This window comes from Brevibacterium pityocampae, assembly GCF_039541555.1.
Classification (GTDB): domain Bacteria; phylum Actinomycetota; class Actinomycetes; order Actinomycetales; family Brevibacteriaceae; genus Brevibacterium; species Brevibacterium pityocampae.
In genome coordinates this window covers 1-57,047 of sequence record NZ_BAABGL010000035.1, presented here as the reverse complement: position 1 = coordinate 57,047, position 57,047 = coordinate 1, and the positions used below count along the sequence as shown (strand labels likewise).

General features: G+C 72.7%; 49 protein-coding genes and 1 pseudogene (1 of these 50 running past the window's edge). 21 read left to right on the top strand and 29 right to left on the bottom strand.

Annotated features, from left to right (window positions below; genetic code table 11):
- A protein-coding gene (locus tag ABD883_RS12805; RefSeq protein ID WP_295690283.1) for an AI-2E family transporter crosses the window boundary here: on the bottom strand, positions 1–820 show its 5' portion. Its footprint begins 647 nt before the window's first position; only the first 820 of its 1,467 coding nucleotides appear in the window; the start codon lies at positions 818–820; its stop codon lies off the left edge, out of view.
- Between the two features lie 48 nt (positions 821–868).
- Between ABD883_RS12805 and ABD883_RS12800 the strand changes: the two genes are divergently transcribed.
- The 3 genes from ABD883_RS12800 (at position 869) to ABD883_RS12790 (ending at position 4,447) form a co-directional block, all read left to right on the top strand.
- Complete coding sequence (locus ABD883_RS12800; RefSeq protein ID WP_345032596.1) at positions 869–1,819, top strand: SGNH/GDSL hydrolase family protein; 951 nt, start codon at positions 869–871, stop codon at positions 1,817–1,819.
- On the top strand, positions 1,816–2,532 hold the full coding sequence (locus tag ABD883_RS12795; protein ID WP_295689929.1) for a Maf family protein: 717 nt from the start codon (positions 1,816–1,818) through the stop codon (positions 2,530–2,532). Before ABD883_RS12800 ends, ABD883_RS12795 begins: the two co-directional genes overlap by 4 nt.
- A gap of 124 nt (positions 2,533–2,656) precedes the next feature.
- On the top strand, positions 2,657–4,447 hold the full coding sequence (locus ABD883_RS12790; protein ID WP_295689931.1) for an acetyl/propionyl/methylcrotonyl-CoA carboxylase subunit alpha: 1,791 nt from the start codon (positions 2,657–2,659) through the stop codon (positions 4,445–4,447).
- A gap of 54 nt (positions 4,448–4,501) precedes the next feature.
- Here ABD883_RS12790 and ABD883_RS12785 read toward each other — a convergent pair whose 3' ends face one another.
- The 3 genes from ABD883_RS12785 to ABD883_RS12775 form a co-directional block, all read right to left on the bottom strand.
- The gene (locus ABD883_RS12785) at positions 4,502–5,938 is read right to left on the bottom strand and encodes an NAD(P)H-quinone dehydrogenase (protein WP_137319236.1); all 1,437 of its coding nucleotides are present in this window, start codon (positions 5,936–5,938) and stop codon (positions 4,502–4,504) included.
- Between the two features lie 12 nt (positions 5,939–5,950).
- A complete protein-coding gene (locus ABD883_RS12780; RefSeq protein WP_295689934.1) occupies positions 5,951–7,840 on the bottom strand; it encodes a heavy metal translocating P-type ATPase in 1,890 nt (629 codons plus the stop codon).
- Between the two features lie 87 nt (positions 7,841–7,927).
- A complete protein-coding gene (locus ABD883_RS12775; protein WP_295689936.1) occupies positions 7,928–8,500 on the bottom strand; it encodes a gamma carbonic anhydrase family protein in 573 nt (190 codons plus the stop codon).
- A gap of 285 nt (positions 8,501–8,785) precedes the next feature.
- Between ABD883_RS12775 and ABD883_RS12770 the strand changes: the two genes are divergently transcribed.
- Positions 8,786–9,034 carry a WhiB family transcriptional regulator gene (locus ABD883_RS12770; RefSeq protein ID WP_137319234.1) on the top strand — a complete coding sequence of 83 codons (249 nt, stop codon included), beginning with the start codon at positions 8,786–8,788 and terminating at the stop codon, positions 9,032–9,034.
- A 99-nt stretch (positions 9,035–9,133) separates the two neighbouring features.
- Here the strand turns inward: ABD883_RS12770 and ABD883_RS12765 are convergent, their stop codons facing one another.
- On the bottom strand, positions 9,134–10,699 hold the full coding sequence (locus ABD883_RS12765; protein ID WP_265808476.1) for a sensor histidine kinase: 1,566 nt from the start codon (positions 10,697–10,699) through the stop codon (positions 9,134–9,136).
- A 14-nt stretch (positions 10,700–10,713) separates the two neighbouring features.
- A complete protein-coding gene (locus ABD883_RS12760) occupies positions 10,714–15,600 on the bottom strand; it encodes an NAD-glutamate dehydrogenase (RefSeq protein ID WP_295689940.1) in 4,887 nt (1,628 codons plus the stop codon).
- A 152-nt stretch (positions 15,601–15,752) separates the two neighbouring features.
- Between ABD883_RS12760 and ABD883_RS12755 the strand changes: the two genes are divergently transcribed.
- Complete coding sequence (locus ABD883_RS12755) at positions 15,753–16,223, top strand: DUF2505 family protein (protein WP_295689943.1); 471 nt, start codon at positions 15,753–15,755, stop codon at positions 16,221–16,223.
- Here ABD883_RS12755 and ABD883_RS12750 read toward each other — a convergent pair.
- The 3 genes from ABD883_RS12750 to ABD883_RS12740 are packed head-to-tail and all read right to left on the bottom strand — an operon-like array spanning position 16,182 to position 18,501.
- The gene (locus tag ABD883_RS12750) at positions 16,182–16,640 is read right to left on the bottom strand and encodes a DUF6912 family protein (protein ID WP_137319231.1); all 459 of its coding nucleotides are present in this window, start codon (positions 16,638–16,640) and stop codon (positions 16,182–16,184) included. The two genes, ABD883_RS12755 and ABD883_RS12750, sit on opposite strands and share 42 nt — an antisense overlap.
- Positions 16,637–17,872 (bottom strand): CpaE/TadZ family protein, encoded by a 1,236-nt coding sequence (locus ABD883_RS12745; RefSeq protein WP_345032584.1) that lies wholly within the window; start codon positions 17,870–17,872, stop codon positions 16,637–16,639. Before ABD883_RS12745 ends, ABD883_RS12750 begins: the two co-directional genes overlap by 4 nt.
- On the bottom strand, positions 17,869–18,501 hold the full coding sequence (locus tag ABD883_RS12740) for an SAF domain-containing protein (RefSeq protein ID WP_175406918.1): 633 nt from the start codon (positions 18,499–18,501) through the stop codon (positions 17,869–17,871). The genes ABD883_RS12745 and ABD883_RS12740 overlap by 4 nt, the downstream gene beginning before the upstream one ends.
- A gap of 165 nt (positions 18,502–18,666) precedes the next feature.
- Between ABD883_RS12740 and ABD883_RS12735 the strand changes: the two genes are divergently transcribed.
- A complete protein-coding gene (locus ABD883_RS12735; protein WP_137319229.1) occupies positions 18,667–18,888 on the top strand; it encodes a helix-turn-helix domain-containing protein in 222 nt (73 codons plus the stop codon).
- 7 nt (positions 18,889–18,895) lie between these two features.
- Here the strand turns inward: ABD883_RS12735 and ABD883_RS12730 are convergent, their stop codons facing one another.
- Complete coding sequence (locus ABD883_RS12730) at positions 18,896–19,408, bottom strand: hypothetical protein (protein ID WP_295690938.1); 513 nt, start codon at positions 19,406–19,408, stop codon at positions 18,896–18,898.
- 180 nt (positions 19,409–19,588) lie between these two features.
- Between ABD883_RS12730 and ABD883_RS12725 the strand changes: the two genes are divergently transcribed.
- On the top strand, positions 19,589–20,380 hold the full coding sequence (locus ABD883_RS12725; RefSeq protein ID WP_247618884.1) for a LysM peptidoglycan-binding domain-containing protein: 792 nt from the start codon (positions 19,589–19,591) through the stop codon (positions 20,378–20,380).
- On the top strand, positions 20,377–20,817 hold the full coding sequence (locus tag ABD883_RS12720; RefSeq protein ID WP_247618885.1) for an Rv3235 family protein: 441 nt from the start codon (positions 20,377–20,379) through the stop codon (positions 20,815–20,817). The genes ABD883_RS12725 and ABD883_RS12720 overlap by 4 nt, the downstream gene beginning before the upstream one ends.
- Positions 20,818–20,865: 48 nt before the next feature.
- Here the strand turns inward: ABD883_RS12720 and secA are convergent, their stop codons facing one another.
- From secA to mtrA, 7 genes are all read right to left on the bottom strand, one after another.
- Positions 20,866–23,568 (bottom strand): preprotein translocase subunit SecA, encoded by a 2,703-nt coding sequence (gene secA, locus ABD883_RS12715; RefSeq protein ID WP_295690941.1) that lies wholly within the window; start codon positions 23,566–23,568, stop codon positions 20,866–20,868.
- An 87-nt stretch (positions 23,569–23,655) separates the two neighbouring features.
- On the bottom strand, positions 23,656–24,876 hold the full coding sequence (locus tag ABD883_RS12710) for a winged helix-turn-helix domain-containing protein (protein WP_345032574.1): 1,221 nt from the start codon (positions 24,874–24,876) through the stop codon (positions 23,656–23,658).
- Positions 24,877–24,880: 4 nt separating this feature from the next.
- Entirely contained in the window at positions 24,881–25,519 is a 639-nt protein-coding gene (hpf, locus tag ABD883_RS12705) for a ribosome hibernation-promoting factor, HPF/YfiA family (RefSeq protein ID WP_137319224.1), read from the bottom strand.
- A gap of 67 nt (positions 25,520–25,586) precedes the next feature.
- A complete protein-coding gene (locus ABD883_RS12700; protein ID WP_137319223.1) occupies positions 25,587–26,327 on the bottom strand; it encodes a ComF family protein in 741 nt (246 codons plus the stop codon).
- Positions 26,328–26,415: 88 nt separating this feature from the next.
- Positions 26,416–28,113 carry an LpqB family beta-propeller domain-containing protein gene (locus ABD883_RS12695; RefSeq protein ID WP_175406917.1) on the bottom strand — a complete coding sequence of 566 codons (1,698 nt, stop codon included), beginning with the start codon at positions 28,111–28,113 and terminating at the stop codon, positions 26,416–26,418.
- Entirely contained in the window at positions 28,100–29,821 is a 1,722-nt protein-coding gene (gene mtrB, locus ABD883_RS12690) for an MtrAB system histidine kinase MtrB (protein WP_247618888.1), read from the bottom strand. The genes ABD883_RS12695 and mtrB overlap by 14 nt, the downstream gene beginning before the upstream one ends.
- Positions 29,818–30,498 carry an MtrAB system response regulator MtrA gene (gene mtrA / locus ABD883_RS12685; RefSeq protein WP_247618889.1) on the bottom strand — a complete coding sequence of 227 codons (681 nt, stop codon included), beginning with the start codon at positions 30,496–30,498 and terminating at the stop codon, positions 29,818–29,820. The genes mtrB and mtrA overlap by 4 nt, the downstream gene beginning before the upstream one ends.
- A 229-nt stretch (positions 30,499–30,727) precedes the next feature.
- Here mtrA and ABD883_RS12680 point away from each other — a divergent pair, with 229 nt between their 5' ends.
- The 5 genes from ABD883_RS12680 to ABD883_RS12660 are packed head-to-tail and all read left to right on the top strand — an operon-like array spanning position 30,728 to position 36,165.
- On the top strand, positions 30,728–31,798 hold the full coding sequence (locus ABD883_RS12680; RefSeq protein WP_295690396.1) for a hypothetical protein: 1,071 nt from the start codon (positions 30,728–30,730) through the stop codon (positions 31,796–31,798).
- Positions 31,795–32,415 carry a DUF4129 domain-containing protein gene (locus ABD883_RS12675; RefSeq protein ID WP_247618891.1) on the top strand — a complete coding sequence of 207 codons (621 nt, stop codon included), beginning with the start codon at positions 31,795–31,797 and terminating at the stop codon, positions 32,413–32,415. Before ABD883_RS12680 ends, ABD883_RS12675 begins: the two co-directional genes overlap by 4 nt.
- Positions 32,412–33,668, top strand: coding sequence for a DUF4350 domain-containing protein (locus tag ABD883_RS12670; RefSeq protein WP_345032567.1), 1,257 nt, complete (start codon positions 32,412–32,414; stop codon positions 33,666–33,668). Before ABD883_RS12675 ends, ABD883_RS12670 begins: the two co-directional genes overlap by 4 nt.
- Positions 33,665–34,873, top strand: a complete 1,209-nt coding sequence (locus ABD883_RS12665) for an AAA family ATPase (RefSeq protein WP_295689546.1) — start codon at positions 33,665–33,667, stop codon at positions 34,871–34,873. Before ABD883_RS12670 ends, ABD883_RS12665 begins: the two co-directional genes overlap by 4 nt.
- Positions 34,873–36,165: a DUF58 domain-containing protein gene (locus ABD883_RS12660; RefSeq protein ID WP_295689549.1), complete on the top strand. Its 1,293-nt coding sequence runs from the start codon at positions 34,873–34,875 to the stop codon at positions 36,163–36,165. The genes ABD883_RS12665 and ABD883_RS12660 overlap by 1 nt, the downstream gene beginning before the upstream one ends.
- Before the next feature lie 89 nt (positions 36,166–36,254).
- On the opposite strand, the gene ABD883_RS12655 is transcribed toward ABD883_RS12660, so the two are convergent.
- Complete coding sequence (locus ABD883_RS12655; protein WP_295689551.1) at positions 36,255–37,250, bottom strand: stage II sporulation protein M; 996 nt, start codon at positions 37,248–37,250, stop codon at positions 36,255–36,257.
- A gap of 43 nt (positions 37,251–37,293) precedes the next feature.
- On the opposite strand from ABD883_RS12655, the gene ABD883_RS12650 reads away from it, so the two are divergent.
- Positions 37,294–38,109: an RDD family protein gene (locus tag ABD883_RS12650; RefSeq protein ID WP_247618896.1), complete on the top strand. Its 816-nt coding sequence runs from the start codon at positions 37,294–37,296 to the stop codon at positions 38,107–38,109.
- 74 nt (positions 38,110–38,183) lie between these two features.
- On the opposite strand, the gene ABD883_RS12645 is transcribed toward ABD883_RS12650, so the two are convergent.
- From ABD883_RS12645 to ABD883_RS12635, 3 genes are all read right to left on the bottom strand, one after another.
- The gene (locus ABD883_RS12645; RefSeq protein WP_247618897.1) at positions 38,184–38,936 is read right to left on the bottom strand and encodes an SDR family NAD(P)-dependent oxidoreductase; all 753 of its coding nucleotides are present in this window, start codon (positions 38,934–38,936) and stop codon (positions 38,184–38,186) included.
- A gap of 67 nt (positions 38,937–39,003) precedes the next feature.
- The gene (locus ABD883_RS12640; protein ID WP_247618898.1) at positions 39,004–39,867 is read right to left on the bottom strand and encodes a fumarylacetoacetate hydrolase family protein; all 864 of its coding nucleotides are present in this window, start codon (positions 39,865–39,867) and stop codon (positions 39,004–39,006) included.
- Positions 39,868–39,975: 108 nt separating this feature from the next.
- A complete protein-coding gene (locus ABD883_RS12635) occupies positions 39,976–40,689 on the bottom strand; it encodes a GntR family transcriptional regulator (protein ID WP_295689557.1) in 714 nt (237 codons plus the stop codon).
- Between the two features lie 224 nt (positions 40,690–40,913).
- Here ABD883_RS12635 and ABD883_RS12630 point away from each other — a divergent pair.
- The 6 genes and pseudogenes from ABD883_RS12630 (at position 40,914) to ABD883_RS12605 (ending at position 46,204) form a co-directional block, all read left to right on the top strand.
- Positions 40,914–42,212, top strand: a pseudogene (locus tag ABD883_RS12630) (enolase C-terminal domain-like protein).
- A gap of 54 nt (positions 42,213–42,266) precedes the next feature.
- Positions 42,267–42,518, top strand: coding sequence for an L-rhamnose mutarotase (locus ABD883_RS12625; RefSeq protein ID WP_345032629.1), 252 nt, complete (start codon positions 42,267–42,269; stop codon positions 42,516–42,518).
- Between the two features lie 51 nt (positions 42,519–42,569).
- Positions 42,570–44,078 (top strand): sugar ABC transporter ATP-binding protein, encoded by a 1,509-nt coding sequence (locus ABD883_RS12620; protein ID WP_295689559.1) that lies wholly within the window; start codon positions 42,570–42,572, stop codon positions 44,076–44,078.
- Complete coding sequence (locus tag ABD883_RS12615; protein ID WP_247618901.1) at positions 44,059–44,385, top strand: hypothetical protein; 327 nt, start codon at positions 44,059–44,061, stop codon at positions 44,383–44,385. Before ABD883_RS12620 ends, ABD883_RS12615 begins: the two co-directional genes overlap by 20 nt.
- Before the next feature lie 21 nt (positions 44,386–44,406).
- Complete coding sequence (locus ABD883_RS12610) at positions 44,407–45,090, top strand: ABC transporter permease (RefSeq protein WP_247618902.1); 684 nt, start codon at positions 44,407–44,409, stop codon at positions 45,088–45,090.
- Positions 45,091–45,223: 133 nt separating this feature from the next.
- Positions 45,224–46,204 carry an ABC transporter substrate-binding protein gene (locus ABD883_RS12605; RefSeq protein ID WP_247618903.1) on the top strand — a complete coding sequence of 327 codons (981 nt, stop codon included), beginning with the start codon at positions 45,224–45,226 and terminating at the stop codon, positions 46,202–46,204.
- A gap of 171 nt (positions 46,205–46,375) precedes the next feature.
- Here the strand turns inward: ABD883_RS12605 and ahcY are convergent, their stop codons facing one another.
- The 3 genes from ahcY to ABD883_RS12590 are packed head-to-tail and all read right to left on the bottom strand — an operon-like array spanning position 46,376 to position 49,655.
- Positions 46,376–47,827 (bottom strand): adenosylhomocysteinase, encoded by a 1,452-nt coding sequence (gene ahcY / locus ABD883_RS12600; RefSeq protein ID WP_265808454.1) that lies wholly within the window; start codon positions 47,825–47,827, stop codon positions 46,376–46,378.
- Positions 47,828–47,862: 35 nt separating this feature from the next.
- Positions 47,863–49,314 carry a phosphohexomutase domain-containing protein gene (locus tag ABD883_RS12595; protein ID WP_265808453.1) on the bottom strand — a complete coding sequence of 484 codons (1,452 nt, stop codon included), beginning with the start codon at positions 49,312–49,314 and terminating at the stop codon, positions 47,863–47,865.
- A complete protein-coding gene (locus tag ABD883_RS12590) occupies positions 49,311–49,655 on the bottom strand; it encodes a DUF3499 family protein (RefSeq protein WP_345032556.1) in 345 nt (114 codons plus the stop codon). Before ABD883_RS12590 ends, ABD883_RS12595 begins: the two co-directional genes overlap by 4 nt.
- Positions 49,656–49,692: 37 nt before the next feature.
- Between ABD883_RS12590 and ABD883_RS12585 the strand changes: the two genes are divergently transcribed.
- Positions 49,693–50,103, top strand: coding sequence for a metallopeptidase family protein (locus ABD883_RS12585; protein WP_265808452.1), 411 nt, complete (start codon positions 49,693–49,695; stop codon positions 50,101–50,103).
- Between the two features lie 51 nt (positions 50,104–50,154).
- Here the strand turns inward: ABD883_RS12585 and ABD883_RS12580 are convergent, their stop codons facing one another.
- The 5 genes from ABD883_RS12580 to ABD883_RS12560 all read right to left on the bottom strand — a co-directional run bounded on the left by ABD883_RS12580 (position 50,155) and on the right by ABD883_RS12560 (position 56,948).
- Entirely contained in the window at positions 50,155–51,600 is a 1,446-nt protein-coding gene (locus ABD883_RS12580; RefSeq protein ID WP_345032552.1) for a DUF5719 family protein, read from the bottom strand.
- Entirely contained in the window at positions 51,597–54,617 is a 3,021-nt protein-coding gene (locus ABD883_RS12575) for a hypothetical protein (RefSeq protein WP_345032550.1), read from the bottom strand. The genes ABD883_RS12580 and ABD883_RS12575 overlap by 4 nt, the downstream gene beginning before the upstream one ends.
- Entirely contained in the window at positions 54,614–55,006 is a 393-nt protein-coding gene (locus ABD883_RS12570; protein ID WP_295689568.1) for a WhiB family transcriptional regulator, read from the bottom strand. Before ABD883_RS12570 ends, ABD883_RS12575 begins: the two co-directional genes overlap by 4 nt.
- Positions 55,007–55,362: 356 nt before the next feature.
- A complete protein-coding gene (locus ABD883_RS12565) occupies positions 55,363–56,175 on the bottom strand; it encodes an AAA family ATPase (RefSeq protein ID WP_345032548.1) in 813 nt (270 codons plus the stop codon).
- Positions 56,175–56,948: a Mu transposase C-terminal domain-containing protein gene (locus tag ABD883_RS12560; RefSeq protein ID WP_345032546.1), complete on the bottom strand. Its 774-nt coding sequence runs from the start codon at positions 56,946–56,948 to the stop codon at positions 56,175–56,177. Before ABD883_RS12560 ends, ABD883_RS12565 begins: the two co-directional genes overlap by 1 nt.
- Positions 56,949–57,047 lie beyond the last annotated feature (99 nt).

Here is a 57,047-nt window from a genome sequence, read left to right as displayed (position 1 = left end):
CCCGCACGTACTGGACGAGGGTCTGCCAGCCGCGCAGCGCCGCGCCCTCCGCCTGGGCACGGGCGGGCTTGGGCAGGAGCCCGACGAACCAGCTGAAGATGCTGCGGCCGTCGTAGAGGAAGAAGAAGGCGGTGAACAGGGTGAGGAGGAGACCGGTGAGGAAGCTGCCCACCGAGCTCGCCGCGCCGACCGCCCCGCCGAGGATCTGCGAGGAGTGGCTCTGCAGGTACGCGGTGGCCTGGTTGACGCCGTCGTCGATCGCCTGGGAGATGCGCGCGGACTCGAGGCCGAACGGGTTGCCCTGGAGCCAGTCGCTGATCGAGCGGAAGCCGGCGACGACCTGGTCGGCGAGGTCGGTGAAGCCGACGACGATCTGCTGGCCGACGAGGTAGAGCAGGCCGACGACGAACACGATGAAGCCGACGAAGGAGATCAACGAGGCGAGCACCTGGGGCAGCCCGATCCGGCGCAGCAGGCCGACGAGCGGGGACAGGAGCGCGGAGATGAGGAGCGCGATGAGCGCCGGCAGGACGATCATGCTGACCTTGGACAGCAGCCACAGCGCGACCCCGATCCCGGCGAGCACGACGATGGTGCGCCAGCTCCACGCCGCGGCGAGCCGCATGGGCGGGGCGACGTAGGGCTCGTAGGCCCCGCGCCCGAGCTCGTCCTCGGTCGGCTCGGCATAGACCGCCGGCCCGGGGGCGAGGGTGCCGAAGCTGCCGCCGGGGCGCTGGGCCGCCTGGTCGCGACGGAGCCTGAATTCGTCCCACACACTGCGCAGTCGCCGGGTCATCCCGGTCCGGGTCTCGTTGGCCATGGGCCCCACTGTATCGCCTAGACTCGCCACGGAACCGAAAGGACGGGGATGCGGCGAACGACGAAGTGGGGGCTCGCGCTCGGGGTCGGCATGCCGGCGCTCGCGCTCGCGCTCGGCACCGTGCAGCTGCGCCTCCAATCCGCCCGTCTGCGGACCGCCGTCGAGCAGGACGGTCGCCGCCCGGTGCCGCAGCCCGCGCTCCGCGTCGACCGCTCCACCGGCCGCGGCATCCCGCTGGTCGAGAGCCGCGCCGACGAGGACCTGCCGGCCGTCGCCGTGCTCGGGGACTCGTGGGTCGCCGGCCTCGACGTCGGCTCCCGACGCCGCACCCAGGGGATGCTCATCGCCCGCGGCGTGGCCCGCCTCATCGGCGAGGACGTGCGGCTGCGCGTCGTCGCCGCGCCGTCCGCCGGGGCCGACGACCTCCTCGGGCAGGTGTCGGCCGTGCTCACCGACCGCCGGATGCGCCGCTCGCGCACCGGCGGCGGCGAACCGCGCTACGCCGTCGTGTCGATGGGCACCGCCGACCTCGTCCATCCGATCAGCGGCACGATCGGCCTGCCGGTCCTGTCGACGGTGATCAACCGGCTGCAGCGCGAGGGCGGGTACCGGGTCATCGTGCTCACCGTGCCCAACCTCGGCCTCCTCCCCTCGATCGGCCGACCGCTGCGCGACGTGCTCCGCCGCAGCTCGCGTGTGCTGTCGGGCTCCCAGTGGCTGACCGCGGTGAGCACCGGTGCGCTGCCCGTGTCGCTCAACCAGACGCTCGCCGGCACCACCCGGATCGGGCTGGTCAGCGCCGGCGGCCGCTATCCGAGCGTGCTCGGCTGCGCACAGCTCGCCGCGGCGATCGTCCGCCGGATCGCCGAGGACCTCGCCGCGCCCGTGTCGATCGCCCCCGGCACCGAGCCCACCGCGCACCCCGCCGCGGAGCCCGACGCACCCCCGCCCCCGGCTTCCGCCGGACCGGCCGCCGATCCCGAGGAGCTCTCCGCATGACCGCCGTCGTCCTCGCCTCCGCCTCGCCGTCGCGCCGGAGGATCCTCGCTGGGTCCGGCATCACGCCGCACGTCATCGTCTCCGACGTCGACGAGGCCGCCGTCGAGGCCGCCCATCCGGATGCCGACGTCCGCACGCTGGCCGGGGTGCTCGCGGAGGCGAAGGGCCGGACCGTGCTCGACCGCATCCTCACCGGCACCGCGGCCATCCCCGGGGACTCCGGCACCGCGGTGCTCATCGCCTCGGACTCGATCCTCGAGCTCGGCGGCAGGCCGGTGGGCAAGCCCCACACCGCCGAGGCGACCCGCCGGGTGTGGGAGGAGATGGGCGGGTCCACGGCCCACCTGCACACCGGTCACTGCGTCGCGCGGCTCGACCGCAACGCCCCCGCCGGGAGCCCCGCCCCGGACGCAGCACCGACCGCGTCCGGGCACGCGCAGGCGGGATGGGGCCTCACCGGCATCACGGTCGAGACGGCGAGCACCGTCATCCGCACCGTCCGGCCGAGCCCGGCCGAGCTCGACGCCTACATCGCCACCGGGGAGCCCCTCGAGGTCGCCGGCGCACTGACGATCGACGGCTTCGGCGGCGCCTTCGTCACCGGGATCGAGGGCGACCACCACAACGTCATCGGCCTGAGCCTGCCGGTGCTCCGCCGGCTCGTCACCGGGCTCGGCGTGTTCTGGCCGTCCCTGTGGGACGCCCGCGACTGAGCGCGACACTCCCGCGGCGCCGGAAGAAGTTCATCCAAGTCTTTTGTCGATCGGCGACAAGTGTTTGGCGAGGGTCTCTAGGTTTGACCTGTTCCATGTCGTTCCGTCCTCAGGAGTCCCCCACATGAGTCAGCTGGCCGCGGAGTACTCCGCGAGCGTGACGCACCGGCCGGTCCGCGCGGTGTTCATCGCCAACCGCGGAGAGATCGCCCTGCGCATCATCCGCGCCTGCCACGACCTCGGGATCCGCGCGATCGCCGCCTACACCCGGCCGGACGCAGACGCCGACTTCGTCCGGCTCGCCGACGACGCCTGGCTGCTCGACGGGCTCGGACCCGCCGACACCTACCTCAGCATCACCCGACTCCTCGATCTCGCCCGGAGGTCCGGCGCCGACGCCGTGCACCCCGGCTACGGGTACCTCGCGGAGAGCCCCGACTTCGCCCAGGCCGTGCTCGACGCCGGCCTCGTGTGGGTGGGCCCGCCGCCGGCGGCGATCGCCCGGCTCGGCGACAAGGCCGGAGCCCGCGCTGTCGCCGAGGCCGTCGACGCCCCGATCACGCGCGGCTCCGGCGGCGCGGTGGAGAGCCTGGAGGAGGCCCGGCGGATCGCCGCGGAGATCGGCTACCCCGTGGCCGTCAAGGCCGTCTACGGCGGCGGCGGGCGCGGCTTCCGCACCGCGGCGGACGCCTCCGAGCTGCAGCCGGCCCTCGAGTCCGCCACCCGGGAGGCGCGCAGCGCCTTCGGCCGCGGCGAGTGCCTCCTCGAGCAGCAGATCGTCGACCCCCGGCACATCGAGACGCAGTGCCTCGTCGATGCCGCCGGCACCGTCCACGTGGTGTCCACCCGCGACTGCACCCTGCAGCGGCGCAACCAGAAGATCGTCGAGGAGGCACCCGCCCCGTTCCTCACCCCCGAGCAGCAGGAGACGGTCACCGAGGCCTCGCGGCGCATCCTCGCCGAGGTCGGCTACGTCGGCGCAGCGACGTGCGAGTTCCTGCTCGGCCGCGACGGGCGCCCGACATTCATGGAGGTCAACGCCCGGATCCAGGTCGAGCACACGGTGACCGAGGAGGTCGCCGGGGTCGACCTCGTCGCCTGGCAGCTGCGGATCGCCGCCGGCGAATCCCTGCCGCCGGAGCTCCCCGTCCCGCGCGGCCATTCGATCGAGTTCCGGATCAACGCCGAGGACGCCCGCCGCGGCTTCTTCCCCGCGACCGGTCGGATCACCCGCTACATCCCGCCGGCCGGGCCGGGCATCCGGCTCGACTCCGGCGTGGGCACCGGCACCGAGGTCGGCACCGACTTCGACCCGATGCTCGCCAAGCTCATCGTCACCGGCGAGGACCGCGCACAGGCGCTCGCGCGCGCCCGCCGCGCGCTCGACGAGTTCACCATCGAGGGTGTGCGCACCCTCATACCGCTCCACCGCCGGCTCGTCGACGAACCGGCCTTCACCGAGGACTTCACCGTGTCGACGCACTGGCTGCAGTCGACCTACATGCCCCAGTTCGACACTCCGGAGGAACCCATGTCCGTGCACACCCAGCCCGCCGAGGACGTCATCGACATCGTGGTCGAGGTCGAGGGCCATCGGATGACCGTCAAGGTCCCCGCCGAGCTCGCCCGCCCGGCGGCTCCCGGGTCGGCCACCCGGCGCGGCGGCCTGCGCCGACGGGGCTCGCGCCGCGAGGACGATTCGCCGCGCCTCACCGCTCCCATGCAGGGCACCATCGTGTCTGTCGAGGTCGCCGCCGGCGACACCGTCGAGGCCGGTCAGCGGCTCGCGGTGATCGAGGCGATGAAGATGGAGCAGCCGCTCACCGCGACGCACGCGGCGACCGTGGCGCGCGTGCTCGTCGAGCCGGGCGCCACGGTGCGCGCCGGCGAGCCGCTCGTCGAGTTCGAGGCCTGAGCCCGCCCGCCGGGTTCGGCACCTGTCTCAGCGCACGGCGTGGGCGCACCGGCCTCAGCGGGCGTGGTGGTGGAGCTTGCGCGCCGCCTCCGTCACCGAGCCGCTGAGCGAGGGATAGACGGTGAAGCTCGAGGACAGCTGATCGACGGTGAGGCGGTTCTCGACGGCGAGCGTGATCGGCAGGATGAGCTCGCTCGCCTTGGGGCCGACGACGACGCCGCCGAGGATCGACCCCGAGCCGCGCCTGGCGAAGATCTTGACGAAGCCGTCGGTGATCTCCTGCATCTTCGCCCGCGGATTCGTCGACAGCGTTTGCGTCACCGTCTCCACCTCGTCGGAGTTCTCGAGATAGTCGGCCTGGCTGAAGCCCACCGTGGCGATCTCCGGGGCGGTGAAGACGTTCGAGGCGACATTGCGCAGCTTGAGCGGGGAGACCGCGTCGCCGAGCGCGTGCCACATCGCGATCCGACCCTGCATCGCCGCGACCGAGGCGAGCGGGAGCACCGCGGTGCAGTCCCCGGCGGCGTAGACGCCGGGCGCCGAGGTGCGCGACACCCCGTCGACGGTGATGTGGCCGGATTCCTCCGTCTGCACCCCGGCCGCCTCGAGTCCGAGGTCCTCGGTGTTCGGGATCGAGCCGACCGCCATGAGGCAGTGGGTCGCCGCCACCGTGCGGCCGTCCTCGAGGGTGACCTCGACCCCGGTCTCCGTGCGCTCGACCGATGTCGCGCGCGAGCGCGACAGCACGTTCATGCCGCGGGAGCGGAACACGTTCTCGAGCACCTCCGCGGCGTCGCTGTCCTCGCCGGGCAGCACCCGGTCGCGCGAGGACACGAGGGTGACCTGGCAGCCGAGCGCGTTGTAGGCCGAGGCGAACTCCGCGCCGGTGACGCCGGAGCCGACGACGACGAGGTGCTCCGGGAGCTCCGCGAGGCCGTAGAGCTGGGTCCACGTGAGGATCCGCTCGCCGTCGGGCTGAGCGCTCGGCAGCTCGCGCGGGTGGGCGCCGACCGCGAGCAGCACGGTATCGGCCTCGACGGAGTACGCCTCCCCGTCGGCCGGGGAGATCTCGACCTGTCTGCGGCCGGTCAGGCGCGCCTGCCCCTTGACGGCGGTGACCCCGGCGCGCACGAGGCCGTGGTGGATGTCGGTGGCCTGGGCGTTGGCGAGCTCGAGGATCCGGGTGTTGATCGCACCGAGGTCGGCGCGGATCCGGCCGCCGGTGGAGTCCGAGGCCTCCCCCGTGTCGGTGTCATCGAGGCGGATGCCCAGCGACCCGGATTCGGCGATGTCGCCCATGAGCTCGGCGGTCGCGATGAGCGTCTTCGAGGGCACGACGTCGGTGAGGACTGCCGCACCGCCGCAGCGGTTGCGTTCGACGAGGGTGACGTCGGCGCCGAGCTGAGCGGCGACGAGGGCCGCCTCGTAGCCGCCGGGGCCGCCGCCGATGACGACGACTCGGTTCTGCGCGGGATCCAGTACGTTCTTCACCCGCTCATCATGTCAAACCCGCTCGGGGCTGACGAAATCGTCGGAATGGTCCTCCCCCGCCGCCGGGGGCACCGCGATCGGGCCGCCGCCGAGCGCGCGCAGGGCGCCGAGGATCGCGACGAGGTCGACGCCCTCCTGGAGGATCGCGCCGAGCACCGCGGGGAGGAAGCCGAAGGCGGCGACCAGCATGAGCCCCAGCGAGATCGCGATGCCGAGCCAGATGCTCTGCAGCGCGATCCGCACAGTGCGCCGGGCGATCGCCACGGCCTGCGCGACGGTGGAGATGTCGTCGGCGGTGACGACCGCGGCGGCCGCCTCACTCGCCGCCGTCGCCCCGCGTGCGCCCATCGCGATCCCGACGTCGGCGGCCGCGAGCACGGGGGCGTCGTTGATGCCGTCCCCGACCATGAGCACCGGGCGGGGGCGTGCGGCGGCGACGAGGTCGACCTTGGTGGACGGGGTGCACTCGGCGTGGACGGTGTCGATGCCGACCTCCGCGGCGATCGACTCCGCGGTCGGGGCGACGTCGCCGGTGAGGATCGCGCAGCGCTCGATGCCGAGGCCGCGGAGCGCCGCCACGGTGCCCCGCGCCTCGGGACGCACCGGGTCGGCGAGCACGATGGTCCCGGCGAGCTCGTCCCCACGGGACACGTAGACGGCGGTCTCGCCGGCCGTGAGCGGTGTGCGCCGCAGTCCCGGCACTCGCTCGGCGACGAAGGCGGGCTTGCCCACCCGCACCTCGGTGCCGTCCGCCAGCGTCGCCTGCACCCCGTTCGTGGCGACCTCGGCGGCCTCGGCGACCTCGGCCGGCCGCAGCCCCCGGTGGTGGGCGGCGGCGACGATCGGGGCGGCGAACACGTGCACGGAGTACTGCTCGGCCCCGGCGGCGAGCACGAGGACCTCGTCGGCGGGCAGGGATCCGGGATGGACGGCGCGGATCTCCGGGCGCCCCCGGGTGAGGGTGCCGGTCTTATCGAAGGCGACCGAACGGACGCGGGACAGCGTCTCGATCGCCCCGCCGTTCTTGACGATGACGCCGATCCGAGCGGTGCGGCTCATCCCGCCCATGAATGCCACCGGCGCGGCGATGAGGAGGGGACACGGGGTGGCGACGACGAGCACCTCGGCGAAGCGGACCGCCTCGCCGCTCACCGCCCAGCTGACCCCGGCGATGAGGAGGGAGAGCACGGTGAAGGGCACGGCGTAGCGATCCGCGAGGCGGACCATCGGCGCCTTCGAGGCGACCGCCTCGCCGACGAGCTCGACGATCGCGTGGTACTGCGACTCCTGCTCCGTCGCCGTCGCCCGCATGGTGAAGGCCTCGGTGCCGTTGACCGTGCCGGAGTGCACCTCCTCGCCAGCGGCGCGGGTGACGGGCAGCGGCTCCCCGGTGAGGGAGGACTCGTCGATCGAGGCGTGCGCGTCCTCGAGCACCCCGTCGACGGGCAGCACCTCGGCCGGGCGCACGAGGAGGCGGTCGCCGGGTGCCACCGCGCGCACGGGGATGCGCTCGATCTCCCCCGCGGCGGTCAGCCGGCTGGCGAAGGCCGGGGCGCGGCTGATGAGGGCATCGAGCTCGCGGCCGGCGCGCCCGGCGGCGTAGTCCTCGATCGCCTCGCCGCCGGTGAGCATGAGCACGATGATGAGGCCGGCGACGTACTCCCCGACGAGCACGGTGGACACCATCGCGACGACGGCGAGCACGTCGAGGCCCCAGGTGCCGGCGAGGAGGTCGCGGACCATGTCGATCGCGGTGAGGACGACGACGAGGGCGATGACGGCGGTGGCGAGGATCTGCGCCGCACCCGGGGCTCCCAGGCCGAGCAGGACGAGGGTGAGCACGAGCGCGGCGAGGGCGAGTGCGACGAGCGGATAGCTGCGGAAGAAGCCGACGATCCTCATGCCACCAGTGTCGGCCACCGCGCCCGGTCCTGCCAGGAAGGACAGGGCAACCTCAACCCGCGCCGGCCCGGGATCGGAGGAGGTGGCTCAGAGGAGCCGGCCGCGCTCCCGGTGGAGCGCGGTGATCTCCTCGTAGGCCTGCGCATTGCCGTGGACGCGGGCGAGGTCGTCCTCGGTGAGCGGGCGACGCACCTTGCCGGGCACCCCGGCGACGAGCGAGCCGGCGGGCACCTCGGTCCCCTCGAGCACGACGGCGCCGGCGGCGACGAGCGAGCCGCTGCCGATCCGGCACTCGTTGAGGAGCGTCGCACTCATCCCGACGAGCACGTCGTCGCCGACGATGCAGCCGTGGACGAGTGCGCGGTGGCCGACGGACACCCGGTCGCCGATCACCACGGGCTTGCCCGGGTCGGCGTGCATGACGGTGCTGTCCTGGATGTTCGTGCCGGACCCGATGGTGATCGAATTGCGGTCCGCGCGCAGCACGCAGCCGTAGTAGATGCTGCTGCCCGGCCCCACCCGGACGTCGCCGATGAGGATGACGCCGGGGGCGATGAAGGCGCCCGGGTCGATCGTCGGGGCGACGCCGTCGATCGCGATGAGGCGGACGTCGGCGAGGTCCCCGAGGGGGCGGCCGGAAGAGGTGTGCGAGTCGGTCATGCACCCCAGCCAAGCAGACGCCGGCGCACCGGCACAAGGGCGCCGGGCCGGTGTCTCACCCCGGTGCGCGGCGATTTGCACGCAGCCCGCAGTTGTGCTGAGAATGGAGATCTGTCAGTGATTTCACACTGCTCAACCCTTGTGCGCCCCTCCGGCGTGTGTGAGTCTTGTGGTGATCGTTCCATACGATCGCCGATCTTCCACGCCGTCACCCGTGTCTGCGCTCCCGTTCGGGAAGCCTCCGGTCCGCGGCAGCGGCGATCTCCGCTCCCAGGAAAGGACACCATGGACTGGCGCCATCGCGCGGCGTGCCTCAACGAGGACCCGGAACTCTTCTTCCCCATCGGCAACACCGGGCCCGCCCTGCTCCAGATCGAAGAGGCCAAGAGCGTCTGCCGGCGGTGCGAAGTCGTCGAGACCTGCCTGCAGTGGGCACTCGAATCCGGTCAGGACGCCGGAGTCTGGGGTGGTCTGAGCGAGGACGAGCGCCGCGCTCTCAAGCGGCGCGCCGCCCGCGCCCGCCGCGCCGGCTGAGCGCACCCGCACGCTTTCTCACAGCGGCCGCAGGCTCGATGAGCCTGCGGCCGCTGTCGTGCTGTGCGTGCCCACCGGGGCAGGTCCCGCCCGGGGCGCTCACACCGTGTCGGAGCGCAGCGGCACGTCGATGAGCGCCTCGGTGCCGCCGCCGTCGCGCGGCCGCCACTCGATGCTGCCGGCGAGGTCGCTCGTGATGAGGGTCCGCACGATCTGCGTGCCGAGCCCCGAGCCGGGGCCGCCGCCGGGCGGCAGGCCGACGCCGTCGTCGGCGATGATGACGGTGAGCCGGTCCCCCACCCGCTCCGGGGTCACCCACACGGTGCCGCGCAGGGTGTCCTGGCCCTCCGGCTTCGCCGACAGCGGGAAGCCGTGCTCGATCGCATTCGTCACGAGCTCGGTGAGGGCGAGCGCGAGCGAGGTCGCGTCGGCCGAGGAGATCGCGCCGAAGCTCGCGGTGCGCCGCAGGGTGACCTCGAGCTCGGGCGAGGTGAGCTCGGGGGTGAGCCGCAGGCCCTTGTCGACGATCTCGTCGAAGTCGACCTCGCTCTCCACCCCCTGGCTCAGCACGTCGTGGACGACGGCGATGATCGCCACCCGGCGCATCGCCTCCTCGAGCGCGGCCCGCGACTCCGGGGACTCCATCCGCCGGGCCTGCAGCCGCAGCAGCGCCGACACCGTCTGCAGGTTGTTCTTCACCCGGTGGTGCATCTCCCGGATCATCGCGTCGCGGCTCAGCAGCTCGCGCTCGCGGCGCCGGATCTCGGATACGTCCCGGGCGAGGATGATCGCGCCGGTGCGCGTGCCGGCCCGGGTGATGGGGATCGCGCGCAGGGACACCGTGACCCGGCCGGACTCGACCTCGGTGCGCCACGGCGCGCGGCCGGTGAGCACGAGCGGCAGGGTCTCGTCGACCGGACGGAGCTGGGCGATGAGGCCGGACACGACCTCGGCGAGGTAGCGGCCCTCGATCTCCCCCTCGTGCCCGAGCCGGTGGAGCACGGACACGCCGTTCGGGGAGGCGTAGCGGACCCGGCCCTCCCGGTTGAGGACGATGAGCCCGTCGCCCACGCGGGGCTCCCCGCGATGGGCGCCGGAGGGCGCGCTGAGATCGGGGAACGCCCCCTCGGCGATCATCGACAGGAGCATCGTCGCGCTCGAGCGGTAGTAGCGCTCGAGCCGGGAGGAGCCCTGTCGACGCCCCTCCTCGGTGTGCCGGGTCAGCACGGCGATGACCCGGCCGGCGCGCACCACGGGGACCGCCTCGGCGCCGACGAGCGGGGGCTCGGCGGCCTGCGAGATGACGATCCGCTGCTGGGAGTGGGCCTCGTGGAGCAGCGCGCGCTCCTCCGCGGTGGCGAGCGTGCCGACCTCGTCGTGCGGGTAGACCGTCGAGCCGGTGGTCGGCCGGCAGTGCGCGATCACCCGGTATTCCGGAGCCTCGCCGTCCGCACCCGCCTCAGGCGTGTCCGTGCCGCCCTCGGGATCGGCCCCGGTGCCCTCGCCCCCGGCCGCCTCGGCGATGCGGGCCGGGGCCCACAGCACGAGATCGGCGAAGGAGAGGTCGGCGATGAGCTGCCAGTCGCCGACGACGAGGTGGAGCCACTCGACGTCGTCGGCGTCGACGATCCCCTCGGCGGCCAGCAGATCGCTCAGCAGACCCATGGGTCCTCCTCGTCTCAGGTGTCCTGCATGCCCCACTCGGTCGAGCGGACGACGGAGCGCATCATCCGCAGGAGCACGGACAGCGGCGCCTGGTCGACCTGCTCGAGCGCGATGACCTCGTCGATCGTCGAGAGCACCTGGCGCAGCGAGGCGTCGGTGCGGACGCGCCACTGCGCGATCCGGTCGTCGGCGCGCTCGGCCGGGGTCGCCCGCTCGCTGTCGGTCACCGTGAGGATCGCGACGACGATCGAGAGCACCGCCTGGTAGAAGTCGTCCCGCATCGCACCGCGGGCCAGGGCCGTCCACCGGCTCCGGCGATCGAGATCACCGATGAGGTTGAGCAGCTGCGAGCCCGCGAGCAGGTCGGTCACCGCATAGTACACCTCGGCCGCATCGATCGCGGGGGTGTCGGTGCGGGAGGCGGCCTGCGCGACGTCGAGGAGCGCGAACTCGTCGAGCAGCGCGGCCGCCCGGAAGGCGAGCTCCTCCGGCACGCCCTCGCCGATCCAGCGGTGGGCGGCGTCCTCGAGCTCAGCCCGGTCCTGCCCGCGCAGCAGGCCCGGGACGAGGGGCCGCAGCTCCCGGATCACGGGCCGGTAGCGGTCGACCTCGGCGAGCACGTCGAGACCGTCGGGCGCCTGGTGGACGAGCCACCGGGAGGCGCGGTCGAGGAGCCGGACGTAGCCGTGGAGGAGCTGGACCTGGACCTCCGCCGGCACCCGGTTGTCGAGGGCGCAGATGTCCTCGAAGTGCGCGTCGAGGTCGAACACCCGGCTCACCACGGTGAACGCCCGGGCGATCTGCGCGACCGAGGCGCCGGTCTCCTCCTGCATCCGGAAGATGTAGGTCAGCCCGCCGCGGTCGACGATCCGGTTGACGAGGTGGGCCGTCGCGATCTCCCGGTGCAGCGGGTGGTGGACGAAGGCGTCCGCGTGCCGCTGCGCGAGGCTGTCGGGGAAGTAGTCGACGAGGTGCTCGCGCGTCCAGTCCTCCGCCGGCAGATCGCCGGACAGGATCTCGCCGGCGGTGTCCATCTTGACGTAGGCCAGCAGCACGGCGAGCTCCGGGGAGGTGAAGCCGCGGCCCGCCTCGGCGCGCCGGTTGAGCGCCTTGTCGTCGGGGAGGAACTCCACCGCGCGGTCGAGCTCGGCGGTCTTCTCGAGGCGCTTGAGGAGGCGCCGCTGCGTGCTCGTCATCGACTGCGCCCGATCGCGCGCCTCCCCGAGCGCGACGTTCTGGCTGTAGTTGTTCGCGAGCACGAGCCCGGCGACCTCGTCCGTCATCGACAGGAGCACCGACTCCCGCTCGGCGGAAGCGAACTCGCCGCGCCTGATGAGGAGGTCGAGGAGCAGCTTGATGTTGACCTCGTGGTCGGAGCAGTCCACGCCGGCGGAGTTGTCGACGGCATCGGTGTTGAGCCTGACCCCGCCGAGCGCGGCCTCGACCCGGCCGAGCTGAGTGAAGCCGAGGTTGCCGCCCTCGCCGACGACGCGGGCGCGCAGCTCGCCGCCGTCGACGCGGATCGCGTCGTTGGCCTTGTCCCCGACATCGAGGTGGGATTCGGTCTCCGCCTTGACGTAGGTGCCGATCCCGCCGTTGTAGAGCAGGTCGACCGGGGCCCGCAGGATCGCGCGGATGACCTCGGTGGGCGGGTGCGCGCCGGGGCGCATGCCGAGACGCTCGGCGGCGCGCTCGCTCACCTCGATGGTCTTCGCCGAGCGCGGGTACACCCCGCCGCCGGCGGAGATCAGCTCCGGGTCGTAGTCCTGCCAGCTCGAGCGCGGGGTCTCGAACAGGCGCCTGCGCTCAGCGTAGGACGCCGCGGCGTCCGGGTCCGGGTCGAGGAACACGTCGCGGTGGTCGAAGGCGGCGACGAGCCGGGTGCGGTCGCTGCGGAGCATGCCGTTGCCGAACACGTCGCCGCTCATGTCGCCGATCCCGACGGCGGTGAACTCGTCCCGGGAGGTGTCGAGGCCGAGCTCCCGGAAGTGGCGCTCGACCGAGGTCCAGGCGCCGCGGGAGGTGATCCCCATGGCCTTGTGGTCGTAGCCCACGGACCCGCCCGAGGCGAACGCGTCACCGAGCCAGAAGCCGCGCTCGAGCGCGATCCGGTTGGCGACGTCGGAGAAGCGGGCGGTGCCCTTGTCCGCCGCGACGACGAGGTAGCTGTCCTCGCCGTCGTGGACGACGGTCCGCTCCGGGCGCACCGTGCGGGTGCCCTCGCCCTCGGTGACGAGGTTGTCGGCGACATCGAGGAGCGCGCCGATGAACAGCTCGTAGGCGTGCTGCCCGGCGGCCGCCCAGGCGTCGCGGTCGACCGCCGGGTCGGGCAGCTGCTTGGGGAAGAACCCGCCCTTGGCGCCGGTCGGCACGATGAGCGCGTTCTTCACCATCTGCGCCTTGACGAGTCCGAGCACCTCGGTGCGGAAGTCGTCGGCCCGGTCCGACCAGCGCAGGCCGCCGCGGGCCACCGGCCCGAAGCGCAGGTGGACGCCCTCGACCTCCGGGGAGTACACCCACATCTCGAGCGCCGGCTTGGGCTTGGGCACGAAGTCGAGCCGGGTGGGGAGGATCTTGAACACCGCCGCGGCCGGCATCCGGCCGTCCGCGGGCTGGAACACGTTCGTCCGCACAGTGGCCCGGATGAGCTCGAGGACGGCGCGCAGCACCCGGTCGGCATCGAGGCTGGCGACCTCGGCGAGCGCGGCCTCGATCTCCTCCTCCCGGGCGCGCATGAGCTCCTCGCGCGTGCCCCGGGACTCGTCGAGGTCGGGGTCGAAACGGACCCGGAACAGCTCGACGAGCGCGGTGGTGAGGGCGACGTGGGTGGTGAACACCTCGCCCATGTGGCGCTCGGTGAGGGAGAAGCCGGCCTGCCGGAGGTAATGGGTGAAGGCGCGGATGATGCTGACGTCCTGCCATTCGAGGCCGGAGGCCACGAGGCTGTCCATCCGGCCGGACTCCCGCTCACCGGTCCAGGCGGTGGTGAAGGCGCGCTCGATGCGGGCGAAGTCGCCGTCGTCGAGCGGCCGGTCGAAGGACAGCCCGAAGTCGTAGACGTAGCGGTGCTCGCCGTCGGGCAGGTCGAGCTCGTAGGGCCGCTCGTCGTGCACCTGGGCGCCGAGGTTGGCGAGGAACGGCAGGATCTCCGACAGGCCCGCCGGGGCGATGCGGTAGAACGCGAGACGCACGTCGGCCTCGTCCTCCGCGTCGGGGCGGTAGATCCGGACGGAGGGCTCCGCATCGGAGTCGAGCTCCTCGAAGCGGTCGACGTCGTCGACCGCCTGACGCGGCGTGTGGTACTCCTGGTAGCTCGGCGGGAAGGCACGCATCCAGCGCCGGCGCAGCTCCATGTCGGCCGCGGACACCGAGCCGCCGGCCGGGGCGATGAACTCCGCGATGTCCTCCTCCCACGAGCGCAGCGCCGCGGTGATCCGCTCGGCCACCGTCTCCCCGGCGATGTCGGGCAGCACCTCGTCGCGCGGGACCCGGGCGACGAAGTGGAGGCGGGCGAGCGCGGAGTCGCTCAGCAGCACGTCGAAGTCCACGGACTCCGCGCCGTAGTAGTCGCGGAGCACGCCCTCGACCCGCAGTCGGGCGGCGGTGTCGTAGAGGTCGCGCGGCACGTAGACGAGCACGGAGACGTAGCGCTCGTAGGGGTCGCGCCGGATGAAGACGCTCGACTCGCGCTTCTCCTGCAGGTCGAGCACCTGGGTGACGACATCGAGGATCTCCTGCGCATCGGCGTGGAGCAGGTCGTCGCGCGGGTAGCTCTCGAGGATCGCGACGAGCTCGTCGCCGGAGTGCGTGTCGCGGGCGAGGCCGGAATGGCTGAGCACGTAGCGCATCTTCGACGCGATGAGGGGGATGTCGAGCACGGAGGCCGAGTACAGCCCCGAGGTGTACAGGCCGACGAAGCGCTTCTCACCGACGATCCGCCCGGTGTCGTCGAAGGTCTTCACCCCGACGTAGTCGAGGTACCCGCGCCGGATGAGCCGGGATCGGGAGTTCGCCTTGGTGAGCACGAGGACGCGCGGCTCCTCGGCCTTGGCGGCCACCGCCCGCGACAGCGGCGAGCTCAGCGTCGCGCGGAGCGAGGAGATGCCGAGTGCGGAGTCCTCGATCGGGACGAGGATCTTCTCCCCGCCGGACTCCTCGAGCGCGTACTCGCGGTAGCCCATGAACGCGAAGCGGCCGTCGAGCCAGTCGAGGAGGTCGGCGGACTCCGCGGCCTCCTCGGCGAGCTCGGGCCGCGGGGGCCGGGTGCGCAGCGTTTCGGCGATGTGCCGCGCGGTGTCGGCCATCGTGTGCCGGTCGCGCTCGACGGCGGCGACGAACTCGATGGTCTCGCGCAGCCCGGCCTCGACCTCGGCGAACCGGTCCTCGGGGATCCGGTCGACCTCGATGTGGATCCAGGACTCCTTGCGGCGCTCGGCCGGGGAGTCGCCGGGGGCGATGACCGGCAGCGCGGTGGTGTCGGTGACGGTGCGGCTGAGATCGGCGGGGGCGACGACGTGCATCCCGTCCGGACCGCGCTCGACGACGATGATCGGGTGGTGCACCTCGCGGATCGCCAGCCCGAGCCCGGTGAGCTCGGCGACGAGCGAGGACACGAGGTGGCGCATGTCGTCGGTGACGATGCTGATCGCCGTCCGGTTGCCGATCTGCTCGATCGAGTCCTCACCCGGATTGCGGATCTCGATCGTCGGCTCCCCGGCCCGGTGCCGTTCGGCGCACCGGGCGTGCTCGATCGCGGAGGCCGCGAGCTCGCGGGGGCGGTAGCGCTCCGCCGGCGTGGCCTCGGGGCGGGGATAGTACGCGGCCAGGAGATTCTCCGGCGGGGTGCTGCCGGTGAGTGCGCTCCACTGCTGTGCGATCTCGGTCGATCGGACCTCGGTCACGGTGCCACCTCGTGTTCGTCTCGGTTTCGGCTGGGACCACGACGGTGTGGCCTCCCCGTCCACTCTATGCGGGAACTCCGGTGATTCCGACTCCGCTCCGCAGGGGGTTTCCGAGGTCTCGGACGCGGCCGCGACGTGACAGACTGGAAGCCATGAAGACCATCGAGCTGCGCCGCCGGGCCGTCGGGACCCCTGCCCAGATCCTGAATCGGGCGATCGAGCCGAGCACGTGGGCGGGTGCCGGCACGAGCGTGACCGTGCACCGCGGTGCGGCCGAGGGCGCGCATCTCACCACCCGCACCCCGCTGCGCGCGGCGGACCTGCCGGCGGCCGCCGCGCGGTTCCTCGGCGAGGGCGCGGAGCTCGTCCAGGAGGTGCGGGCCGATCCCGTCGACGCGCAGTCGTCCCAGACGCATGTGGCGATCGCGGCGGAGGTCGCCGGCGCGCCGGTCGACATCGACATCGCGATCGCGCTGCGCGAGGTCTCGGGCGGCACGGACATCCATGCGATCACCCGGATCGTGTCCTCGGTGCCGCTGTTCGGCTCGATGGTGGAGTCCGCCCTCGAGCCGTACGTCGAGTCACTCCTGTCCGAGCGCCTCGACCAGCTCGTCGATCTCTGACACGTCGTACCACAGCAGCCCGCCGTCCCGGAGGGCGTCCGCGGCGGCTGCCGGGTCGTCAGGCAGCGCCGCCACGAGGGCCGGATCGTCGATGTGGGCGCTGACGACGCAGGCGGGGTCGAGCGCCGCCGGCCCGAGGGCGACGACGCCGGCGGAGACCGGTCGGGAGCGCAGGTCCGCCGGGAGGTCGCAGGCCAGGACCACGCGGCCGCAGCGCTGCTCGACCGCGGTGTCGAGGACGACCTCGGCGGCGGTCGACAGGGCGATCCACTCCGCCTCCTCGAGCTCCTCGCCGCGCAGGCTCCCCGGGCGGACGTCCGGGGCGAAGCCGAGCGCCTCGGTCAGGTGCGGCCAGGCGGCCCTCAGCGATCGGTCGGTCAGGGGCACGTAGGCGCGCACGGTGTTCGCAGGACTCATGCCCCCATTCTCCTCCTCCCCCGCCTGCGGCTGCGCCGCGGCGGGGCGTCCGGCGTGTCCGGCACCGGGAGCAGGCCGGCGAGCGCGGTGACCGCGCGGGACGCCGCACTGTGCGGGGCCGACTCGGTGAGCGTGCGGCCGGCGAGCAGCGCAGCGTCGGCGGCGGCCCGGTCGTCGGGCACGAGGTGGACCCCGGTGAGTCCGGCGAACCGTTCGAGCGTCGCGCGGATGCGCGCCTCCGGCCCCGGGCCCACGCTCCCGGCCCGGACCCGGTTGACGACGACGGTGCAGTCGTCGCGCACCGCGATCCCACGCTCGGTCTCGAGCAGCCGCACGAGCCGCTGCAGCCCGATCGGGTCCCCGGCAGCGACGACCACGACGTGATCGGCCCGGTCGAGCACCGCCCGCGTGGCACCATGGCGGTCGTAGTGCGGGTCCGCGTACGGGTCGTCGGGGTCGACCCGGTCGGAGACGTCGACGACGGTGCAGGTGTATGCGCGGGCGAGGGCGGTGAGGACCTCGGCGAGCACCCCGGGTCGGACCTCCGGCCAGCGCTCCGCCCGGCTCAGCCCGGTGACGACGGCGAAGTGCTCGTCGATGACGGAGACGTGGCGGGCGAGCGCGGCGGCGGTCCCGCCGCTCGCCGCGGCCCGGCACAGGGCGGCGATCTGCGGTGCGTCGTCGAGCAGGCCGAGGAGCGCGGCCTGGGAGGCGGCGACGGTGTCGGCGTCGACGAGGACGGTCGGGCCGGCGGTCCGCGCGAGCGTGTGGGCGAGGGCGGCGGCCACGGTGCTGCGACCCGGCGCTCCCCCGGTGCCCCAGACGGCGATGACCGGCCCCGGGGCGCCACCGCCTGCGGTGCGGGGCGGCTCGGCCGGGCGCGGCGGGGTGGGCACGGCGGCCGCGGCGGCGCGGACCGCGGCCGCGAGCTCCTCCGGTGTCGCCCAGGGCGACACGGTGGTCGGCACGCCCCAGTCGGTGAGCACGGCGGGGTCGTCGGCGAGCCCGAGCACCCGGACGGCGTGCGCGTGGAGCCGGCGCACCACCTCGGCGTCGGCGCCGAGGAAGTGCTGCCCGAGGACGACGACGTCGCCCACCCCGGCCGCACCGGCGGCGAGCAGCTCGACCTCGTCGGCGGGACGCCGGATGACCTCGATGTCGGGGATCGTGCCGAGCGCGGACACGACGCGCGCCTCGAACTCGACGTCGACGGCGACGACGACCTCGATCACCGGGCCGCCTCCGGGACCGCGACCACGGAGATCCGGTGGTCCTCGGCGAGCGCCCGCATGACGTCGCCGAGCCGACTGTTGGGGACGAAGATCTCGATCACCTGGTCGCCGGTGGCGAAGTCCCCCGTCTCGCGGTCGACGGCGATGACGTCGACGGCGGTGAGGACCTCGCGCGGATCGACAGGGTCGGCCTCCGGGTCGGTGGCCCAGACGTCGACCGCACCGCCGGGCCGCACGGCCGCCGGCAGTGCGCCGGGCACGGCCAGGGCGACCACCCGTCCGGCGAGCTGGTCCGGGGAGCCGAGCTGCGAGGCCGGGACGAGCTCGCCCGGGGCGACCGCGGCGAGCACCGTGGCACCCTCGGGGATCGCCGCGTCGGCGCTGAGGTAGACGCCGGGGTCGCCGCTCATCCGGATCTCGGTGGCGACGAGGTCGTCGGGGACGAGCACGCCACCAGGCACGAGCGGCCTGGCGGCTGCCCACACCGTGGTCGTGTCGGCCACCCGGGTGACGACGAACCACGTGCCGAGCACGGAGAGGAGGACGAGGAGGGCGCCGATGACGAGGCGCGGGTCCCGGAGGCGCGGGGCGCGCAGCCGGTCCGCGGGGCGGGCGGAGGGGTGAGGCATGAGGGGATGCTCCGGGTTCGCTGAACGGTGGGCGGGGATGGGTGCGCAAACGCACTCAAGTGCTATTATTCGTAGACAAACGCCTGCGGATCAAGAGCTGCGGCAGAATTCCCGTTCCGCGCCCCGCTCGCATCCACGCGCACCCGTCCCCCGAGAGGCAGCCCCATGGTCGTCGAAGCCCGCTTCCTGCCGCTGACCGATGTCGCGGAGATCCTCAACGTGTCCGCCGCCCAGGCCCGGGCGCTCGTGCGCTCCGGCGAGCTGCGCGCGATCAAGGTCGGCGGCCGCGGCCAGTGGCGGGTCGAGAAGACCGAGCTCGAGGACTACATCCAGCGCATGTACCAGCAGACGCGCGCCGCGGTCGAATCCGGCCAGCCCGAGGTCTGAGACCCGCTCAGCGCAGCGCCCGCACCGTCGACACCGCCGACAGCGGGATGAGCTCCCAGCCCCCGCCGGCCCGGCGCAGCTGGAGATGATCGCGGGCCACCGCGTCGAGACGCCCGTCGACCGTCCGGCGTCCCACCGCCACCCGGCACTCGCGGCGCTCGGCCGACCAGCGGCGCAGCGGTGAACCGATCGACAGCACCGACACCGCACCTGCCGCGGCGCGGACCCGATCACCCAGGCGCAGGCTCTGCAGTGCGGCGAGGTTGATCACGACCTCGTCCGCGCCGGCCACGAGGCACCAGCCGGATCCCACCTCGTGCATCTCCCCGGTGATCCGCTCCTCGCCGGCCCACAGCTCCACCGGCGTGCCGATCGCGGCGGCCGCCCGGGATTCGAGCGTCGCCTCGGCGATCTCCCCGGCGACGAGATCGCCGAACTCACCGGCCCGCTCGTGCATCTGCTCACCGGCATGCGCGGCGTCGATGTCCGCGAACAGCCGGTCGAAGCGCTCGTCCTCCATGGCACCCATCCTCCGCGGACCCTCCCTCTCCTGCAAGGGCCGGTTCTGCACGGACCCGATCCGCAAGGAATGCATCCTGACCACTGCGTCCGCGAACTCCGTCGATCATCATCAAACTTCATCCATTGACATCATATGGTGACTTTTGGCACAGTGTGATGACCGATGTGAGGAGTCGTCATGATCCGTGTTCTCCCGTTCGCCGCCGCTGCGGCCCACGGTCTGCTCTGCTGCTGGCTCGCCGCGAGCGCGACCCGGCTGTGGGACCGGTTCTCCACCGGGGATGCCGGTGCCGGGCTGGTGCTCCTCGTCGCCGGCGCGGTCGCGCTGCTCGGCCTGCGGGCCACCCTCGCCGTGCTCCTCACCGTGGGCGCACGGGCCGCGGCTGCGCTCCATCACGGGAGCGGGCGGGCGCTCGCCGCGGCGGCGCTGCGATGCAGCCCGCGAGCACTGCGCCTCGCCCTCGCCGGGTCGCTCACCGGTCTCGTGGTGACGGGGTCGCTGACCACCGGCGCACTCGCGGTCGCTGCGGCGACAGGCCCCGCGCCGAGAGCCGGTCAGGAGTCCGCAGTGCCGGCATCAGTGCCGGCTGCCGCGCCCTCGCCGGGGTGGCCGGTGACCGAGGAGCCGGATCCCGCTCCGGAGCACTCACCCGGCTGGCCTGTCGATCCGGGCACCGGTGCTCCGGATGATCCGGAGTCCGAGCCCCCGGCGGCTCCCGGCCCCGACGAGGATCGGACACGCAGCCCCGGACCGCCGGACGAGCCGGGCGCGGAGCCGGAGGGTCCGCGGCCGCGCACGGTCACCGTGAGCGCCGGGGACAGCCTGTGGTCGATCGCGGCGGAGATCGAGGGGACCCGGGAGCCGGCGGCCGTCGCCTCCGCGGTCGCGGCGATCCACCGGGAGAACCGGGCGGTCATCGGCTCGGACCCGAATCTCATCCTGCCCGGCTCACGTCTGGAGATCCCATGAGCACCCCGCTGACCATCACCCGTCCCGCCGGCCGCTCCCAGGCCGTGCGGAGCCCGATCCACCGCGCCCCGCAGCGCAGGCGCCCGGCGACACCGGCCGAGCAGGCGGAGTTCCTCCGCACCACGGTGCAGTCGCTCGCCGTCGCAGTCGTCGAAGTGCTCACCGGAGCGCGAGCGAGCAGCTCGATCGCCCGCTGGATCGCACCGGAGCTCCAGGAGCGCATCCGCACCCATGCGGCACTGCGCCAGGACCTCGCCCGGGCGGTCGCCCCGCGCGGGCACGTCTTCACCCCGGGCAGGCCGCGGCTGTGCATGATCGGCGACAGCGCGGTCGAAGCATGCGTCGTCGTCCGCGCCGCCCGGCGGCACCGGGCAGTCGCGATGCGGCTCGAGCACATGCACGGCCGCTGGCTCGTCACCGAGTTCGTCAGCGTGTGAGACCGCGGTCCCCCGGCCGGCGAGCGGTGCCCGCCGAACGCGCCGGGCTCAGCGCTTCTTCGAGCGGCGCTGGGCGCGGTTGCCCGCTCCGGGTTCCGCGGCGGACTCGCCGGCCGCACCGTCGGCGCGCACCTGCACTCCCCCGGAGTCCGAGGGCGCGGACAGCTGGAGCTTGGGTTTGCGCGGCTCGAGCTCGTCTGCCTCGACCTCGACGAAGTCGTCGCTCGGGTCCTCGAGATCCTTCCCGGGGTTGACCTTGACCTTGACCTCGAGAGTGTTCGTCAACCGGACGACGTCCTCCTTGATGCCCTCCTGCATCGTGCTGAACATCTCGTAGCCCTCACGCTGGTACTCGACGAGCGGGTCGCGCTGGGCCATCGCGCGCAGACCGATGCCGTTCTTGAGGTAGTCCATCTCGTAGAGGTGCTCGCGCCAGCGCTTGTCGATGACGGAGAGCACGACGCGCCGCTCGAGCTCGCGCATCGCCTCCTCGCCGAGCTCCTGCTCGCGGCCGTCGTAGGCGAGATCGGCGTCGGCCCGGATCTCGCGCAGCAGCGACTCGCGGGTGAGGTGGGCCTGCCCGCCGACGTCCTCGATGAGCTCCGCGGCGGTGATCGACGGCGAGTACAGCTCGCCGAGGGCGGTGAACAGCTCGTCGAGGTCCCAGGTCTCCGCCGGGCCGCGGGTGGCCCCGTCGACGTACGCGGCGAGCACGTCGTCGCGGAACAGCTGCACCTGCTCGGCGAGGTCCGCGCCCTCGAGCACACGGCGGCGCTCGTCGTAGATCACGGTGCGCTGGCGGTTGAGCACGTCGTCGTACTTGAGGACGTTCTTGCGCTGCTCGGCGTTGCGCTGCTCGATCTGCGTCTGCGCGGACAGGATCGCCCGGGACACCATCTTCGATTCGAGCGGGACGTCGTCGGGCACGTTCGCCGTCGCCATGATCCGCTCCGCCGCGCCGGAGCCGAACAGCCGCATGAGGTCGTCGGTGAGCGAGAGGTAGAAGCGCGACTCGCCGGGATCGCCCTGGCGGCCGGAGCGGCCGCGCAGCTGATTGTCGATGCGGCGCGACTCGTGGCGCTCGGTGCCGAGCACGTAGAGCCCGCCGAGCTCGCGGATCTCCTCGGCCTCCTCCTCGACCCGGGCCTCGGCGGCCTCGAGCACCTCGGGCCAGAGCGCCTCGTACTCGTCGGAGTTCTCGACCGGGTCGAGGCCCTTCTCCGCCATCTCGGCGACCGCGATGTGCTCGGCGTTGCCGCCGAGCATGACGTCGGTGCCGCGCCCGGCCATGTTCGTCGCCACCGTGACGGCGCCGCGCCGTCCGGCGAGCGCGACGATCGCGGCCTCGCGCGCGTGGTTCTTCGCGTTGAGCACCTCGTGGGCGACGCCCTTCCGGGAGAGCTGCTTGGAGAGGTACTCGCTCTTCTCCACGCTCGTCGTGCCGACGAGGATCGGCTGGCCCTCCTCATGGCGCTCGACGATGTCCTCGACAACCGCGTCGAACTTCGCCTTCTCGTTCTTGTAGACGAAGTCGGACTGGTCGATGCGCTGCATCGGCTTGTTCGTGGGGATCGGGACGACGCCGAGCTGATAGGTCGACATGAACTCCGCGGCCTCGGTCTCCGCGGTACCGGTCATCCCGGAGAGCTTGTCGTAGAGGCGGAAGTAGTTCTGCAGGGTGATCGTCGCCAGGGTCTGGTTCTCGGGCTTGACCTTGACGGCCTCCTTCGCCTCGATCGCCTGGTGCAGGCCCTCGTTGTAGCGACGGCCCTTGAGGATGCGGCCGGTGTGCTCGTCGACGATGAGCACCTCGCCCTTGAGGACGACGTAGTCCTTGTCCTTCTTGAACAGCTCCTTGGCCCGGATCGCGTTGTTGAGGAAGCTGATGAGCGGGGTGTTGTCGGCGTGGTAGAGGTTCTCGATGCCGAGGTAGTTCTCGACCTTGTCGATCCCGGACTCGAGGATGCCGATCGTCCGCTTCTTCTCGTCGACCTCGTAGTCGGACTCGGCCTTGAGCCGCTTGACGACGGTCGCGAACTCGGAGTACCAGCGGTTGACGTCGCCCTCGGCGGGGCCGGAGATGATGAGCGGCGTGCGGGCCTCGTCGATGAGGATCGAGTCGACCTCGTCGACGATGGAGAAGTGGTGTCCGCGCTGCACCATCTCCTCCGCGGACCAGGCCATGTTGTCGCGCAGGTAGTCGAAGCCGAACTCGTTGTTCGTGCCGTAGGTGATGTCCGCGGCGTACTGCTGGCGGCGGATGTCGGAGCTCTGCTGGGCGAGGATGCAGCCGGTCTCCATCCCGAGGAACCGGAACACGCGTCCCATGAGCTCGGACTGGTAGCTCGCGAGGTAGTCGTTCACGGTGACGACGTGGACGCCCTTGCCGGTGAGCGCGTTGAGATAGGCCGGTGCGGTGGCGACGAGGGTCTTGCCCTCACCGGTCTTCATCTCCGCGATGTTTCCGAGGTGGAGCGCCGCCCCACCCATGAGCTGGACGTCGAAGTGCCTCATCCCCAGGGTGCGGGTCGAGGCCTCGCGCACCGCGGCGAACGCCTCCGGCAGCAGCGAATCGAGGGATTCGCCGTCGGCCCAGCGCTCCTTGAATCGGTCGGTCTCCTCCCGGATCTCCGCATCGCTCATCTCGTCGAATTCGTCGGAGAGATTGTTGATCGCCGTCGTGTAGCCGCGCAGCTTCTTGAGCGTGCGACCCTCTCCGGTCCTCAACAGCTTTTCCAGGAAGTTGGCCACGATTCTCCTTGCGTCCGGTCCGATCGACCGGCTCGGGTGTTTCCGTCACGTCAGTGACCTAGCTTAGCGCCGATCAGCAGGCGCCCGTCATCGCACGACGAGGGTGCCGAGTCCCAGCCAGCGGCGCATGTCCTCGAGCTCCGCGACGAGCGCCTCCGGGTGCTGGGCGTCCTCCCAGTGCACCCGGTGGGCGATGAGCGCATCCGCCTTCCGGTCCGCGGCGAGGTCCACGCGCCCGACCAGCCGGTCCCCGAGCAGGAAGGGCATGACGTAGTAGCCGTGGACGCGTGCGTGCGCCGGGGTGTAGATCTCGATCCGGTAGTCGAAGTCGAAGAGCCAGCGCAGCCGCTCGCGGGTGAAGACGAGCGGGTCGAAGGGGGCGAGCAGGGCGCGCGCCTCGATCCGGCGCGGCACCCGCGCGGCATGCCAGCGCAGCGCCCGGACGCCCTCGACGTCGACCTCGACGAGCTCTCCTGCGGCCACGAGCTCCGCCGCGGCAGCGCGCACCTCGGCGACGGGCTGCCGGAAGTGGTCGGCGAGGCAGGCCGGAGTGCCGATCCCGCGGGCTGCGGCGGCGATCCGCACGAGCGCGACGGCGTCGTCGCGCTCCCCGCCGATCCCGCGGGGCAGCCGGCCGGCGTCCGGGCGCAGGCCCAGGGTCGGGTCGGCGGGCGGGCCGAAGCGCAGCTCCGGCACCGGCAGGTCCGGGTGGACGTCGCCGGGCAGCGCGTAGATCCGCTCGAAGGAGCGGCTGCGGGCGGCGACGGAGACCCGGCCGGCGCGCAGCAGCGCCTCGAGCCCGGACTTCACGCGGCTCGGGTTCCACCCCCAGTGGTCGCGCTCGCGCTCGGGGATGTCGTGGCTCACCCGGCCGGCGAGCTCGCGCGCCGTGCCCGGGCCATGGGCGAGCGCCGCCTCGAGATCGAGGAGCAGGGCGCGGAAGGCGGAGCCGGTCACGGGGTCGCGCTGGCCGTAGTCGCGGCGGTACCAGTCCGCCCGGCGGCCGGCGGCGAGCGCCACGGTGGACGGCGGGGCGTAGGCCGCCTCGTGCATCCAGTACTCGACGCCCATCGGGTCGGGGGCGTGGAGGAGGGAGTCGAGGTCGGCGGTGCGATAGGGCCCGAGGCGGGAGTAGAAGGGCAGGTAGTGGCTGCGGGCGACGCGCGCCACCGAATCGATCTGCACGAGGCCCAGCGTGTCGAACACCCGCCGCAGGTGCCGGCGGTCGGGTCGCGGCGGGCGCGGCGCGGAGAAGCCGGAGGCGGCCAGCGCACAGCGTCTGGCCGCCTCCCTGCTCAGCGAGCGCACGGGATCACTCGGTGATCTCCGGGTCGAGGGTGATCACCCCGTAGCTCCAGCCCTTGCGGCGGTAGACCACCGAGGGCTTCGCGTTCTCCTCGTCGATGTAGAGGTAGAAGTCGTGGCCCACCATCTCCATCCGGTTGAGGGCCTCCTCGATGCCGATCGGGGTCGCGGGGAAGTTCTTCTCGCGCAGCACCACCGGGGAGTCGCCCTCGGACTTGATGCGGCCGTTCGTCCGGTCGCCCGCCTGGGGCTCCTCGGCCTCCGGGGCGTCCTCCTGCGGCGGCACGTACTCTATCCGGGCCATCGCCTCGGCGGTGGACTCCGGCCGGTGCTTGCCGCGGTGGGAGATCTTCTGCCGGTCGCGGGCGCGGCGCAAGCGTTCGAGCACCTTCGCCCAGGCGAGGTCGAGCGCGGCGTACTTGTCGGAGGCGCTCGCCTCGGCCCGGAGCACGGGGCCCTTCGCGATGACGGTGATCTCGACGGTCTCGGAGGTCTCCGGCTGGCGTGCGTTCGGCTCGCTCGTGATCTGGACCTCGACGGCGAGCGCGCGCGGGGCGAGCTGCTCGACCTTGGCGACCTTGTCCTCGACATGGGCCCGGAAGCTGTCGGAGATGGTCAGATGACGACCCTTGACGACGATGTCCATTGTGCGGTCCTTTGCACCTCGGGGAACGGATCGCTCCGTTGCCGTCACGGTTCGACGGCTCCTTCCATTAAATACCATCGCCAGGGGCAGTGCGAGGTCCGCCGGGGGCGATTCCGACCACCGCGACGCCGTCGACCGGGATGCGGGATGCGGCGAGCGCACGCGTGCTCTCCGCGACCGTCGCGCCGGTCGTGCAGATGTCGTCGAGGACGATGATCCGCGCCCCGGCCGCGGCGGCCGTGCGGGTTGCCGCGAGCTGCGCCGCCGCCCGTGCGGAGGCCCGGTGGGTGCCGCGCACGTTGCGCCGCCGGGCGGTGGAGCCGAACCCCACCTGGTCGCGGTGCGCCCGCACCTCGAGCAGCGGCGCGCAGCGCACGTCGAGGCCCTCCGCCCGGAGCACGGCGGCGGCGTGCGCGCCGAGCGCGGCGACGTGGTCCGCACCGCGCCGGCGCACCGCCGCGGCGGTCGCCGGCACCGGGACGAGCAGCGCGGCGGGCGCGCCCGCCGGGAACGGAGCCGGCGGGGAGTGCTCGAGCACCGCGAGCACCGCCCGGGCGAGGAGCAGGCCGAGGAGGGCGGTGAGGTCGCGGCGGTCCTTCTCCTTGTAGGCCACGAGGCAGTCGCGCAGCACACCGGTGTACTCGCCGGCCCCGTGCACCGCGCGGGTGCCGTAGCGCGGCATCGTCGCCCGCACCGGCACCGCGAGCTCGGCCAGGCAGCGCCCGCACAGGGTCACCGTCTCCGCCCCGCAGCCGGCGCAGGCGCGCGGCACGAGGAGGTCGAGGAGCTCGCCGAGGATCCGGTGCACACCGCCATGATCCCCGCCGCCCGGGGTGCGCACCAGGCGCAGGCGGCCGCTGTGACCTGTCGACGGCCCCGGCCGTGCGCGGCCCGGCTCAGCCCGGGTAGGCGGGGTCGAAGGCGCGGACGTCGACGAGCTTCTGCCAGTTCCCGGCGCTGTAGGTGTACATCTCGCCGGCGGCGGTGCTCACGCGCAGGGAACGCGAGTCGTCGCCCGCAGTGACCCGGATCCCCCCGTCGATCGAGCCGAGCGAGTTCTGCGGGCCGGCGACCGGGGTGCTGTAGGGGGTCTCCGGCGACCCCGGGGCCGGCGCGGCGAGCATGACGAGCGTGTGGGGGCCGGCCCACGAGAAGTCGGAGATCGAGTGGAGTCCGGCGCCGACGAGCAGCGGGGCGGCCTCGACCGTGCCGGTGGGGCGGTTCTGGCCGTCGCGGGTGACGCCGATGACCTCGATCCGGGTGCGGGACTCCCCATCGCTGGACAGCACCGCGAGCTGGGTGCCGTTGCGCGACACGTGGAGCGCCTCGATCCGCCGCTCGAGGAGGAACGGGACCTCGAACACCGAGAGCTCCCCGGACCGGTCGACGGCGTGGACGCGCCCGGAGTCCGCCTCGGCCGTCCACGCCCAGCCGAACCGGTCGAAGCTCGGACCGGCGAGGTCGTCGCCGGTGAGGATCACCGCATCGTCCATGGAATCGGCGACGACCCGATGGAGCTCGCTGCGATCCCCTCCGAGGTAGGCGTACATCGAGCCGTCGAGGGACACCGCCGGGTCCGAGTCGGCGTCCGACATCTCCGGGCTGCCCTCGACCGGTTCGACCCCGGTGCCCACCACCCGGGCGAGCGCGCCGTCGGACACGGCGACGGGCGGGCCGTCGACGGCCACGCCGGGGCCGGCCGCCTCGCTCGTCGCCGGGTCGAGGAGCCCGGAGCGGACGCCGACCTCGGCCTCGGTGATCGAGCCGATCGCACGCACGGTCTCCCCGATCTGGTTGATGATCCGCGCCTGGGCGAGCTCCTCGAGACCCTCTGCGGTGTCGGACAGGCCGACCTCGGCGACGCCCTCGCTCACCGTCACCATCTGCGGGTCGAGCTGGGTGCCCTCCGGCACCGCGGACACGACGGCGCCGTCGAGGTGATCGGCGGGTCCGCGCAGGAGTTCGCCGACGGCCTCCGTCGCGGTCGCCGGGGAACGGATGAACCAGCGGGTGTCGGGCACGAGGTGCTCGTAGTCCGGGGTGTAGAAGTACACCGGGTAGGCCTGGAACAGGGTGTTGAAGTTCGACGCGGACACGACGAGGCCGGGCGGGGCCTGCGAGATCCGCCACTCCCCGTTGACCTGCCGCAGCGCGAACTCCATCTCGATCACCGTGTCGTCGCCGGGCTCGCGGTAGAGGCGGCGCTCGTCGAGGCTCGCCTGGATCGGGACGTCGAAGGACACGCTCTGCGAATCCGCGGTGATCTCGCTCGTGAGCTCGTCGAGACCGGTCCCGGTGGGCATCACCCGCACGACGGAGCGCGGGTTCCACTCGGTGGAGAAGGACTCGGTGAGGAAGGCGCGTGCGACCTCGAAGTTGTTCGAGTAGCCGGCACCGGCGGCGAGGAAGCCGCGCACGATCTCGTCCGGCCCGGCCCCGGGCACGGGACCATCGGGGTCGATGCGCGACTGCACCCCGGACTCGCTGTCGTCGACGGGGATGCGCCCGATCCCGCCGTCGCGCGGGATCGACACGCAGCCGCTGAGCACGAGGGCGAGGCAGGCGAGCAGGGCGAGCAGGTCAGTCCGTCTCATACTCAGCCTCCGCGGGGTCGACGACGATGGGGATGGACCCGGTCTGGATCCGCACCGAGCCGTCCGAGGAGCTCGGACCGGCGACCAGGGCGGCACCGGTGTGCGCGGCATCGGCCGGCGGCAGCGGCAGCGGCGAGGAGGAGATCTCCTGCCGCTGGCGCCGCGGCAGCGTGAGCCGGAAGCACGCGCCCTCGCCCTCCCGGCCCCAGGCCTGCAGCCAGCCGCCGTGGAGGTGGGTGTCCTCGAGCGAGATCGCCAGGCCCAGCCCCGAGCCGCCGAGGGTGCGGCGGCGGGACGGGTCGGCGCGCCAGAAGCGGTCGAACACGTGCTCGACGTGCTCCTCGCTCATCCCGATGCCGTGGTCGCGCACGCTCACCGCGACCGCCTCGGCGTTGGCGGCGAGGTAGATGTCGACCCGCCGGCCCTCCCCGTGCTCGATCGCGTTGACGACGAGGTTGCGCACGACGCGGGTGATCCGCACCCGGTCGACCTCGGCCATGACCGGGGAGGACGGGGCGTGGAGGAGGAGCTCGGTGCCGGCCTGGGTGGCGACGACGGAGAGGGTGTCGAGGACGCCGGTGACGATCTCGCCGATGTCGGTGGGCTTCGTCACGAGGTTCGCCGCGCCCGCGTCGTAGCGGGAGATCTCGAGCAGGTCGCCGAGCAGCAGCTCGAAGCGCTCGACCTGGGAGTTGAGGAGCTCCGCGGAGCGCGCGGTCGAATCGTCGAAGTCCTCCCGCGACTCGTAGATCATGTCCGAGGCGATGTGGATCGTGGTGAGCGGGGTGCGCAGCTCGTGGGACACGTCGGACACGAACTGCCGCTGGAGCACGGTGAGCAGCTCCATCCGGGTGATCTGGTCCTGCAGGGTGTCGGCCATCGAGTTGAAGCTCTCGGCGAGCGTGGCGATCTCGTCCTTCCCGTGCACCGGCATCCGCTGGTCGAGGTCGCCGTGGGCGAGCTGCCCGGCGACCTCGGCGGCGGTGCGCACCGGCACGACGACGAGCCGGGTGACGATCCACGCGATCGCGCCGATGAGCACGGACAGCACGATCGCGGCGACGATGAGCGCGCGGAGCACGAAGTCGAGCGTGTTCTGCTCCTCCTGGAGATCGGCGACGACGAACAGCTCGAACTGGCCGGCGGCGGGGATCGTCACCTGCTGGGCGACGACGAGCCCGGGCGAGGACTCCTCGCCGGGCAGCGTGACGGACTGGTAGAGCTGCTCGCCGAGCTCGGCGCGGTCGACCGCGGAGAGGTAGGCGTCGGGCAGCTCGGCGACGGGGATCGACTCCTCGCCGCCGACGAGCGCGACGAGCGGCGGGACCGAGGTGGAGCGCTCCTTCGGCTCGAGCGCCACCGAGCGCAGGGGCGTGGGCGAGCGCGACAGCATCGAGCGCAGCTGGGTGTTGAGCGTCTCCGACAGCGCCTCGTCGTCCTCCCCTGTGGACAGCGACTGGAGCTCGGCGGCGTACCCGGCGGTCTGCACCGACACCGAGGACAGCTTCGACTCGAACAGGCCGCGCGAGATCTGCTGGGACATGTACGCCCCGACGCCGAGCACCGCGATGATCGTCAGCGCGATGGTGAGGACGACGATCCGGAACTGGAGCGAGTGCGTGAATGCCCGGGCGACCCAGCGTCCCGCGCCGCCGAGGATCCGCGCGGCGGTCTCGAGGAACCCGGCGAGCGCCGGGGTGCGGCTCACGTCGCCTGGCCGGCCTTGTAGCCGACGCCGCGCACGGTCACGACGATGTCGGGCTTCTCCGGGTCCTTCTCGATCTTCGAGCGGAGTCGCTGGACATGGACGTTGACGAGCCGGGTGTCGGCGGCGTGCCGGTAGCCCCAGACCTCCTCGAGGAGGGTCTCGCGGGAGAACACCTGCCAGGGCTTGCGGGCGAGCGCGACGAGCAGGTCGAACTCGAGCGGGGTGAGCGACACCGGCTCGCCGGCCTTCGTCACGGTGTGCCCGGCGACGTCGATGCTGACGTCGCCGACGGTGAGGATCTCCGGGGCGGACGGCTCGGCCATCCGCAGCCGGGCGCGCACCCGGGCGATGAGCTCCTTGGGCTTGAACGGCTTGGGGACGTAGTCGTCGGCCCCGGACTCGAGGCCGAGCACGACGTCGACGGTGTCCGACTTCGCGGTGAGCATGATGATCGGGACGCCGGACTCCTCACGGATCTCCCGGCACACCTCGAGGCCGTCCTTGCCGGGGAGCATGAGGTCGAGGAGGACGAGATCCGGATGGACGTCGTGGAAGGCGTCCAGCGCCCCGTCGCCGGTGGCGCAGAAGTGCGGTTCGAACCCCTCGCTCTTGAGCACGATGCCGATCATCTCCGCGAGTGCGGTGTCGTCGTCCACTACCAGAATCCGAGCGTTCATGGCGCCCATTCTTCCCCACTCGTCCCGGATTGCGGAATCCGCGTGCCCGGGCGCGTCGCGGACCGGGCCTCCCGCACCCCGGCGCCGACGGCCTCGCAGCCCGCCCCGCGGCCGGGGCCGAGCCGGGCCGGTGTTGGTATCCGCATCCCGGCTTGGGAATAATGGCGCGGGGAACCGGACCGTCGACGCCGACGGGCACCGGCCGGACGCGTCCGAGGAGGTGAGCACCGTGGCCGAACCGCCGAGTGCCGCCTGGGCCGCGCGCATGGACTGGCGCAGCGGGACCCTCGTGGCCGCCGCCCCGGGAGCGCCGCGGGTCGAGTGGCGGCCGCCGCCGCGGCCCGGAGTGCTGTCCCGGCGTCCGCTGCGCTTCTTCGAGGGGCTCGACGGCGGCTTCCGGCTCATCCGCTTCGCCCCGGCGCTCACCGTCGGGCTCTCCGCGATCGTCTTCACCCTGTGGACGCTGCTCATCGGCGTCGTGATCTCCGGCCTCGCGTGGGCGGGCACCGGGTTCCTCTCCGAGGTGTTCTCCGACCCCGATGCCGCCGCCGGCTTCTCGATCGTCGCCCAGTTCGGGGCCTTCGCGCTCTCGATCTCCTCGCTCTCCCTCGTCCACCTGCTCACCGGGGTCGGCGCCGTCGCGGCGCGGGCCGCCTTCGACTCCCGCCGCATGACCCTGCGCGCGGGCTGGCTGGCGCTGCGCGGGGTGCGCCTGCGCCTCGTGCTCGTCACCGGGCTGCTCGGCCTCGCCCATCTCCTCGCGCTCGCCGTGCTCCTCCTCCCGGCGCTCGTCGTCGCCGGGCTCGGGCAGAGCACCGCCTCGCTCGTGCTCACCGGCCTGGGGCTGCTCGGCTGGTGCGCCTTCACCCTCTACTTCGCGCTGCGCACGGCGTTCGTCGGCTGCACGGTCGCGCACGAGCGCCGCACGATCCGGCAGGCGTTCGTCCGCTCGTGGCGACTCACCGGGAGCGGGTTCTGGCGCACCCTCGGCCAGCTCCTGCTCGGCTGGTACCTCTCGAACCAGCTCGTCTCGATCATCATCACCCCGCTCGTCGTCATCGCCTACGTCCTGACGATCCTCGCCGTCATCATCGGGATCTCGAGCGGCACCGGCGGCACCGTGATGCTCCTCTCCGCGCTCGCCGTCGTCGCCGTCGTCGTCGGCGCGCTGACGATCGCGGCCACCGCGGTCCTCTTCGCCTACCTCGCCGGGCTCGTGTCCGTCGTCTTCTTCGACCGGCTCATGCGCGCCGAGGGCTACGACCTCGTGCTCCTGCGCCAGGCGGAGGCCGAGGCGTGAGCGCCTGGGCCGCGCCGCTCAACCCGGACCGCGACTCCGCACAGCGCTGGGCCGAGGAGGAGCTGTCGAAGCAGGAGTACCAGGAGGCCGACCTCACCCTCCTGCAGCGGCTGGGAGCCGCGATCTCCGACTTCTTCTCCGAGCTCACGGCACCGGTCGCCGACATCCGCTCCGTCTGGCTCATCGTGCTCGTCGTGCTCGTCGTCGCCGCCCTCGCAGTGCTCGTCGTGTGGCGGGTGCGGCGCGGCTCCGGCGGCAGCCTGAGCGACCCCTACCGGCCGCTCGCCGTGCTCGTGCCCGATGTCGACCCCGAGGAGCTGCGGGCACGCGCACGGGCCGCGGCCGCCGCCGGGGACTGGACCCCGGCGGTGCAGGACGCCACCCGCGCCCTCCTCGTGGGCCTGGGGCGGGCCGAGGTCATCGAGGTGACGACGGCGAGCACCGCCTCGGAGCTCACGACGGCCGCCGCCGCGGCCCGTCCCGCCGAGGCGGGCGCGCTCCACCGGGTCGGCCGCACCTTCGACGACATCACCTTCGGCACGGAGGCCGCTGCGGAGGCCGACTACGAGCGGGTCCGTGAGCTCGACCGCCGACTGACCGCCGGGGTGCGCGCATGAGCGCCGGCCTCGACGTCGCGGTGCGCGGCACTGCTCGCGCCGGCGGACCCGGGACCTGGCAGCGGGTGCGCAGCGGGGCCCGCTCCTCGACCGTGTGGGTGATCGCCGCCCTCGTCGTCCTCCTCGCCGCGATCGTCGGGTTCCTGTCGCAGACCGGCACGGAGGAGACCCGGCCGCTCCACTGGGAGTCGTCCGCGCCCGCGGGCGGGCGGGCCGTGATCGAGGTGCTCCGCGCCCGGGGCATCGAGGTGAGCACCACCGAGTCCTACGACGAGGCCGCGCAGCGCGCCGCGGACTCCGACGCCACGCTGCTCGTGTTCGACCCCGACTCCGCCCTCGCCACCGAGCACCGGCACCGGCTCCGCTCCGCAGCGGTGGATTCCGGATCCCCGCTCGTCGTCGTCGAGCCCGGGACGGAGGTCACCGACTGGTCCCCCGGCGTCCAGCAGGCGTACCAGACCGCCGCCGGGCCCGGCGGCAGCGCTCCGCTCGCCCCCGACTGCACGTGGGAGACCGCGCAGCGCGCCGGCACCGTGAGGGACTCGCCCGAGCGGTACGCCGCGCTCGGCGCCCAGGACTCCGAGGTCACGGTGTGCTACCACCAACCATGGGACCAGGCCGGCTACGGCGCGGTGACCCGGGAGGAGCTCGACGGCACCACCGTGACCGTGCTCGGCTCCCGGGCCTGGCTGAATAACGCGCACCTCGCCGACTCGGGCAACGCCGCCCTCGCCCTCGGCGCGCTCGGCGAGCGGGACTCCCTCGTCTACTACTACGCCGATCCGAACGACGAGACTCTCGGCGCCGGCCCGGACGACGAGCTGCTCGGCCCGTCGTTCGACCTCGTGCCCGCCTGGTTCTGGGTCGCCCTGCTGTGGCTGATCCCGCTCGGGATCGCGGCGATGCTGTGGCGCGGCCGCCGCTTCGGACCGCTCGCCGTCGAGCGCCTGCCGGTCGTCGTGCCGCCGGTGGAGACCGTCCTCGGCCGCGCCGGCATCCTCCAGCGCGCCGGAGCGCGCGACTCCGCGCTGCACACCCTGCGCACCGCCGCGCTGCTGCGCCTGGCCTCCGGCCTGTCGCTGCCGCCGCACTCCCGCACCCCGGAGATCTGCGCCGCCGTCGCCGCCCGCACCGCTCGCGACCCCGCCGAGGTGAACCGGCTCCTCGCCGGACCCGCCCCGAGCAGCGACGCCGAGCTCACCGCCATCGCCACCGCCATCGCAACCCTGGAGAGCGAGATCTCACCCCTATGAGCCACATCCCCCCGCAGCCGCCGAACCAGCCCGACGACCGGTTCCGCCCGCACCCCGGCGCCCATCCCTCCGGCGCGCACCCGGGGGCGGGGCAGCCTGCGGCACCCGCGCCGGGCCAGTACACCGGGTCCGGTCCGGGGCACCACCCCGCCCCGGGGCCGGGGGCGCCTCCCCCGGTGGAGCAGGGCCACGCCGCGTACGCCCCACCGACCCTCGAAGCCCGGCTCGCCGAGCAGCACCGGCTCGACGACCGCGACCACGCGCTGCGCGCCCGGCTCGAGGCGGTCCGCAGCGAGGTCGGCAAGGCCGTGGTCGGCCAGGAGCCGGCCGTCGACGGGATCCTGCTCGCGCTCCTGTGCCGGGGGCACGTGCTCCTCGAGGGAGTGCCCGGGGTGGCCAAGACGCTGCTCGTGCGCACGATCGCGCAGGCGCTCGACATGGCCTCCACCCGCGTGCAGTTCACCCCCGACCTCATGCCCGGCGACGTCACCGGTTCGATGATCTACGACACGCGCTCCGGGGACTTCGAGTTCCGGGAGGGGCCGGTGTTCACCCATCTCCTCATCGCCGACGAGATCAACCGCACCCCGCCCAAGACCCAGTCCGCCCTGCTCGAGGCGATGGAGGAGCGGCAGGTGTCCGTCGACGGCACCACCCGCACCCTGCCGAGCCCGTTCCTCGTCGCCGCGACCCAGAACCCCATCGAGTACGAGGGCACCTATCCGCTGCCCGAGGCGCAGCTCGACCGCTTCCTGTTCAAGCTCGTCCTCGAGCTGCCCGGTCGCGACACCGAGCTCGAGATCCTGCGCCGGCACGCGCACGGATTCGACTCCCACGACCTCGCCGAAGCCGGGGTGGGCCCGGTCGCCGACATCCCGACCCTGCTCGAGGCCGCCGAGCGGGCCGGCGGGATCCACGTCGCCCCCGAGGTGCTCGAGTACCTCGTCGACATCGTGCAGGCGACCCGGATCGCGCCCTCGCTCGCGCTCGGGGTGTCCCCGCGCGGCGCCACCCGGCTCCTCGCCGCCGCGCAGGCGCGCGCCTGGCTGTCCGGGCGCGGCTACGTCACCCCCGACGACGTCAAGCTACTCGTCCCGATGACCTTCCGCCACCGCGTCCTGCTCCGGCCCGAGGCGCAGATGGACGGGATCGGCATCGACCAGGTGCTCACCTCGATCATCGACACCACCCGAGCCCCGCGCTGATGGTCCCCACCTGGCGCTTCGTCCTCCTCGTCGCGCTCGCGGCGATCCCGGTGCTGCTCGTGCCCGGCTGGGACACCGCCGGGCTCGCGCTCGCCGCGGCCGCGTTCATCGCACTCCTCGACTGGCTCCTCACCCCGCGCCCGCGCCGGGTCTCCGCCCAGCGCACGCCCGGCCGCCGGGTGCGCCTCGGCGAGGACACGCACGCCACCCTCACGCTGCGCAACGAGGGCCGGCGCATGCAGCGCCTCCATGTCCGCGACGCGTGGACCCCGAGCGCCGGCGCCGCGGACGTCCGGTTCCGCACCCGGCTGCGCGCCGGTGAGTCCTTCGAGCGCGTGCTCACGCTCACCCCGACCCGCCGCGGGGTGCTCCCGGCCGACCGCCTCACCCTGCGCTCGCGGTCCTGGCTCGGCGTCCTCGGGCGGCAGACGAGCATCGACGTGCCTGCGAGCATCCGTGTCATGCCGCCGTTCCTGTCGCGCCGCCACCTGCCCTCGAAGCTCGCCCGGCTGCGCGAGCTCGACGGGCGCACCGCAGTGATGATCCGCGGTCTCGGCACCGAGTTCGACTCGCTGCGCGAGTACGTCCGCGGCGACGACGTGCGCTCGATCGACTGGCGGGCCACCGCGCGCGCTCGCGAGCTCATGGTCCGCACCTGGCGGCCCGAGCGCGACCGGCGGGTCGTCATCGTCCTCGACTCCTCGCGCCTCGCGGCGCGCCGCTGCGGCACCGGCACGGTGTTCGATGCCGCGCTCGAGGCCGGCCAGCTGCTCGCCGCGCTCGCCGCCGGCGGTGGCGACCGGGTCGACCTCCTCGTCGCCGATGCCCGGGTCCGCGCCCGGATCGGACCGATCACCGGGCGCGATCCGATGGGCCGGCTGTCGAACGAGCTCACCGACGTCGACCCCGAGCTCCTCGACGCGGACTGGGATGCGATCACCTCGGCCGTCATGCGGGCGGCATCCCAGCACTCGCTCGTCGTCCTCGTCACCGCGCTCGACCCGACGACGGTCGCCGAGGACATCCTGCCGGCCCTGCCCGTGCTGCGCGCCCGGCACTCCGTGGCGATCGCCTCGGTCGCGGACCCCGAGCTCGAGTCGATGGCCGCCCGCGTGCACACCCCGGCCCTGGCCTATCGGGCGGCGGCGGCCGAGCGGGAGCTCCTCGAGGTGCGCTCGGTCATCGGCTCGCTGCGGGAATCGGGCATCCATTCGGTCCATGAGCCCCCGGAGGACCTCGCCCCGGCGCTCGCCGACCTCTACATCTCCCTCAAGGCCACCGGCCGCCTCTGAGCACTCGATCTCCGAAGGTTCCTGGGAGCGGATCCGCCGTTCTCTGCACTCTCGACCGCCGTGGAATGCGTGCGACGCCGCGGCCGGGCTCAGTCGACGGCGACGACCTCGTAGCCGGCGCGGTCGTCCGACAGGTCACCGGTGTCGCCGGCGCGCAGCGCCGGCCGGCCGAGCACGATCGCATAGACGACGATGCCCACGGTGTAGAGCGCGCCGATCCCGATCCGGATGACGTCGGGCAGGCTCGAGGGGGTGACGAAGCCCTCGATGATGCCGGACAGGAAGAGGAGCACGACGAGTCCGAGCGCGACGGTGATGAGGGAGCGGGCGGCTCGGGCGAGAGCGGCGCGTCGGGTCCGCGGACCGGGCACGACCCAGGCGAGGAAGATCTGCAGGCCGGCCGCCGCGGCGATGAGGATGCACGTGATCTCCGGGATCCCGTGGGGCAGGATGTAGCGGAAGAACTCCGCCCCGTGGCCGAACTCGAACATGATCGCCCCGGACAGCCCGACGTTGAAGGCGTTGAGGATGAGGCCGAACACGATCGGGAAGCCGAGGATCCCGAGCGCCACCCACTGCACCGCGATCCACGCGTTGTTCGCCCACACCCCGACGGTGAAGAAGCCACTCGGGTGCTCGAAGTAGTAGTCGACGAAATCCTCCTCCGCGAGCCGCCGGCGCATCTCCGCATCGCCGAAGCCCTCGAGCACCGCCGGGTCGTTGTAGGCCCACACGGTGGTGAGGACGCTGATCCCGACGAAGAAGGCGAACACGCCGAGGAACATCCAGCGCAGGGAGTAGAGCGCGGCGGGCAGGGACACGACCCAGAACTGGACGAGCGAGCCGCGCAGGCCCAGCGGCACCCCGGTGAGCTGCATGCGCGAGCGGTGGACGATGCTCGACAGCCGGATCGACACCTCGGAGTCCGGTGCCACGGTCTGGATCCGCGACAGGTCCTTCGAGGCGGAGCGGTAGAGGGCGAGGAACTCCTCGGCCTCGCGCGCGTCGAGCGTGTTGCGGGAGGCGAGCGTCGACAGCCGGGCCCAGGCCGGTCCGTGGAGCTCGGCGAGCAGAGCCGGATCCATGGTGGACAGCATAGTCGGCACCGTCTGTGCCACGATAGTTCCCGTGAGCACACTCGTCACCGGTGAGGCGGTCGCCCTCGACGTGCGCGCGGCCTCGCTCGGGGCGCGCGCCGTGTCGTGCGCGATCGACTTCGTCGTCTACGGTATCGCCTACTCCGCGATCATGTTCAGCGCCGCCTGGGTGATCGACTGGAGCACGATCGTCGATTCGCTCCTCGGCCGGACGCTCACCCTGCTCCTCACCGTGCTCACCCTCGTCCTCATCCCGTGCACGGTCGAGGCGCTCACCCGCGGCCGCTCGCTCGGCAGGCTCATCTGCGGGCTGCGGATCGTGCGCGAGGACGGCGGGGCGATCACCTTCCGGCACGCCTTCATCCGCGCCCTGCTGTGGCAGTTCGAGGTGTTCGCCACCGGCGGCGGCCTGGCCGCGCTCGTCGGCCTGCTGTCCCCGCAGAGCAAGCGGATCGGGGACTATCTGGCGGGCACGCTGGCGGTGAACGAGCGGGCCGGGATGCCGCGCTTCGCACGGATCGCCGTCCCGCAGCACCTGGTGCCGTGGATCTCGCGCGCGGACGTCTCACCGATCCCGGCGGGGCTCCACTACCGGATGGTGCAGTTCCTCGTCACCGCCGAGCAGCGCACGCCCGCCTCCCGGCTCGACCGGGCGATCGAGCTCGCCGAGGAGGTCAACCCGTTCATCGCGCCGGCTCCTCCCCCGGGCACGCACCCCGAGGAGTTCCTCGCCGCGATCATCGGCCGCACCCGCCACGAGTACACGCTGCGGATGCAGCGCTCGGCGCGCTCGACCGAGGCCTTCCGCGCGCGGGTGGGCGCGCTTCCCTTCGGCCAGCGCCTCTGACCGGACCGGCACACCGGTTCGGTCAGCGGCACCGTGGCGCCCGGGCGGGTCCGATCCCGCTCCGGGCGCCGCGCTCACTCCGGGCGCAGCCGCAGTCCCTGCATCCCGCCGTCGACGGCGAGCGCGACGCCCGTGGTCGAACCGGCGAGCGGGGAGGCGAGGTAGGCGATGGCCTCCCCGACCTCGGCCGGGGTGACGAGCCGCCCGTGCGGCTGCCGGGCGGCGAGCGCGGACCGTTCCGCCGCCGGGTCCGGCGCGGAGTCGAGGAGCCGGCCCACCCAGGGGGTGTCCGCGGTGCCGGGGTTGACGCAGTTGACGCGGATCCCCTCGCGCAGGTGGTCGGCGGCCATCGCAAGCGTGAGCGAGGCCACCGCACCCTTGCTCGCGCTGTAGAGCGCCCGCTGCGGGAGCCCGGCGGTGGCCGCGATCGAGCAGGTGTTGACGACCGCGGCGCGGTCCGAGGCCCGCAGGTGCCCCAGCGCGGCCCGCGTCACCCGCACGATGCCGAGGACGTTGATGTCGAGGACGCGGCGCCACTCCTCGTCCGAGTTGTCCTCGATGGTCCCCTGCGCGCCGATCCCGGCGTTGTTGACGACGACGTCGATCCCGCCGAGCCGCTCGGCGGCCTCGGCGACGGCACGGCGCACGGAGGCATCGTCGCCGACGTCGCAGGCGATGCCGGTGAAGGCGGGGTCCGCCGCCTCGGGCCGGAGGTCGAGGACGGCGACCGCGGCTCCGCGCTCGGCGAGCGCGTGGGCGGCGGCGGCACCGATGCCCGAGGCGCCGCCGGTGACGATCGCCGAGAGCCCTGTCATGGATGCGTGCATGGTGTTCTCCTGGTTCTTCGGTCCGGTGGGCGGCGGTCGCCGTGCACCCGGGTTCGGCGGGCGGCGCTCAGGCGTCGACGAACTCGTGGCGCTGGCGGCCGAGCCCGGCGATCTCGACCTCGACGACGTCCCCGGCACGGAGATAGTCGAAGCGTCCCGACAGGGCCACGCCCTCCGGGGTGCCGGTGAGGATGACGTCGCCGGGCTCGAGCACGAGGTACTGCGAGAGGTGGTGGACGATCTCGTCGACGCCGAAGATCATGTCCCGCGTGTTCGAGTCCTGCCGGATCTCGCCGTTGACCCAGCTGCGGATCGTGAGGTCGGACGGGTCGAGCGCGTCCGCGCTGACGAACCACGGGCCGAGCGGGGAGAAGCCGGGGGCGCACTTGCCCTTCGACCACTGTCCGCCGGACTCGTGCATCTGGAAGTTCCGCTCGGACAGGTCGTCGGCGAGCACGTAGCCGGCGATCGCGGCGGCCGCCTCCTTCCGGTCGCCGAGGTAGGAGCACCGCTGCCCGATGACGATCCCGAGCTCGACCTCCCAGTCCGTCGTCGTCGACCGGCGCGGGATCCGGGCGGTGTCGTCCGGGCCGGCGATGGTGTTCGGGGTCTTGAAGAACAGCACCGGCTGGGCGGGCGGCTCGGCGCCGGACTCCGCGGCGTGCGCGGCGTAGTTCATCCCGATGCACAGCAGCGCCTGGGGATCGACGACGGGCGCGCCGATCCGCATGCCCGGGGTGACCTCGGCCGCGGGCAGCGCGCCCTCGGCGTGCGCGGCGGCGACCCGGGCGAGGCCGTCCTCGGCGAAGAAGCGCCGGTCGTAGGTCGCGGTGACGGACGAGGCTTCGAACCAGTCGTCACCGCCGTCGGGGCGGGCGATGCCGAGCAGCGGTGTCTCCGACCCGAGCGGGCCGACTCGCATGAGCTTCATGGGTACTCCTGACTGTGGGTGGTGGTGAGGTGGGTGGTCGTGGTGGTCTGCCGTGGGGCGGTCGGCGTGCGGAGCCCGACCGAGGGTCTCAGGTTCCGGCGAAGGACCTCAGCCGCCGGCCGCCGGGACGGCGGTGCCGAGGACCGAGGTCGTGAATCCGAGCCCCGCCCCGCCGCCGGTGCCGGACCCGCCGGACATGCCGGAGCGGAACCGCTCGAGCGCGCTGCCGAGGTGCTCGCGCATCGCCTGCGCGGCGTCGCGCGGGCGGCATTCGGCGATCGCGGTGGCGATCGCGACGTGCTCGCCGACGGTCGCGGTGCCGTCGAAGTCCTGCGGGTAGAGCCGGAACACGTGGAGGTGGGCGTGGAGGCTGCGGTAGGCGTCGAGGAGGAAGGGGTTGTCGACCGCGGCGAGCATGATCTCGTGGAACCGGACGTCGTGGGCGATGAGCTCGGCGCGCGGGTTCTGCGCCGACTCCTGCGCGGCGAGGTAGGACTCGAGCTCGTCGGCCATCCGCCGGCCCGGGTTCCCCACCCGGTCGACCGCCACGGTCGAGGCGGTCCAGGGCTCGATGAGCAGCCGCACCTCGAACATGTTGGCCAGCCCCCGCTCGTCGAGCAGCGCGGTCGTCGTGTATCCGCGGTTCTTGTCGCGGACGACGAGCCGGTCGCCCTCGAGGTGCTGGAGCGCCTCGCGCACCGGCGTCTGCGACACGCCGAGGCGGCGCGAGAGCTGGTCGATGTTCACCCGCTCCCCGGGTGCGATCGCGTTGCTCACGATGAGCGTCCGAATCTCCTCGAGCACGTCGATGCGGCCTGTCATGTCGCCTCCGTCGCAGATCACCCGGTGGAATCCGGGTCCTCCATGAATACCAGTTCGCCGCCTCATCGCGGCTGGGAATCCCAACCCTACATGATTTACAACGATCCTATCTGATGTGTAGGTTTCCTGTGAACATGCGATCCAGCCCATACCATTCGACGAAGAAGGAGGGCCTCCCGGTGTCACTCATCCGGGTCTACGACGACCGGTCCCCTAAGTCCCGGATGCTCGACGGCTCCGATGCGATGAATCCCGACCCCGACTACTCCGCGGCGCACGTCGAGCTGCGCACCGATGCCGCCGACGGCCTCCAAGGCCACGGCTTCAGCTTCACGATCGGTCGCGGCAACGAGGTCATGACCGCCGCGATCGCAACGCTGACCGACCACGTCGTCGGCCTCGACGCCGAAGAGCTCCTCTCCGACCTCGGCCGCGCCTGGCGACTCCCGTCCACGACTCGCAGCTGCGCTGGCTCGGCCCGGAGGAGGGCGTCATGCACATGGCCGCCGGCGCCGTCCTCAACGCTCTGTGGGACCTGCGCGCCAAGCGCGCCGGCCTGCAGCTGTGGCGCCTGCTGGCGGAGGTGACGCCCGAGGAGATCGTCGACATCGTCGACTTCCGCTACCTCACCGGCGCGCTCATTCGCGACGAGGCCCTCGACATCCTCCGCGCCGCGGAGCCCGGGCGCGCTGCTCGCATCGCCGAGCTCGAAGCCACCGGCTACCCGGCGTACACGACGACGCCGGGCTGGCTCGGCTACAGCGACGAGAAGCTCGTCGCCCTCGCGGAGCAGGCCGTCGCGGACAGCTTCACCCAGATCAAGCTCAAGGTCGGGGCGGACCTCGACGACGACCGCCGGCGCTTCGCGCTCGCGCGGCGGGCCGTCGGGGACTCCGTCGAGATCGCGATCGACGCGAACCAGCGCTGGGACGTCGCCGAGGCGATCGACTGGGTCACTGCGATGGACGACGACTCGATCGCCTGGGTCGAGGAGCCGACGAGCCCCGAAGACATCCTGGCCCATGCCGCGATCGCCCCGGGGGATCGCCCCGATCCCCGTCGCCACCGGCGAGCACGTCCACAACCGGGTGATGTTCAAGCAGATGCTCCAGGCCGGGTCGATGGAGGTGCTGCAGCTCGACGCGACACGGGTGGGCGGGGTCAACGAGAACATCGCGATCCTGCTGCTCGCCGCGAAGTTCGGTGTGCGGGTGTGCCCGCACGCCGGCGGTGTCGGCCTGTGCGAGGCCGTCCAGCACCTGTCGATGTTCGACTTCGTCGCGGTCTCCGGCACCCGGGAGCGCCGCTCGATCGAGTTCGTCGACCACCTCCACGCGCACTTCATCGAGCCGATCGACGTCCGCGCCGGCCACTACCGGGCGCCCCGCCTGCCCGGCGCGGGCATGGAGATGCACGCCGGATCGCTCGCCCGCTACGCCTACCCCGGCGGCGCCGAGTGGAGTGCGGCGACGGGCGCCGTCCCCGCGGCGGAGGCCGGCAGGAGCGAGGCGGTCCATGCCTGAGACCATCGCCCTCCGCACCGAGCTCCGGCCCGGCCGCGAGCTCGACTACAAACGATCCACGCGCAGATCCCCGCCGAGCTCGACACCACACTGCGCGACGCCGGGGTCCGCGGCTGGCGGATCTGGCGCGACGGCACACACCTCTTCCACCTCGTCGAGGTCGACGACTACGCCGCGATGCGCGCCGCCCTCGCCGACCACCCGGTGAACGTCGCCTGGCAGGCGCAGATGGACGAGCTCCTCGCGGTGCCCGACGACTACTCCGGACAGGACTCCGGCCTGCCGCTCGACTGGAGGCTGCCATGACCGCACCCGGGGATCTCGAAGTCCTTCCCCGGGGTCCGCGCGCTCGACGACGTGCAGCTCACCCTGCACGGCGGGGAGGTGCTCGGACTCATCGGGGAGAACGGCGCCGGCAAGTCGACGCTCATGCAGATCCTCTCCGGGATCCACCCGCCGGACGCCGGCCGGATCGCGATCAACGGCCGCCAGGTGGAGATCCTCACCCCCAAGGCCGCGGAGACGCTCGGCGTGTCGATCATCCACCAGGAGTTCAACCTCGCCGCCGACCTCAGCGTCGCGCAGAACATCTTCCTCGGCCGCGAACCCCGCAGCCTCGGGATGTTCGTGTCCGACGCGACGCTCAACGGGCGCGCCGCCGCGCTCCTCGAGCGGGTCGGCGTCGACCTCGACCCGCGCACCCGGGTGGGCGACCTCACCGTCGCCGGGCAGCAGATGGTCGAGATCGCCAAGGCGCTGAGCGTGCAGTCGGACATCCTCATCATGGACGAGCCGACCGCAGCCCTCAACGACGCCGAGGTCGCGGCCCTCCACGACATCATCCGCGGCTTCGTGTCGCCGACCACCGGCGTCATCTACATCTCCAACCGGATGGAGGAGCTCAAGCGGATCACCGACCGCATCACCGTGCTCCGCGACGGCCAGTACATCGACACCGTCGACACCCCGGACACCGAGCTGCGCACGGTGATCGCGATGATGGTCGGGCGGGAGATCACCGCGGCCGAGGAACTGGCACCCGCGCACATCGATGCGGCCGCTCCCCCGGCCCTCGAGGTCGAGGGACTGTCGACGAAGCGGCTGCTGCGCGACGTTTCCTTCTCCGTGCGGCGCGGTGAGATCCTCGGCTTCGCCGGGCTCATGGGAGCCGGCCGGACCGAGGTGGCGCGCGCCGTCATCGGCGCCGACCCGCACACCGCGGGCACGATCCGGCTCGACGGCACCCCGGTGCGGCTCGCCTCGCCCGCGGCGGCCGCCGCGGCCGGCATCGGCTACCTGTCCGAGGACCGCAAGCACCTGGGCCTGCTCCTCGACCGCAGCGTGGCGGACAACATCGCGCTCAGCAGCCTGCCGAAGCTCAGCACCGCCGGGTTCGTCCGCACCGGGGCGATCCGCGCAGCCGCGCTCTCCGCGGTCGACACGCTGCGGATCAAGACCCCGTCGATCGGCCAGCAGGTGAAGAACCTGTCCGGCGGCAACCAGCAGAAGGTCGTCATCGGCAAATGGCTGCTCCACGACTCCGGGGTGCTGATCTTCGACGAGCCCACCCGCGGGATCGACGTCGGGGCGAAGGAGGAGATCTACGCCCTCCTCCAGTCGCTCGCCGAGCAGGGGAAGGCGATCATCGTGATCTCCTCCGAGCTGCCGGAGGTCCTGCGCCTGTGCCATCACGTCGCGGTGATGAGCGAGGGCCGGTTCGCCGGCACGCTCGACGCCGCCGAGGCGAGCCAGGAATCGATCATGGAGCTCGCGACGGCCCACTCCCAGGTCACCGTCCACTCCGCACCCCAGCCCACCGACACCCGTGACCGAGGAGGTCCTCGCCATGAGCACCACGACCACTGAGACCCGGGCCGCGGGCCCGACCGCGAGCGGCCCGCCGCAGCGCACCGGACTGCTCTCCCGGCTCCGCAGCTCGCTGCAGCAGATGCTCGCCTTCGTCAGCCTCATCGTGCTCTTCATCTTCTTCACCGTCGCCAACCCCGATTTCGCTTCGGTGTCGAACATCTCCGGCATCCTGCTCGCCACCGCGGTCATCGGCATCCTCGCGCTGGGCACGACCTTCGTCATCATCACCGGCGGCATCGACCTGTCGATCGGCACCGGGATGACCCTGTGCTCGGTCATGGTCGGGGTGTTCCTCACCTACTAGGGGCTGCCGCTGTGGGTCGGGGTGCTCGGCGGCATCACGTTCGGCGCGCTCATCGGGCTCGTCAACGGCTCGGTGATCTCCTTCCTCGGCATCCCGCCGTTCATCGCCACCCTCGCGATGATGATGGTGGCCCAGGGCCTCGCCCTCGTGATCTCCGGCACCAAGCCGATCTACTTCACCGAGACGCCGGGCTTCTTCAACGTCGCCATGGGCCGATCGATCCCCGGCCTCGTCATCCCGAACGCGGTGATCATCATGTTCATCGCCGCGATCATCGCGTGGGTGCTGCTCTCCCGCACGGTGTTCGGCCGCTACACCTTCTCGATCGGCTCCAACGCCGAGGCGACGGCCCTGTCGGGCATCAACGTCCGCCGCTGGCAGGTCATCGTGTACACGGTGGCCGGCTGCTTCACCGGACTCGCCGGCGTGATCATGGCCTCCCGCCTGTCCTCGGCCCAGCCGGGCCAGGGCATGGGCTACGAGCTCGAGGCGATCGCCGCGGTGATCATCGGCGGGACCTCGCTCCAGGGCGGCAAGGGCTCGATCATCGGCACGGTGATCGGCGCGCTCATCATGTCCCTGCTCACCAACGGCCTGCAGATCATGTCGATCCCGCAGGAGTGGCAGAAGGTCGTCGTCGGCGTCGTCATCCTCATCGCCGTGTTCGTCGACATGGTGCGCCGCAAGCGGCAGGAGTCGACATGAGCTGGGACGCCTCACCCGCGGGCCTCCCGCCCCCGGTGCGCACGCCGCACCGGACCCGCACCCTCGCACCAGCAGCACCAGCACCACCGCAGACCACCCATCAGCACCACCGTCCACGAACGAAGGAGTTCACATGAAGCGCTCACTGTGGAGCACGGTCGCCGCCGGCGCGGCGATCCTCACCCTGGCCCTGTCCGGCTGCGAATCCACCGAGTCCGGCGGGTCAGGCGGCGGGGAGGGCGACCAGCCCTACATCGCCATCGTGTCCAAGGGGTTCCAGCACCAGTTCTGGCAGGCCGTCAAGCAGGGCGCGGAGGAGGCCGCCGCCGAGCACGACGTCCGCGTGACGTTCGAGGGCCCGGAGACGGAGACCGACGTCGACCAGCAGATCCAGATACTCACCACCGCCCTCGACAAGAACCCGGACGCGATCGCGCTCGCCGCCCTCGACTCGCAGGCCGCGGCCCCGCTGCTCGAGCGCGCCCAGTCGTCCGACATCCCCGTTATCGCCTTCGACTCCGGCGTCGATTCCGACATCCCGGTGACGACCGCGGCGACGGACAACACGGCGGCTGCGGCGGAGGCCGCGAAGCACATGGCCGAGGCGATCGACGGCTCGGGCAAGATCGCGATCGTCGCCCACGACCAGACCTCGTCCTCCGGCCGCGACCGCCGCGACGGGTTCGTCGGGTACATGGAGGCCAACGAGCCCGACATCGAGATCGTCGACACCCAGTACGGCGGCGGCGACCAGCTCAAGTCGACCGACATCGCCAACGCGATGATCGAGGCCAACCCCGACCTCGCCGGGCTCTACGGGACCAACGAGGGCTCGGCGGTCGGCGTCGTCAACGCGGTCAAGGAGAAGGACGTCGTCGACTCCGTCACCATCGTCGGCTTCGACTCGAGCAAGGCCCAGCTCGACGCGATCCGCGAGGGCACGGAGTTCGGCGCCGTGACCCAGAACCCGGTGGGGATCGGTCGCGAGACCGTCGAGGCCGCGGTCAAGGCGCTCGCCGGCGAGGACCTGCCGGAGACCATCGACACCGGCTTCTACTGGTACGACAAGGACACCATCGACTCCGAGGAGATCAAGCCCAACCTCTACGAGTGACATCGGATCCGGCGGCGCGGCGGGACCGCGCCGCCGGACCGGGCTCCTCCGCCGCGGTGCGGCACGCACCGGCCGAGACAGCGAAATCCTGCGGTTCCGTTCTCAGGAACCGCAGGATTTTGCCGTTTGGCTGTGCCGCTGTGCTGTGCTGTGCCGCGCGGGGTGGCGGGATCAGTAGCGGTAGTGCTCGGGCTTGTAGGGGCCTGCCACGTCGACGCCGATGTACTCCGCCTGCTCCTTGGTGAGCTCGGTGAGGTGCGCGCCGAGCGCCGGGAGATGGAGGCGGGCGACCTTCTCGTCGAGCACCTTCGACAGCCGGTGCACGCCCGGCCGGTAGTCGTCGTGGTTCGTGAAGAGCTCGAGCTGGGCCATGACCTGGTTGGTGAACGAGGCGCTCATGACGAACGAGGGGTGGCCCGTCGCATTGCCGAGGTTGAGCAGCCGGCCCTGCGAGAGCACGACGAACGAGGTCTCCTCCCGGTCGAGCCCGAGCTCGGCGGGCACCGGGATCGTCCACTCGTGGACCTGCGGCTTGATCTCGACGATCTCCACCCCGCTGTGCTTCTCGAGGCCGGCGAGGTCGATCTCGTCGTCGAAGTGGCCGACGTTGCCGACGATCGCGCCGGGCTTGAGGCGGGTGAGGAGATCGGTGTCGACGACCCGGGTGTTGCCGGTGGTGGTGATGACGAAGTCGGCCTGCCCGATCGCGGCCTGCGCGTCGACGACCTCGTAGCCGTCCATCGCCGCCTGGAGGGCGCAGATCGGGTCGATCTCGACGATCTGCACGCGCGCCCCCTGGCCGCGCAGCGCCTCGGCGCTGCCCTTGCCGACGTCGCCGTAGCCGATGACGAGCGCGACCTTGCCCCCGATGAGCGCATCGGTAGCGCGGTTGAGGCCGTCGGGCAGGGAGTGGCGGATGCCGTAGCGGTTGTCGAACTTCGACTTCGTCACCGAGTCGTTGACGTTGATCGCCGGGAACGGCAGGCGGCCGGCCTCCGCGAGGCGGTAGAGCCGGTTGACGCCGGTGGTCGTCTCCTCGCTCACGCCGAGCAGCCCGTCGCGGATCCGGGTCAGGCGCCCGGCGTCCTCGGCCAGCGACTCGCGCAGGCGGGCGGCGAACACGCGGGCCTCCGCCGAGGCGTTCTCGCCGGGCTCCGGCACGCCGCCGGCCGCCTCGGCGTCCGCGCCCTCCATGACGAGCATGGTGGCGTCGCCGCCGTCGTCGAGGATGAGGTTCGCGCCCTCGGGGAAGCGGAAGATCTGGTCGGTGCACCACCAGTACTCCTCGAGCGTCTCGCCCTTCCAGGCGAACACGGGGACGCCGGCGGGCTCCTCGACGGTGCCCGCGCCGACGACGACCGCGGCGGCCGCCTCGTCCTGCGTGGAGAAGATGTTGCACGACGCCCAGCGGACGTCGGCGCCGAGCGCGGTGAGCGTCTCGATGAGCACGGCGGTCTGCACGGTCATGTGGAGCGAGCCGGCGATCCGGGCGCCGCGCAGCGGCTGGGAGTCCCCGTACTCCTCGCGCAGGCTCATGAGTCCGGGCATCTCGCGTTCGGCCAGGCGGATCTGGTGGCGGCCGGCCTCGGCGAGGGTGATGTCGGCAATGCGGTGTTCGAGCACGTGAGTCCTTACTGTCCGTCGGGTGTGCGTCCAGTCTAGGGTCGATCGTCGGCGCGGACGAGTGCGAGCACGTCCGCGGTGAGGGCGGCGGTGCGCGCGGCGTCCGGGGTCTCGCAGTTGAACCGGACGAGCGGCTCGGTGTTCGACGGGCGCACATTGGCCCAGAAGTCCGCCCCGGTGAGCGTCACCCCGTCGAGCTCGTCGACCGTGCCCGCGCCGAACGTCCCGGCCCGGGCGGCGTCGCGGAACCGGGCGAGCGCGGCGGCCGGGTCCGCCACGGTGGAGTTGATCTCCCCAGAGCCGGCGTAGGGGTCGAGATCGGCGAGCAGCGCGCTGAGCGTCCCGCCGGTCTCCGCGAGCGCGGCGATGACGTGGCAGGCGGCGAGCATGCCGCTGTCGGCGCCGGAGAAGTCGCGGAAGTAGAAGTGCGCGGAGTGCTCGCAGGCGAACACCGCCCGGTGCTCGGCCATGAGCTGCTTGATCCCGGAGTGGCCCACCGGGGTGCGCACCGGCCGGCCGCCGGCCGCGCGGATCGTCTCCGGCACCGCGCGCGAGGTGATGAGGTTGTGGAGCACGACCGGGGTGTCCTCCCCGGCGGCGCGGGCGCGGGCGATCTCGCGGCGGGCGACGAGCGCGCCGATCGCCGAGGCCGAGGTCGCCCGCCCGGTCTCGTCGATGACGAAGCAGCGGTCGGCGTCGCCGTCGAAGGCGAGCCCGAGGTCGGCGCCGGAGTCGACGACGGCGGCCTGCACGTCGACGAGGTTCGCGGGGTCGAGCGGGTTCGCCGGGTGGTTGGGGAACGTGCCGTCGAGCTCGGTGTACATCCCGCGCACGTCCAGGGGCGCCGGGGCGGCGAGCGCGGCGGTGCCGAACACCTCGGGCAGGAGCTTGCCGGCCATCCCGTTGCCGCAGTCGGCGATCACGGTGAGCGGCCGGCGAAGGCCCGTGATGCCGGTCTGCGCGCGGATCGTCTCCGCATACCCGACGGCGAGCTCCCGGGCCGCGTCCGGGTCCGGCCGGGGTTCCGCGGCCGCCGCCGGGTCGCCGGCGGCGGGGTCCGGCGGGGCGTCGAGGGCGGAGTCGGCGATCGCGTCGAGGCCGCCGGCGCGGGAGATCCCCGCCGCGTGCGGGCCGCACACCTTGATGCCGTTCCAGCCGCTCGGGTTGTGGCTCGCGGTGACCATGAGGCCGGGCAGGCCGGAGCGCCCGGAGGCGAAGTACAGCTGGTCGGTCGAGCACAGGCCGAGCAGGGTGGGTGCACCCCCGGCGGCGGCGACCCCGCGGGCGAGCGCGCGGGCGAATCCCAGGGAGTCCGGGCGCATGTCCGCGCCGATGACGACCCCGGCGGTGCCGTGGCGGGCGCGCATCGTGCGCACCGTGCCCCAGCCGAGCGCGAACAGCAGGTCGTCGTCGAGGTCGTCGCCGACCCGGCCGCGCAGGTCGTAGGCCTTGAGCGCGCGGGACAGCCGGGAGGAGCGGTCCGTCATTCCTCGGGGTCCCCGACCACGCGCAGGTGGCCGTGGCTCCGCGCGACGGGGGCGGGCCCGGCGGCCGGCGCGGGCTTGGGCCGAGCGGCCTCGCGCACGGCGTCGGCGATCGCGAGCAGGTCGTCGCGGCTGCGTTCGGGCTGCTCCTCGCCGGCCCCGAGCCGGATGAGCTGCCAGCCTTGCGGGGCGATGAGGCGCTCGGCGTGGCGGGAGCAGAGGTCGTGGGCGCCGGGCTCGGCGCGCATCGCGAGCGGACCGATGACCACGCAGGCGTCGGCGTGGACGTACGTCAGGGTCCACGCGGCGCTGTTCGCGCAGTTCGTCTTGGAACACAGTCTCACTCCGGGCACACCACGAGAGTCTAATACAATCGGCCCCATGTCCCGCTCCCACGCCCGCGACCGGCACGCTCGCGACCGGCACGGCCGCGGCCTGCGCGGGGAGATCTTCTCCGCCCCGGTGCCGAGCGCGCGCTCGCGCGCCGCGCGCTTCGACCGCCTCGCCGCGCGCATCATGGACCGGATCCGCTCCCGCGCGGACGGCGAGCTCGACGGGGTCGTGCTCGCCGTCGACCGGGTGCCCCCGCCCACCGGTGCCGTCGAGCTCGGACGCGTGTTCCCGGCCACCCCGGGCCGGCCGGCGACGATCGTCGTCCACCGGCTGCCGATCGCCTCGCGCTGCGCGGACCGCGAGGAGCTCGTCGACCTGCTCGGCCGGATCATCGGCGAGCAGGCCGGGCTGCTGTGCGGCCGCGATGCCGCCGAGCTGTGGCCCGAGGCGCGCGGCTGACCCCCGCCCGCCGCGCCTGCCGTCCCGCGCCCGGCGCACCCCGGCGCAGGCTCAGTGCCCGAGGCGGATGTCGCGGTAGCCAATCCCGGTGGGCGGCGCGGGCACGACGAGCCCGCTGATCCCGGCCTCGCTCACCGCCATCGCCGCGGCATGGACGCGCACCCCGTCGGGGGTGTCGAAGCGCAGCCCGGTGACGGCCTCCCCGAACAGCGCGCTCGGCGTCACCGTGCTCGCCCGGTCCGGGGACAGATCGACGGCGTGCGGCTCCGTGCTCGTCCCGTCCTCGCGCACCCCGGTGAGCACCACCTCTCCGTCGGCGCTGCCGAGCACGACCTCCGCCGCCGGCCCGCGCGGCAGCAGGAGGAGCTGGCCGGCGCGCAGCGGAGCCGTCGCGGGCACCTCGGCGAAGTCGCCGTCGGCGGTGAGGCGGGCCCCGGCGTGGACGGGGGCGTCGGCGCTGATCCGCACGACCCCGGCCGGGACCTCGCCGAGCGCGACCTCCACGGTGCCGTGGGCCGGGATCGCGGCGGAGCCCACCTCGATCTCCACCGGGCCGTCGGCGCCGAGGTACTCGATGCGCGCGCTCGCCGCGGTGTCACCGGGGTTGACGATCCGCACCGCGGCGGAGCCGGCCGCGGCGAGGGGGACCTCGGCGGTGGAGCCGGCCGGAGCGGTCGGGACCCCGTACTCGATGCCGAGCGCGGTCAGACCGTCGCGCTCGATCTGCTGGAGTGCGGCGGTCATGAGTCCGCCGGCGGCGCGCAGCTCGATCCCGAGCACCTCCTCGTCCGGGGCGAGCGCGCCGAGCTGGACGGCACGCTGCTCGCCCGGCGCCAGGCTCAGCGCGTCCTCCCCGGCGGCGGGGACGCGGCCGTGCGCACCGCGCAGCGCGATCTCCACGGTGATCGGCGAGGCCGAGGGGTTGCCGATGAGGAGCCGGGAATCGGCGCCGGCGGCGGTGCCGCCGGCGGTGAGCACCGCGCGGGTGGCCGGCCGGGTGCAGCTGAGCGCGGCGAGCCCGGCGAAGTCCCCGGAGTCGGCGGCGACGGTCTGCGCGGCGGACACCAGGGCGGGGTGCTCCTCCGCGGCGAGCCCGGTGATGCGGGTGGGCGCGTCGACGAGGTCGTCGCCGGTGACGAAGCCGCGGGAGGTGCCGACGGTGAAGTTCTCCGCCCCGTCGAGGGATTCCGAGCGCAGACCGGCGGCCTGCGCGGTGCCGTCGGGGGCGGAGGTGAGGACGGTCGCCGACTGCACCGTCGCCGGCGGGGCGGGATCGGTGGAGAACTCCGCGTCGGTGCCGGCGGCCTCCTCCGCCGTCTGCCAGGGCCCGGGGCACACGGACACGGTGTCCGAGGCGGGCAGCCGGATCTGCTCCGGGCCGCGCTGCACGGAGCCTCCCGCGAGCGGGGTGAGGAAGCCGGTGGCGGCGATGAGCACGCCGGGCACCGCGATCCCGGCGAAGGTCACGAGGGACCGCAGGTTGCGCTCGCTGATCATGCTTCGGCCCTCCTCGGCGGTGCGGTGCGGCGGACCGGGACGGCACGGCTGCCCCCGGTGCGCAGCGGTGCGTCCGACCGGCCGAAGGGCAGCGCGGTGATGACGGCGAGTCCGAGCACGACGAGGCCGGTGACGGCGAGCACGGTGTGACCGGCCCGGCGGTCCTCGAGGGTGCCGCTGCCGCCGGCGGCGGGGACGGCGTGGGCGGTGCGCCACCCGGCCTCGGCCGCGGGCAGCGGCGCGCCGCCCAGGCGCACCGAGGTGAGTCCTGCGCGCTCGGACACGACGAGGGTGCGTCCGTCCTCGCCGGCGGGGATCGTGAACGCCCCGTCGTGGACCTCGACGGGTTCGACGATCCCGTCGGGGTGGACGAGGGAGACGGCGGAGATCGGCGCGCCGTCGGTCTCGACCTGCCACAGGCGGCCCTGCGCCGAGTCGCCGAGCCGGGTCAGCCCGGTCGACACCGACACGTCCCGGCTCAGCGAGTCCTCGGCGGTGTCGCGGACGACGACGAAGCCCACGGCGAGCTCCTGCAGCGCCGGGCGCACATCGGAGCCGTCGCCGGCGGTGAGGCCGCCGATCGCGGTGGCGAGCGCGGTGTCGGCGGCGTCGAGGGGCTCCGGGCGGCGATCGAACGGCCCCCCGCCGATCCGCTGCGCCTGGTGGAGGGTCGCAGTGGTGAGCACGGTCCCGGTGCCCGGCCCGGCGAGCTCGCCGTAGAGCTGGCCGTCGCGGGTGTCGAGGACGAGGGTGCGCTGGCCGAGCGGGCCGGTGGCGCGCTCGGTGGCGAACGCCGGCAGCGGGGAGTCCGGGGTGCGGGTGAGCGCGAGCCCGCCGAGCAGTGACTGGGCGGTGAATACGCCGAGCACGAGCAGGGCGGCGCCCGGGACGAGGATGCGCAGGCTCACCGAGCGCAGCCGGGAGGCGCGGTCGAAGTCCGCCGGCCACAGGGCGCAGGCAATGAGCCCGACCGCGCCGAGCCCCATGAGGAGCAGCGAGTCGCCCGGGTAGGAGGCGATGAGCCGGTCGGCGGTGAGCCCGGCCTCGAGCGCGGACTGGACGATCCCGCCGGCGAGCCCGGCGCAGTAGAGCACGGTGGAGGCGAGCAGCAGGCCCAGCGAGTTCTTCACCCGGGTGAGCGCGAGCGCCCCGGCGAGCAGGAGCGGGAGCATGAGGGCGAGCAGGATCCACGGGGTGGCGCCGTCGGGCAGCCACTGGTCGAGGAGCGCGGACCCGGGCCGGGCGGCATAGCCGAGACCGAGCTCGTAGCTCGCCGGGGTGGCGAAGTCGAAGGGTGCACCGGGGTTGGTGAGGAACACATCGAGGTGGCGCACGGCGGAGACGAGCCAGGGGGCGAACAGGCCGAGGGTCGGCAGCAGGGTCCAGACGAGGCCGGGGCGACGCAGCACGACGAGGAGGACGAGGAGCGCCGCGGTCACCGGCAGGACGAGGAACGGGGCACCGGCGAGCACGACGGCGAGCGCGAGTCCGGCCCCGGCGGCCGCGGTGGCGCGGCGCAGGCGCACGGCCCGTTCGAGCGCCCAGCAGGCGACCGGCGCGAGCAGCCAGGCCACGACGGTGCCGAGGCGGCCCTCGAGCAGGGCGAGGAGGAGCGCCGGGGAGCAGGCCCAGACGAGTGCGAGCAGCCCGCGGATGCCGGCCGGCGGTGCGAGACGCGCGGCGCACAGGTACATGATGAGGGCCGCGCCCGGCAGCGCGGCGAACCACAGCACGCGCACGAGCAGGTCGAGGTCGCCGAGGAACGGCAGCGCGGCGATGAGCAGGACGGTGAGCAGCGGGTCGGCGGGCAGCGCGGAGCCGAGCCCCTGGCGGTCGACCGGGGTGAGGATCCGGTCGAGGACGGCGCCGGCGGGGACGTCGAGGCGCGGGAGCGCGCCGCCGGTGAGCGCACCGGGCCCGGCGAGCGAGTGGAGCATGAGGCCGGAGGCGATCCCGGTGGCGACGAGGACCGCGGTGAGCGGGTGGAGGAGGAGGCTGCGGCGGCCGGCGACCTCGATCGTCGAATAGCGCGCGACCTCGCCGGCGGTGTCGAGCGGACCGGCGTCGCGCTCGTTCTCCGCGGCCGGCTCCCCGTCGTCGCGCAGCTCGCGCCGGGCGATCTCGAGGGCGTGCCGGCTCGCGAAGAGGACGGATGCGGGATCGCGGCCGGAGCGGGTGCGCCGGACCCGGGCGGTGGCACGGGCGTCGGCCGGGAGCGCGAGGAGGGCGCGGAGGTTCCAGGCCGCGCGGCGCGGGTCGTTGGCCAGCAGGCAGCCGAGGGCGGCGAGGAGCGCGGCGGCTCCGAGCCGGACCATCGTCCAGGTGGTCCGGGACCGCGGGGTGAGCGCGAGCCGGTACCGGTGCTCCTCGCGCAGGGCGCGCGGGCTCGGCAGGGGGCGGGCCGAGGAGCGGTACGGCCCGGCCTCGGGCACGGCGACGACCGCACCGGGCGCGAGCTCGATGCGGTACCCGGCGGCCCGGATCCGGCGGCAGTACTCGATGCCGCGGTACGCCGGGTCGAGCGCGGGGGACGGCACGCCGATGGCGCGCACGAGCGCGGCGGGGACGAGCATCCCCGGGACGTCGACGGCGAGCACGTCCTGCCGGCGGTCGTACTGACCGGCGTCGGTCTCGCCCGGGGTCACCGGGTTGACGCGCAGGCCGTCGGGGGTCGTGGTGACCCCGGCGGACACGAGCAGCGGGGCTGTCGGACCGGCCGTCGTGACGACGGGTCCGACGGCACCGAGGGTCTCGGCGGTGTTGAGCGCCTCGATGAGGAGCGAGAGCGCGTCGGGATCCGGCTCCGCGCCGGGGGTGAGGAACCAGACGTACTGCGAGCGCTCGAGGACGGGCGCGGAGGCGGCCTCGGCGTGGGTGTGGACGCCGGCGCGCGCCGGGCCGGAGGACAGCGCGAGGAAGCCGGTGACATCGGCGTGGTCCCGGCGCAGCGCGGCGAGCCTGTCGGGTGCGATCGGCCCGTCGTCGAGGTCGACGACGACGGTCACCGCAAAGCTCACACCACCTGCTTCTTCAGCCGGCGGCGCTCCCTTTCCGACAGTCCGCCCCAGATCCCGAAGCGCTCGTCGTTCTCGAGCGCGTACTCCAGGCACTGCGTGCGCACCTCGCAGGAGGCGCACACCTTCTTCGCCTCACGCGTGGAGCCGCCCTTCTCCGGGAAGAACGCCTCCGGGTCCGTCTGCGCGCACAGGGCCTGGTCCTGCCAGGACAGCACGCCGTCCTCGAGTCCGCCGAACAGCAGCGAGAGCGGGGACACGGCGGCCTCGGCCTCGGACCGGGTCGGGATCGGCGAGAGATCCGTGGGGTCGAGCGAGAGCGGGTCCGGGACGAAGCCGGGCGCCGGGCGGGTCGGGTCGACGAACCAGTCCTCCGCGGTGCGCTCGGTCACCGACGGATAGTGCGGCGCCCGCCATTCCTCTGCGTGATGTCGCGCTTCTGACACGATTTCCCCCTGCTCTGCGTTCGGGTCCGGACGGCGCTGCCGCCGCTCCGTTCCCGGTTTTCCCCTACCGAAATTACACGCGTGTCATTACCCATAAGTCAACCCCGCGAGTGCTAGATGGACCGGCCCGCGTCTCGCTATTCGAACAGGCGTTCCCCGGCGTTCCGGCACATGTCACTACATCTTGGGCTGCGGCACCCGCTGGACCACAACCTGTGGGATCTCCGGCACCGGCGGGAAGTTTCCCATGATTGTGACTGTTAGCTCGAGTTGGCGGCTTTCTGCAGCTGGAGGTGGCGGCTTCAGGTGATGCCGATGACGAGCGTGGAGCGGGCGGCTTCGACGACGTCGTCGGTGATGGTGTTGAGATCGTTGATCTTCATGATGCGTTCCATCTGGGTGAAGAGTCGGTCGACGAGGCGGAAGTTGCCGCGGGTGATGCGAGCGACCGCCGCGAGGGCTTGGGCGTCGGTGAAGTCGTCGGGGTCGAGGGTTTGGCCGAGTTTGCGCCAGCGGCGTTCGAGGACGAAGCGGAGTTCGTCTTCGGCGAGGGGCCGGTACTCGTGGGCGAAGCCGACGCGGCTGTAGAGCTGTGCGTAGCGGCTGAATTGCTTCTCGATTCCTGGCATTCCGATCAGGATGAGCGCGGTGTTGGTGCGGTCATAGCTGTCGCGTAGGTACTCCAGAGCGGCAGGGCGAAGTCGTTCGGACTCGTCAATCATGATGAGTTCGACGTGCTTGTCCCAGTGCATAACCGGTCCTTGTCGCGTGCCGTTCTTGTTCAGGTGTTGGTCGATGCAGATCGCCACGCGAGAGGTGATGTGGGTGAGGTCTTGCATGAACTGGCGAGGGCTGGCGAGGACCTGCGGGGTGTAGAACACGGTTCGCCTTTGGGCTAAGGCGGCGTAGACCTGGTGGTCCGAGTCATCGCGGGGCCCCCATTGTTCCAGGAGTTTCTCGGCCTTGTGCCAGTTGGCATATCGCCTGGCCGACAGGGTTTTGCCGATTCCTGCCTGCCCGTAGCAGATGCCGATGGTGTGTTGCCGGCGCACGGCATCGGCGAATTCGGCGAACCTGCGGTGTTCTTTGGTGGCGACGAATCGTTGCTGGGGCATCAGTCATCCTCAAGGTAGGTCCGCAGTTTCGGCTTCTTGTTGCTCGGACGTTCGACGGGAGTCGGTTGCGGCGTGGGTGGAGGCACCGGTTGGTGTCGGGTGACGGCGGCGAGGCGTTCGTTGATCTGGCCGCGCAGCTCGCGGCGTCGGGCGGCGCGTGCTGCCTGGACGTCTTTGAGGCTGACGGTGGCGGCGACGTGGTCGGGGTCGACGGCTTTGCAGATGTATTGGTCTTTGTGGAAGACGCGGATTTCTGAGATGTCGCGGGGATCGTAACGGATGATGACCGGCTCTTTGACGTAGGCGGCCAGCAGTGGAGACATATAGCGCAGGCCTTGGAAGTGGACGCCGTCGCGGTGGACGATGCGAGGTTTGGCTACGGTCAGCAGCAGCAGGTTGAGGTGATCGACAGTTTCGGGCAGGCGGGGCAGCCATCCGTCGCCGAGCCACGCTTGGTGCGGAGATGCTGTGGTCTCTGGGTGCTCGCGCTGGTGATAGTCATCGGCGATGAACGCCCCGATGGCGTCGTCGAGGTCCGGCAGTGTCAGCACGGGGTCGGGGTGGCGGTGGCCCTCGGCGAGATGGCCCGGAAGGGTGGCCAGGAGTTCGATGTTGATGGTGCCGAAGATCCGCTCGATTTTGCCGCGCCCCTGCGGCCTGGCCACTGCGGAGTAGATGATTTCGAAGTGCAGATCCTTGGCGGTCTGGGAGAGATGGTCGCTGGTGAAGTCGGTGCCGTGGTCGACGTAGAGCCGGTCGGGGATGCCGCACATCGGCCAGTGCGGGTCGTTTGGGCTGTGTCAAGGAATGTGGACAGTCCCTACGAGTTTTCCTTCTCTGCTCAGGCCGCCTGGACGAGGTCTTCAGCGGCG

Excerpts from the sequence above, each read along its gene's own strand:
- ABD883_RS12635 (WP_295689557.1), bottom strand. The coding sequence starts at position 40,689 with ATGACAGGCCGCATCGACGTGCTCGAGGAGATTCGGACGCTCATCGTG.
- ABD883_RS12605 (WP_247618903.1), top strand. The coding sequence starts at position 45,224 with ATGAAGCGCTCACTGTGGAGCACGGTCGCCGCCGGCGCGGCGATCCTC.
- ABD883_RS12565 (WP_345032548.1), bottom strand. The coding sequence starts at position 56,175 with ATGCCCCAGCAACGATTCGTCGCCACCAAAGAACACCGCAGGTTCGCC.
- ABD883_RS12720 (WP_247618885.1), top strand. The coding sequence starts at position 20,377 with ATGAGCACCCCGCTGACCATCACCCGTCCCGCCGGCCGCTCCCAGGCC.
- ABD883_RS12755 (WP_295689943.1), top strand. The coding sequence starts at position 15,753 with ATGAAGACCATCGAGCTGCGCCGCCGGGCCGTCGGGACCCCTGCCCAG.
- ABD883_RS12725 (WP_247618884.1), top strand. The coding sequence starts at position 19,589 with ATGATCCGTGTTCTCCCGTTCGCCGCCGCTGCGGCCCACGGTCTGCTC.
- ABD883_RS12585 (WP_265808452.1), top strand. The coding sequence starts at position 49,693 with ATGTCCCGCTCCCACGCCCGCGACCGGCACGCTCGCGACCGGCACGGC.
- ABD883_RS12595 (WP_265808453.1), bottom strand. The coding sequence starts at position 49,314 with ATGACGGACCGCTCCTCCCGGCTGTCCCGCGCGCTCAAGGCCTACGAC.
- ABD883_RS12780 (WP_295689934.1), bottom strand. The coding sequence starts at position 7,840 with ATGAGGATCGTCGGCTTCTTCCGCAGCTATCCGCTCGTCGCACTCGCC.
- hpf (WP_137319224.1), bottom strand. The coding sequence starts at position 25,519 with ATGGACATCGTCGTCAAGGGTCGTCATCTGACCATCTCCGACAGCTTC.
- ABD883_RS12775 (WP_295689936.1), bottom strand. The coding sequence starts at position 8,500 with ATGACCGACTCGCACACCTCTTCCGGCCGCCCCCTCGGGGACCTCGCC.
- ABD883_RS12695 (WP_175406917.1), bottom strand. The coding sequence starts at position 28,113 with ATGAGACGGACTGACCTGCTCGCCCTGCTCGCCTGCCTCGCCCTCGTG.
- mtrA (WP_247618889.1), bottom strand. The coding sequence starts at position 30,498 with ATGAACGCTCGGATTCTGGTAGTGGACGACGACACCGCACTCGCGGAG.
- ABD883_RS12615 (WP_247618901.1), top strand. The coding sequence starts at position 44,059 with ATGAGCACCACGACCACTGAGACCCGGGCCGCGGGCCCGACCGCGAGC.
- ABD883_RS12800 (WP_345032596.1), top strand. The coding sequence starts at position 869 with ATGCGGCGAACGACGAAGTGGGGGCTCGCGCTCGGGGTCGGCATGCCG.
- ABD883_RS12735 (WP_137319229.1), top strand. The coding sequence starts at position 18,667 with ATGGTCGTCGAAGCCCGCTTCCTGCCGCTGACCGATGTCGCGGAGATC.
- ABD883_RS12795 (WP_295689929.1), top strand. The coding sequence starts at position 1,816 with ATGACCGCCGTCGTCCTCGCCTCCGCCTCGCCGTCGCGCCGGAGGATC.
- ABD883_RS12580 (WP_345032552.1), bottom strand. The coding sequence starts at position 51,600 with ATGATCAGCGAGCGCAACCTGCGGTCCCTCGTGACCTTCGCCGGGATC.
- ABD883_RS12660 (WP_295689549.1), top strand. The coding sequence starts at position 34,873 with ATGGTCCCCACCTGGCGCTTCGTCCTCCTCGTCGCGCTCGCGGCGATC.
- ABD883_RS12655 (WP_295689551.1), bottom strand. The coding sequence starts at position 37,250 with ATGGATCCGGCTCTGCTCGCCGAGCTCCACGGACCGGCCTGGGCCCGG.
- ABD883_RS12670 (WP_345032567.1), top strand. The coding sequence starts at position 32,412 with ATGAGCGCCGGCCTCGACGTCGCGGTGCGCGGCACTGCTCGCGCCGGC.
- ABD883_RS12740 (WP_175406918.1), bottom strand. The coding sequence starts at position 18,501 with ATGCCTCACCCCTCCGCCCGCCCCGCGGACCGGCTGCGCGCCCCGCGC.
- ABD883_RS12645 (WP_247618897.1), bottom strand. The coding sequence starts at position 38,936 with ATGCACGCATCCATGACAGGGCTCTCGGCGATCGTCACCGGCGGCGCC.
- ABD883_RS12750 (WP_137319231.1), bottom strand. The coding sequence starts at position 16,640 with ATGAGTCCTGCGAACACCGTGCGCGCCTACGTGCCCCTGACCGACCGA.
- ABD883_RS12790 (WP_295689931.1), top strand. The coding sequence starts at position 2,657 with ATGAGTCAGCTGGCCGCGGAGTACTCCGCGAGCGTGACGCACCGGCCG.
- ABD883_RS12665 (WP_295689546.1), top strand. The coding sequence starts at position 33,665 with ATGAGCCACATCCCCCCGCAGCCGCCGAACCAGCCCGACGACCGGTTC.
- ABD883_RS12730 (WP_295690938.1), bottom strand. The coding sequence starts at position 19,408 with ATGGAGGACGAGCGCTTCGACCGGCTGTTCGCGGACATCGACGCCGCG.
- ABD883_RS12765 (WP_265808476.1), bottom strand. The coding sequence starts at position 10,699 with ATGGGTCTGCTGAGCGATCTGCTGGCCGCCGAGGGGATCGTCGACGCC.
- ABD883_RS12640 (WP_247618898.1), bottom strand. The coding sequence starts at position 39,867 with ATGAAGCTCATGCGAGTCGGCCCGCTCGGGTCGGAGACACCGCTGCTC.
- ABD883_RS12560 (WP_345032546.1), bottom strand. The coding sequence starts at position 56,948 with ATGTGCGGCATCCCCGACCGGCTCTACGTCGACCACGGCACCGACTTC.
- ABD883_RS12770 (WP_137319234.1), top strand. The coding sequence starts at position 8,786 with ATGGACTGGCGCCATCGCGCGGCGTGCCTCAACGAGGACCCGGAACTC.